55 protein-coding genes and 1 riboswitch are annotated in these 56,057 nt (G+C 55.8%); of the genes, 21 read left to right on the top strand and 34 right to left on the bottom strand.

Features of this window, described 5'->3' with window-relative positions; genetic code table 11:
* Window positions 1-105 precede the first annotated feature (105 nt).
* From BJF95_RS09070 to BJF95_RS09005, 14 genes are all read right to left on the bottom strand, one after another.
* Window positions 106-1,665, bottom strand: a complete 1,560-nt coding sequence (locus tag BJF95_RS09070) for a putative bifunctional diguanylate cyclase/phosphodiesterase (RefSeq protein WP_075639125.1) — start codon at window positions 1,663-1,665, stop codon at window positions 106-108.
* Between the two features lie 314 nt (window positions 1,666-1,979).
* Window positions 1,980-3,542 carry a glutamine-hydrolyzing GMP synthase gene (gene guaA / locus BJF95_RS09065; protein WP_075639124.1) on the bottom strand — a complete coding sequence of 521 codons (1,563 nt, stop codon included), beginning with the start codon at window positions 3,540-3,542 and terminating at the stop codon, window positions 1,980-1,982.
* 77 nt (window positions 3,543-3,619) lie between these two features.
* A complete protein-coding gene (locus BJF95_RS09060) occupies window positions 3,620-4,258 on the bottom strand; it encodes a 5'-methylthioadenosine/S-adenosylhomocysteine nucleosidase (protein ID WP_075639123.1) in 639 nt (212 codons plus the stop codon).
* On the bottom strand, window positions 4,255-4,692 hold the full coding sequence (locus BJF95_RS09055; protein WP_075639122.1) for a PaaI family thioesterase: 438 nt from the start codon (window positions 4,690-4,692) through the stop codon (window positions 4,255-4,257). Before BJF95_RS09055 ends, BJF95_RS09060 begins: the two co-directional genes overlap by 4 nt.
* 82 nt (window positions 4,693-4,774) lie before the next feature.
* Entirely contained in the window at window positions 4,775-5,227 is a 453-nt protein-coding gene (locus BJF95_RS09050; RefSeq protein ID WP_075639121.1) for a TspO/MBR family protein, read from the bottom strand.
* A 46-nt stretch (window positions 5,228-5,273) separates the two neighbouring features.
* On the bottom strand, window positions 5,274-6,350 hold the full coding sequence (locus tag BJF95_RS09045; protein ID WP_075639359.1) for a DUF1513 domain-containing protein: 1,077 nt from the start codon (window positions 6,348-6,350) through the stop codon (window positions 5,274-5,276).
* 2 nt (window positions 6,351-6,352) lie between these two features.
* Entirely contained in the window at window positions 6,353-7,471 is a 1,119-nt protein-coding gene (locus BJF95_RS09040) for an imelysin family protein (RefSeq protein ID WP_245297275.1), read from the bottom strand.
* A complete protein-coding gene (locus tag BJF95_RS09035; protein WP_075639120.1) occupies window positions 7,468-8,961 on the bottom strand; it encodes a di-heme oxidoreductase family protein in 1,494 nt (497 codons plus the stop codon). Before BJF95_RS09035 ends, BJF95_RS09040 begins: the two co-directional genes overlap by 4 nt.
* An 84-nt stretch (window positions 8,962-9,045) precedes the next feature.
* Window positions 9,046-10,323 carry an imelysin family protein gene (locus BJF95_RS09030; RefSeq protein WP_075639119.1) on the bottom strand — a complete coding sequence of 426 codons (1,278 nt, stop codon included), beginning with the start codon at window positions 10,321-10,323 and terminating at the stop codon, window positions 9,046-9,048.
* Between the two features lie 120 nt (window positions 10,324-10,443).
* Window positions 10,444-11,736, bottom strand: a complete 1,293-nt coding sequence (locus BJF95_RS09025; RefSeq protein WP_075639118.1) for an RsmB/NOP family class I SAM-dependent RNA methyltransferase — start codon at window positions 11,734-11,736, stop codon at window positions 10,444-10,446.
* A 67-nt stretch (window positions 11,737-11,803) separates the two neighbouring features.
* Window positions 11,804-12,142, bottom strand: a complete 339-nt coding sequence (locus BJF95_RS09020) for a septal ring lytic transglycosylase RlpA family protein (RefSeq protein ID WP_075639117.1) — start codon at window positions 12,140-12,142, stop codon at window positions 11,804-11,806.
* A gap of 391 nt (window positions 12,143-12,533) precedes the next feature.
* Complete coding sequence (locus BJF95_RS09015; RefSeq protein WP_075639116.1) at window positions 12,534-13,406, bottom strand: SDR family oxidoreductase; 873 nt, start codon at window positions 13,404-13,406, stop codon at window positions 12,534-12,536.
* Window positions 13,403-14,575: a tRNA epoxyqueuosine(34) reductase QueG gene (gene queG / locus BJF95_RS09010; protein WP_075639115.1), complete on the bottom strand. Its 1,173-nt coding sequence runs from the start codon at window positions 14,573-14,575 to the stop codon at window positions 13,403-13,405. The genes BJF95_RS09015 and queG overlap by 4 nt, the downstream gene beginning before the upstream one ends.
* Window positions 14,576-14,586: 11 nt before the next feature.
* On the bottom strand, window positions 14,587-15,279 hold the full coding sequence (locus BJF95_RS09005; RefSeq protein WP_075639114.1) for a glutathione S-transferase family protein: 693 nt from the start codon (window positions 15,277-15,279) through the stop codon (window positions 14,587-14,589).
* Between the two features lie 167 nt (window positions 15,280-15,446).
* Between BJF95_RS09005 and BJF95_RS09000 the strand changes: the two genes are divergently transcribed.
* Window positions 15,447-16,253, top strand: a complete 807-nt coding sequence (locus tag BJF95_RS09000) for an undecaprenyl-diphosphate phosphatase (RefSeq protein ID WP_075639113.1) — start codon at window positions 15,447-15,449, stop codon at window positions 16,251-16,253.
* Between the two features lie 159 nt (window positions 16,254-16,412).
* Here the strand turns inward: BJF95_RS09000 and BJF95_RS24030 are convergent, their stop codons facing one another.
* From BJF95_RS24030 to BJF95_RS08990, 3 genes are all read right to left on the bottom strand, one after another.
* Complete coding sequence (locus BJF95_RS24030; RefSeq protein ID WP_175577230.1) at window positions 16,413-16,565, bottom strand: hypothetical protein; 153 nt, start codon at window positions 16,563-16,565, stop codon at window positions 16,413-16,415.
* Between the two features lie 240 nt (window positions 16,566-16,805).
* Complete coding sequence (locus BJF95_RS08995; RefSeq protein WP_075639112.1) at window positions 16,806-17,783, bottom strand: complex I NDUFA9 subunit family protein; 978 nt, start codon at window positions 17,781-17,783, stop codon at window positions 16,806-16,808.
* A gap of 236 nt (window positions 17,784-18,019) precedes the next feature.
* The gene (locus BJF95_RS08990; protein WP_075639111.1) at window positions 18,020-18,307 is read right to left on the bottom strand and encodes a DUF1330 domain-containing protein; all 288 of its coding nucleotides are present in this window, start codon (window positions 18,305-18,307) and stop codon (window positions 18,020-18,022) included.
* 220 nt (window positions 18,308-18,527) lie between these two features.
* Here BJF95_RS08990 and BJF95_RS08980 point away from each other — a divergent pair, with 220 nt between their 5' ends.
* Window positions 18,528-19,667, top strand: a complete 1,140-nt coding sequence (locus BJF95_RS08980; RefSeq protein WP_139317446.1) for a right-handed parallel beta-helix repeat-containing protein — start codon at window positions 18,528-18,530, stop codon at window positions 19,665-19,667.
* A gap of 17 nt (window positions 19,668-19,684) precedes the next feature.
* Here BJF95_RS08980 and pyrF read toward each other — a convergent pair whose 3' ends face one another.
* The 4 genes from pyrF to dnaN all read right to left on the bottom strand — a co-directional run bounded on the left by pyrF (window position 19,685) and on the right by dnaN (window position 22,838).
* Window positions 19,685-20,377, bottom strand: coding sequence for an orotidine-5'-phosphate decarboxylase (gene pyrF / locus BJF95_RS08975; protein ID WP_075639108.1), 693 nt, complete (start codon window positions 20,375-20,377; stop codon window positions 19,685-19,687).
* The gene (locus BJF95_RS08970) at window positions 20,356-20,964 is read right to left on the bottom strand and encodes a histidine phosphatase family protein (protein WP_075639107.1); all 609 of its coding nucleotides are present in this window, start codon (window positions 20,962-20,964) and stop codon (window positions 20,356-20,358) included. The genes pyrF and BJF95_RS08970 overlap by 22 nt, the downstream gene beginning before the upstream one ends.
* Window positions 20,964-21,557, bottom strand: a complete 594-nt coding sequence (gene pmtA, locus BJF95_RS08965) for a phospholipid N-methyltransferase PmtA (RefSeq protein ID WP_075639106.1) — start codon at window positions 21,555-21,557, stop codon at window positions 20,964-20,966. The genes BJF95_RS08970 and pmtA overlap by 1 nt, the downstream gene beginning before the upstream one ends.
* A gap of 162 nt (window positions 21,558-21,719) precedes the next feature.
* Window positions 21,720-22,838: a DNA polymerase III subunit beta gene (dnaN, locus tag BJF95_RS08960; RefSeq protein ID WP_075639105.1), complete on the bottom strand. Its 1,119-nt coding sequence runs from the start codon at window positions 22,836-22,838 to the stop codon at window positions 21,720-21,722.
* Window positions 22,839-23,090: 252 nt separating this feature from the next.
* On the opposite strand from dnaN, the gene rsmI reads away from it, so the two are divergent.
* The 9 genes from rsmI to BJF95_RS08915 all read left to right on the top strand — a co-directional run bounded on the left by rsmI (window position 23,091) and on the right by BJF95_RS08915 (window position 32,239).
* On the top strand, window positions 23,091-24,026 hold the full coding sequence (gene rsmI, locus BJF95_RS08955; RefSeq protein WP_245297286.1) for a 16S rRNA (cytidine(1402)-2'-O)-methyltransferase: 936 nt from the start codon (window positions 23,091-23,093) through the stop codon (window positions 24,024-24,026).
* Entirely contained in the window at window positions 24,023-24,394 is a 372-nt protein-coding gene (locus BJF95_RS08950) for a YraN family protein (RefSeq protein WP_139317445.1), read from the top strand. Before rsmI ends, BJF95_RS08950 begins: the two co-directional genes overlap by 4 nt.
* Before the next feature lie 140 nt (window positions 24,395-24,534).
* The gene (locus tag BJF95_RS08945) at window positions 24,535-25,833 is read left to right on the top strand and encodes an extracellular solute-binding protein (RefSeq protein ID WP_075639104.1); all 1,299 of its coding nucleotides are present in this window, start codon (window positions 24,535-24,537) and stop codon (window positions 25,831-25,833) included.
* A 74-nt stretch (window positions 25,834-25,907) separates the two neighbouring features.
* Entirely contained in the window at window positions 25,908-26,789 is an 882-nt protein-coding gene (locus tag BJF95_RS08940; protein ID WP_075639103.1) for an ABC transporter permease subunit, read from the top strand.
* A 10-nt stretch (window positions 26,790-26,799) separates the two neighbouring features.
* The gene (gene ugpE / locus BJF95_RS08935; RefSeq protein WP_075639102.1) at window positions 26,800-27,642 is read left to right on the top strand and encodes a sn-glycerol-3-phosphate ABC transporter permease UgpE; all 843 of its coding nucleotides are present in this window, start codon (window positions 26,800-26,802) and stop codon (window positions 27,640-27,642) included.
* Window positions 27,643-27,653: 11 nt separating this feature from the next.
* Window positions 27,654-28,760 carry a sn-glycerol-3-phosphate import ATP-binding protein UgpC gene (locus BJF95_RS08930; protein ID WP_075639101.1) on the top strand — a complete coding sequence of 369 codons (1,107 nt, stop codon included), beginning with the start codon at window positions 27,654-27,656 and terminating at the stop codon, window positions 28,758-28,760.
* A gap of 87 nt (window positions 28,761-28,847) precedes the next feature.
* On the top strand, window positions 28,848-29,339 hold the full coding sequence (locus BJF95_RS08925; RefSeq protein ID WP_083638761.1) for a cupin domain-containing protein: 492 nt from the start codon (window positions 28,848-28,850) through the stop codon (window positions 29,337-29,339).
* Between the two features lie 80 nt (window positions 29,340-29,419).
* Entirely contained in the window at window positions 29,420-30,367 is a 948-nt protein-coding gene (gene gshB, locus BJF95_RS08920; protein WP_075639100.1) for a glutathione synthase, read from the top strand.
* Between the two features lie 339 nt (window positions 30,368-30,706).
* Window positions 30,707-32,239: a YifB family Mg chelatase-like AAA ATPase gene (locus BJF95_RS08915; RefSeq protein ID WP_075639354.1), complete on the top strand. Its 1,533-nt coding sequence runs from the start codon at window positions 30,707-30,709 to the stop codon at window positions 32,237-32,239.
* Between the two features lie 52 nt (window positions 32,240-32,291).
* Here BJF95_RS08915 and BJF95_RS08910 read toward each other — a convergent pair whose 3' ends face one another.
* The 3 genes from BJF95_RS08910 to BJF95_RS08900 form a co-directional block, all read right to left on the bottom strand.
* A complete protein-coding gene (locus BJF95_RS08910; protein ID WP_075639099.1) occupies window positions 32,292-33,362 on the bottom strand; it encodes an HWE histidine kinase domain-containing protein in 1,071 nt (356 codons plus the stop codon).
* A 272-nt stretch (window positions 33,363-33,634) separates the two neighbouring features.
* A complete protein-coding gene (cysK, locus tag BJF95_RS08905; protein ID WP_075639098.1) occupies window positions 33,635-34,615 on the bottom strand; it encodes a cysteine synthase A in 981 nt (326 codons plus the stop codon).
* 137 nt (window positions 34,616-34,752) lie between these two features.
* Window positions 34,753-35,370 (bottom strand): LysE family translocator, encoded by a 618-nt coding sequence (locus BJF95_RS08900; protein WP_075639097.1) that lies wholly within the window; start codon window positions 35,368-35,370, stop codon window positions 34,753-34,755.
* Between the two features lie 126 nt (window positions 35,371-35,496).
* Here BJF95_RS08900 and BJF95_RS08895 point away from each other — a divergent pair, with 126 nt between their 5' ends.
* On the top strand, window positions 35,497-36,129 hold the full coding sequence (locus BJF95_RS08895; RefSeq protein WP_075639096.1) for a LysE family translocator: 633 nt from the start codon (window positions 35,497-35,499) through the stop codon (window positions 36,127-36,129).
* Here BJF95_RS08895 and BJF95_RS08890 read toward each other — a convergent pair.
* Both BJF95_RS08890 and dut read right to left on the bottom strand, forming a co-directional pair.
* Window positions 36,126-37,007, bottom strand: coding sequence for a GNAT family N-acetyltransferase (locus BJF95_RS08890; protein ID WP_245297274.1), 882 nt, complete (start codon window positions 37,005-37,007; stop codon window positions 36,126-36,128). The genes BJF95_RS08895 and BJF95_RS08890 overlap by 4 nt on opposite strands.
* 13 nt (window positions 37,008-37,020) lie before the next feature.
* Window positions 37,021-37,491: a dUTP diphosphatase gene (dut, locus tag BJF95_RS08885; RefSeq protein ID WP_075639095.1), complete on the bottom strand. Its 471-nt coding sequence runs from the start codon at window positions 37,489-37,491 to the stop codon at window positions 37,021-37,023.
* Between the two features lie 90 nt (window positions 37,492-37,581).
* On the opposite strand from dut, the gene BJF95_RS08880 reads away from it, so the two are divergent.
* Window positions 37,582-39,165, top strand: coding sequence for a peptide chain release factor 3 (locus BJF95_RS08880; RefSeq protein WP_075639094.1), 1,584 nt, complete (start codon window positions 37,582-37,584; stop codon window positions 39,163-39,165).
* On the opposite strand, the gene otsA is transcribed toward BJF95_RS08880, so the two are convergent.
* A complete protein-coding gene (gene otsA / locus BJF95_RS08875) occupies window positions 39,144-40,553 on the bottom strand; it encodes an alpha,alpha-trehalose-phosphate synthase (UDP-forming) (protein WP_075639093.1) in 1,410 nt (469 codons plus the stop codon). The two genes, BJF95_RS08880 and otsA, sit on opposite strands and share 22 nt — an antisense overlap.
* Window positions 40,554-40,568: 15 nt before the next feature.
* Complete coding sequence (otsB, locus tag BJF95_RS08870; RefSeq protein ID WP_075639092.1) at window positions 40,569-41,372, bottom strand: trehalose-phosphatase; 804 nt, start codon at window positions 41,370-41,372, stop codon at window positions 40,569-40,571.
* 187 nt (window positions 41,373-41,559) lie between these two features.
* Window positions 41,560-41,658, top strand: a riboswitch (TPP riboswitch).
* A gap of 45 nt (window positions 41,659-41,703) precedes the next feature.
* Here otsB and thiD point away from each other — a divergent pair.
* Window positions 41,704-42,519 (top strand): bifunctional hydroxymethylpyrimidine kinase/phosphomethylpyrimidine kinase, encoded by an 816-nt coding sequence (thiD, locus tag BJF95_RS08865; protein ID WP_175577229.1) that lies wholly within the window; start codon window positions 41,704-41,706, stop codon window positions 42,517-42,519.
* A 10-nt stretch (window positions 42,520-42,529) separates the two neighbouring features.
* On the opposite strand, the gene BJF95_RS08860 is transcribed toward thiD, so the two are convergent.
* The gene (locus BJF95_RS08860; protein WP_075639091.1) at window positions 42,530-43,441 is read right to left on the bottom strand and encodes a pirin family protein; all 912 of its coding nucleotides are present in this window, start codon (window positions 43,439-43,441) and stop codon (window positions 42,530-42,532) included.
* A 259-nt stretch (window positions 43,442-43,700) separates the two neighbouring features.
* Here BJF95_RS08860 and BJF95_RS08855 point away from each other — a divergent pair, with 259 nt between their 5' ends.
* The gene (locus BJF95_RS08855) at window positions 43,701-44,516 is read left to right on the top strand and encodes a class II glutamine amidotransferase (protein ID WP_075639351.1); all 816 of its coding nucleotides are present in this window, start codon (window positions 43,701-43,703) and stop codon (window positions 44,514-44,516) included.
* On the opposite strand, the gene BJF95_RS08850 is transcribed toward BJF95_RS08855, so the two are convergent.
* The gene (locus tag BJF95_RS08850; protein WP_075639090.1) at window positions 44,513-45,424 is read right to left on the bottom strand and encodes a LysR family transcriptional regulator; all 912 of its coding nucleotides are present in this window, start codon (window positions 45,422-45,424) and stop codon (window positions 44,513-44,515) included. The two genes, BJF95_RS08855 and BJF95_RS08850, sit on opposite strands and share 4 nt — an antisense overlap.
* A gap of 94 nt (window positions 45,425-45,518) precedes the next feature.
* Between BJF95_RS08850 and BJF95_RS08845 the strand changes: the two genes are divergently transcribed.
* Together BJF95_RS08845 and BJF95_RS08840 are read left to right on the top strand one after the other, a co-directional pair.
* Window positions 45,519-46,082, top strand: a complete 564-nt coding sequence (locus tag BJF95_RS08845) for a chromate transporter (protein ID WP_075639089.1) — start codon at window positions 45,519-45,521, stop codon at window positions 46,080-46,082.
* The gene (locus tag BJF95_RS08840; protein ID WP_075639088.1) at window positions 46,079-46,606 is read left to right on the top strand and encodes a chromate transporter; all 528 of its coding nucleotides are present in this window, start codon (window positions 46,079-46,081) and stop codon (window positions 46,604-46,606) included. Before BJF95_RS08845 ends, BJF95_RS08840 begins: the two co-directional genes overlap by 4 nt.
* Here BJF95_RS08840 and BJF95_RS08835 read toward each other — a convergent pair.
* From BJF95_RS08835 to ubiE, 4 genes are read right to left on the bottom strand one after another with little or no spacing between them, the layout of a single operon-like run.
* Entirely contained in the window at window positions 46,601-47,113 is a 513-nt protein-coding gene (locus BJF95_RS08835; RefSeq protein ID WP_075639087.1) for a GNAT family N-acetyltransferase, read from the bottom strand. The genes BJF95_RS08840 and BJF95_RS08835 overlap by 6 nt on opposite strands.
* Window positions 47,110-48,360, bottom strand: coding sequence for a bifunctional phosphopantothenoylcysteine decarboxylase/phosphopantothenate--cysteine ligase CoaBC (gene coaBC / locus BJF95_RS08830; protein ID WP_245297273.1), 1,251 nt, complete (start codon window positions 48,358-48,360; stop codon window positions 47,110-47,112). Before coaBC ends, BJF95_RS08835 begins: the two co-directional genes overlap by 4 nt.
* A 44-nt stretch (window positions 48,361-48,404) precedes the next feature.
* Complete coding sequence (gene ubiB / locus BJF95_RS08825; protein ID WP_075639085.1) at window positions 48,405-49,988, bottom strand: 2-polyprenylphenol 6-hydroxylase; 1,584 nt, start codon at window positions 49,986-49,988, stop codon at window positions 48,405-48,407.
* A gap of 57 nt (window positions 49,989-50,045) precedes the next feature.
* Window positions 50,046-50,822, bottom strand: coding sequence for a bifunctional demethylmenaquinone methyltransferase/2-methoxy-6-polyprenyl-1,4-benzoquinol methylase UbiE (gene ubiE / locus BJF95_RS08820; protein WP_075639350.1), 777 nt, complete (start codon window positions 50,820-50,822; stop codon window positions 50,046-50,048).
* A gap of 173 nt (window positions 50,823-50,995) precedes the next feature.
* Here ubiE and mutM point away from each other — a divergent pair, with 173 nt between their 5' ends.
* The 4 genes from mutM (at window position 50,996) to dnaA (ending at window position 55,948) form a co-directional block, all read left to right on the top strand.
* Window positions 50,996-51,892 carry a bifunctional DNA-formamidopyrimidine glycosylase/DNA-(apurinic or apyrimidinic site) lyase gene (gene mutM, locus BJF95_RS08815; RefSeq protein WP_075639084.1) on the top strand — a complete coding sequence of 299 codons (897 nt, stop codon included), beginning with the start codon at window positions 50,996-50,998 and terminating at the stop codon, window positions 51,890-51,892.
* A 35-nt stretch (window positions 51,893-51,927) separates the two neighbouring features.
* Window positions 51,928-52,701: an enoyl-CoA hydratase gene (locus tag BJF95_RS08810; protein WP_075639349.1), complete on the top strand. Its 774-nt coding sequence runs from the start codon at window positions 51,928-51,930 to the stop codon at window positions 52,699-52,701.
* Window positions 52,702-52,922: 221 nt separating this feature from the next.
* Window positions 52,923-53,189 (top strand): 30S ribosomal protein S20, encoded by a 267-nt coding sequence (rpsT, locus tag BJF95_RS08805; RefSeq protein ID WP_075639083.1) that lies wholly within the window; start codon window positions 52,923-52,925, stop codon window positions 53,187-53,189.
* Window positions 53,190-54,475: 1,286 nt separating this feature from the next.
* The gene (dnaA, locus tag BJF95_RS08800) at window positions 54,476-55,948 is read left to right on the top strand and encodes a chromosomal replication initiator protein DnaA (protein WP_245297285.1); all 1,473 of its coding nucleotides are present in this window, start codon (window positions 54,476-54,478) and stop codon (window positions 55,946-55,948) included.
* Window positions 55,949-56,057: the final 109 nt, after the last annotated feature.

Raw genomic sequence — 56,057 nt, 5'->3', positions numbered from 1 at the left:
TTCCGCGCTTGAGTTTGTCCGAAATTGCGCGCAACGGCTTTCGGATGAGATGACCAAAACAAACAATCGGCAATCTGTCTTGGTTCAATTTGAACCTGACAGACTCTAAGCCACCGATGATTGGATGATGGGGAACTCTTCGTTGCGCAAAAGCAGAGCAAGGGCTTGATCGGCTGGAAGCCCTTTGCCGAAGAGATAGCCCTGGCCAAAGTCGCAGCCCAGATCCTTGAGAAACGCGAGCTGGCCGCTATCTTCGATGCCCTCGGCGGTGGTGGCCAGGCCTAGCCCCTGGCTAAGCCCCATAATGCCGCGGACAATGTCGGCGCATTTGCTATCGCGATCAGAATTGATAACGAAACTGCGGTCGATCTTGATTTTGTCAAACTGGAACTGCGACAATTGCGACAGGTTGGAATAGCCGGTTCCGAAATCGTCAAGCGCCAGTCTGATGCCCGCTTCGCGTAGATCTCGAAGGATATTGGCGGCGGCTGCCACATCGTGAATAATCGCGGTCTCGGTGATTTCAATTTCCAACCGCTGTGGTGGATAGCCTGTCTCAGACAGAATAGACATGATGCGCAGCCCAAGCTGACGATCAGAGAATTGCGTGGGCGAAATGTTAAACGCCAGCCGTACAGAATCGGGCCAATGCAAAGCATCGAGGCATGCCTGTTTCAACAGGCTCTCGGAAAGCGGCACGATCAGCCCGGCGCTTTCAGCAAACTCAATGAAATCGCTGGGCGCAACATATTGGGAAGGGCCGGTTTTCCATCGGGCCAGTGCTTCAAACCCGTGCACCTTGCCCGTCTTCAAATCCATCACCGGCTGGTAATAGGGCACAATGGATTGTTCTCGAATGGCAGTTTTCAGTGCCATTTCCACTTCGGCGCGCCGCACCACGCGGTCTTCCATAATCCTCTCATAAGCTGCGACATTGTTGTGGCCGGCTTTTTTGGCGGCATACATGGCAACATCGGCGCAATGAATCGCATCGTTAAAGTCGGTGCTGTTTTCTGGGTAGAGCGCAAAACCAATACTGGCTCCGATCTCGGAGGTCATGCCGCCCACATCATAGGGGGCCGACAATGTCTGACTGATAAGATGGCCGAGATTGAGACAATCCATATCAGCCTGTCGATGACTGATCACCAGAAACTCATCGCCACCGAGGCGGAAAATCGTGGCATCAGGCAAAAGGGTCTGCAATCTCTTTGCCACGGCGCGCAGCAAAATATCTCCGCCTTGCTGTCCAGCCAGATCGTTGACCTTTTTGAATCCGTCCAGATCAATAGAGTAGATGACGTGGTGCTTGTTGCGATTTTGCTCCTCGATCAGCAGGGCGTGGCTGACAAGCGCACGGCGATTGGGCAAGGCGGTCAATGGATCGTGGTTGGACAACCAATCCATATTCCTTTGAATCGTATTTTTTATCCGGATTTCTGTCTTGAGATCATGAATACGACGGCCAGCGTAAATAAGGCCGAGCAAGCCTGTAATGCTGAGGGCATCAAACAGCTCATCCAGCTGCCAGGGTTCGTAGCGGTGTAAAAATGCATCGAGGTGATCATGAAAGTCGGTGATGATGGCCATAAGCCAAAACACCATTCCGATAATAATAAGCACCAAGGCGTCTTTGAAGGCGCGATTACGATCAGAGAATTGCATTTTCACCGCGAGCCATCTCCTTCGGGCGTCGACCCCGATGCATGGCCGCCCAACCGGAAAATAGACGCAGGCGTGTGAAATTGGCGTTAATATAATATGCTAAATAACAAATATTGAAGGATTTAATTTGACCTGAATCGCGACAATAATACCCGAATAGTGGTGTCAGCCAGCGAAATGGATGGGCTTACAGCGCAGGCTGATCAAGCTGGTCTCTGGACCTACCCGGTATTCTGTCGATTACGACTGAATACCGGGTAGAGGCGTGTCAAAGGTGTTTTACCAATGCGTCTTACAAATGTGTGGGACTTAGATCATTCCCACTCAATCGTGCCGGGTGGCTTTGAGGTCACGTCATAAACGACACGGTTGATGCCGCGGACTTCGTTGATGATGCGGGTTGCGGCGCGGCCGAGGAATTCCATGTCATAGTGATAGAAATCCGCAGTCATACCGTCCACCGAGGTCACGGCGCGAAGGGCGCAGACGAATTCATAGGTACGGCCATCGCCCATGACACCCACGGTCTGCACCGGCAAAAGCACGGCAAAAGCCTGCCAGATGGCATCATAAAGACCGGCTTTGCGGATTTCGTCGAGATAGATGGCATCGGCTTCGCGCAGGATGTCCAGCTTTTCACGCGTTACACCGCCGGGGCAGCGAATGGCAAGGCCGGGGCCGGGGAAGGGGTGACGGCCAATAAAGCTGTCGGGCAGGCCAAGCTCCTTGCCCAGCACGCGCACTTCATCCTTGAACAATTCGCGTAACGGTTCCACCAGCTGCATGTTCATGCGCTCTGGCAGGCCACCAACATTGTGGTGGCTCTTGATGGTGACCGATGGTCCGCCGCTAAACGACACGCTTTCAATCACGTCGGGATAGAGTGTGCCCTGGCCAAGGAAGTCCGCACCGCCAAGCTTCTTGGCTTCGTCTTCAAAGGTTTCGATGAACAAGCGGCCAATGATCTTGCGTTTGGTTTCCGGATCGGAAACACCTTCCAGCTCGCCCACGAAGCGATCAATGGCATCCACATGGATCAGGTGCAGATTGTAATGCTCCTGGAACATGGCCACCACATCGGCAGCTTCGTTTTTGCGCATCAAACCGTGGTCAACCAGAATGCAGGTCAGCTGATCACCAACCGCTTCATGGATCAAAAGCGCTGCAACGGAAGAATCAACGCCGCCGGAGAGCGCGCAGATGACCCGCTTGTCGCCCACCTGTTTACGAATGGCTTCAACCGCTTTGGCGCGGTAGGCCGACATGCTCCAGTCGCCGGTGATGCCAGCCACATTGTGCACGAAGTTCTGAATGAGCTTGGCACCATCTGGCGTATGCACCACTTCGGGGTGGAACTGTACGGCGTAATATTTGCGGGCTTCATCGGCAATGAAAGCAAAGGGAGCGTTGGCCGATGTGGCCAGAACCCGAAAGCCCGGAGGGATCGCGGTAACGCGGTCGCCGTGCGACATCCAGACCTGATGGCGCGAGTCCACCGACCACAGGCCTTCAAACAATTTGCAATCCTGCTCGATCTCCAGAAAGGCGCGACCGAATTCGCGGTGATGGCCGCTTTCCACTTTGCCGCCAAGCTGGGCACACATGGTTTGCTGGCCATAGCAGATGCCGAAAATCGGCAGGCCGCTCTCAAAAATCACGTCTGGAACGCGGGGGCTGTTTTCATCCAGCGTGGAAGCGGGGCTTCCAGACAGAATGATCGCCTTGGGCTTAAGGCGGGCAAAGCCTTCAGCGGAGGATTGGAAAGGAACGATTTCGCAATATACGCCGGTTTCACGAACGCGGCGTGCAATCAGCTGCGTTACCTGGCTGCCGAAATCGATGATGAGAACGCTGTCGGGAGGTGCTATCTGGGTCATTTCGAGCCTTTAGAGAAAACTGCCGTATCTGTCAATTGAGGAATCGTAACAGTCATAAAAAACGAAGATCTGAGGGATCAAAACCAGAAAACGCCCTCTTCCAGCGCCTTGATCAAGCTATCCACGGCATCAGCGAGCTTATGGTCGATGATGTGAAGGTATTCGGTCCAGTCATTCACATGGGTTAGTTCCGCCTTGCCATCGGAAATACCGCGAAGGCCAATCAGCGGGCGGTTGAACATATGGCACACGCGCATGACCGCAAATGTTTCCATATCGACCATGTCCGCATCAATGCCATCATAGGCGGCACCTGAGACAATATCGCCGCCGGTGGAGAGGCTGGCCGTGGCAATGCCGGGAATGCGCAAGGGCAATTCCACAACCGGTGGTAAATCGAGAAAGGGCGTCTTGCCTTTCTCAAACCCCAAAGGCGAGGCATCCATATCACGATAGGCAACGGAGGAGGCCTGATAGACCTGGGTCTGCTCAAGTTTGGCAGACCCTGCCGAGCCAAGCGAGACGATCAGATCGGGCAAGGTGCCAGCGGCCTCCAGTGCCATCAATGCTTTGGTGGCGACAATCGAGGCTTCCACGGGGCCAACGCCGGTCATCAACGGCACAATGCGCGAGCGTAAAAAGGGACCATATTCGGCCTCAACGGCCATGACAAACAGGATGGATTTGCCGGATGCAGATTTCAGTTCAAATGTCATTCACGAATATCCTCACGCCCCCGAATGACCATCAGTGTGCTGGTCATGGAGGCAATCAATTTTGCGGGGCCATCGCCAATGGCGTAGCCACGGCCGTCGGCCACGATAATGGTGGAGCCGGGCTTGGTAATTTCACCGCGAAACAAAAAGCGATCACCGCGCCCCGGCGACATCATGTTGACCTTGAATTCAATGGTCAGCAAGGATGCATCATTGGCAATCACGGTGTAGGCGGCATAGCTGCAAGCGGTATCAAGGGCGGCGGAGATGACACCGGCGTGGAGAAAGCCGTGTTGCTGGGTGAGCTTGTCATGGAAGGGCAGCTCAATCTCAAGCATTTTATGGCCAATCTGCGTGAGTTCGGCCCCAATGGTTTGCATCGCCCCCTGGCGCGCAAAGCTTGCCTTTATCCGCGTTTGGACATCATCATCCATCTTGTCTCGCCGCCACTTCTGTCACGCTGTAGCCATTTGGCATGACACACGGTTTGAGGCAAGACAGGAACGGAAGGATAGGTTAATTCAGCAGATAAAGCGCCAGATTGAGCACCGCGGCAAAGGATACCCAGGCCGCATAGGGCACAAAGCAAAGGGTGGCAATTTTATCCAGCCGCCTGGCCCGCCAGATAAAAGCAAAGATCAGGGCCAGCAGGGCCAGAATGATCACCAGAGCAAGGCCGGTGTTTTTCATGCCGAAAAAGGCAGGTGACCAACTGAAATTCAAGGCCATCTGCAAAAACCACAAGGCCATGACATTTGAGGTTTTGGCTCTCTGCCAGATGCGCCCGCCCGCCACGCCCACCAGCACATAGAGCACGCTCCACACCGGCCCGAAAATCCAGTTGGGCGGATTGAAGGCGGGTTTTACCAGGCCCGCGTACCAGCTGCCGGGAAGATTGGCAAAGCCAATCAACACCCCGATACCGGTTGTGACGATGATGAAGGCGAGATTGATCCAGGCAGTGCGCATGGATCTTTGTTTAACGCCACCTTGCTGCGAAGGAAAGACCGAAAAATCAACTCAGGCGGATGATGTGCTGATCCCAGTTGACGTTGGTGTGCTGCTTCACAAACTGCCCGTCATAGCTGGAAGTGGCAAACCCATGTAGGGCAGGGGCTATGCCGGCAGCATCCTTGAGTGGCATCTGGGCAACCACTTTTCCGGTCTCTGCATCAAGCGACACGCTTAAGCCGCGAATGGGCGAACTGATGCCCACCAGTCCATCGCGGCGATTGACGGCAATGGCCCCGACATAATTGGCCAGCCCGTCGGTGATTTCATCAGGCAGGTTCAGCCAATGCAGGCCATCACCCGGCGCGAAATGGCCCACCAGCGGCGGCAGGTCATTGCGCGGCCCCTGATATTGGCAGGCAAACCAGATCCGCCCCTTGGCGTCGACATCAATATGGCGGGTTGAGAGTTGGCGCAGCTCGGCCGGCATCTCGTGCTTTTCAACCAGCGCCCCGGTTTTGGCATCAAGCAGAACCAGCGAGGGCTGCATATGGTCGAGATTGAGTTTGGTGCGGCCGAAATCCGGATGGGTTTCAATGCCGCCATTGGCAATGATCAGCAGGCGGCCATCATCAGTAACGCCCATATCATGCGGGCCAATGCCGTAGGATGAAAACTCCGCCATGCGCCGAAAACCATCGGTGGCGTCGTAAAGGCCAATCACACCGCGATTGGCATCGAAATCATTTTCACTGGCATAAAGAATACGGCCATCCGGTGAGAAATGCCCATGACCATAAAAGTGGCGATCAGGCGGAGAGTTGATCACAACAGGTTTGGCACGATTTTGCCGATCAAACACGAAGGCAAAGGTGCCAGGGCGGCGGGCAAAGGCCACCACCTTATCAATGCTTGATGCCAAACCATGGGCGCGGCCGGGCAGGGTGATTTCGGACACCACAACACCCTCTTCGCTCAAAAGAGCAGCCCCGAACGATCCATCTGCGGCTCGATACCCGGAGGCAAAGACCGCATCGGTGCGGACCAGCGTTTCAGCCCGCGCATCTGCAAGCCCGGCCAGATAGGCCATGCCAGCGGCTTTGAGAAAATGCCGCCGGTCCATCAAGGCACCCTTCATGATGATCAATCCCCATCCGCAAAGGAAAAGCCAGCAGACAGGCCAACGCCACCGCCAATTTTGTCGCTGAGATCGGTGATCATGCTGCGGCTGTCTTTCAAAAGACTTTGCAGCTTGGCTTGATCCTCATCGCGGGTCACTGCCAATTGCACGTCCGGGGTGATGCTGCTGGCAGTGTTGATGAACTGGTCAGCCAGCTTCGACACATCGCTGACAATGCTGCGCTTGTCACTTGGCAGCAAGGAGGCAACATCGGCCTTGGTCAACAGATCCCGCACGCCCTCAACATTGGCGCTCAGGCTCACAAACGTCAGGCCGGAGCGCCAGAAAATGGCCTGCTTGGGGGCAAGCTTGCTGCTGGCGGGCTTATAAAAGGTTTCAATCCGCTCATCGCGCACCGTTTCTGTGCCATGCACCAGAATCCCGAGCAGGCCGGTCACGGCCTCAGGCGCATCGCGGAAGGTGTCATTATCCGGCCCCGGCTTTTTCCATGCGTCCTGAATGCCGCCGGGCTGCTCCCAAAGCGTGGAGAGGTCAGCAGCCATCCTGTCAACATTTCCGGCAATGGCGGCACCATAGAGGCAGCGGAAATTGCTCTTGTCCTTTGGCAGGCTGTCTGCGCCGGTGCCGAACAGCACATATTCCAGCGCACCCAAGCCCTGTATCGCCACACTCTTTTGCCGCAGGCTGTCGGCTTTGGTAAAGCTTTCGTCATTGGAGGCAATCGCGCCTTGAATTTGCTTGAGTGCCAAACCCTTGCGATCGGGATAAAACAGGATGTGCTCGAAGCGGTTATCTTCAATTACCGGCCCAACCCGCACAATTTCAATGCGCCCCCAGGCTTTTACCGCTTCGGTGAAAGCGGCCTTGGCGGCAATGACATGACTTTCCGATGGCGCAGCACACAGGCTGGTCATTGATGTCTGGAGTGCGGTGGCACTTGAATGAAAATGGCGGTAGCCGGGGCGAATGAAACCATCCACCACCTTTTCCATCACCGCAGGCACGGCCGCCGTTTGCAACTGGCCTGCGTGAGGGGCAGGTTCTTGGGCATGAAGCGGGAGGGCGGTGCAGGCAACGGCAACACTCAAAAAGGCGGAAAGGGGAAAGGCAATACGCATCATAGCGACTCCAAAAATCTGATCAGTGCCTTGCGATCATCCGGCACCATGGATGCAAATCTGTCGCGAGCGGGTTTTGCCTCGCCGCCATGCCACAGAATAGCTTCTGACAGAGTGGCGGCTCGACCATCGTGCAAATAGGCGTGCGCGCCATTGACAGCTTCGGTCAGGCCAAGCCCCCACAGCGGCGGCGTGCGCCATTGGCGACCATTGGCAAGGCCAACCTGCTGACCATCACTCAAGCCGTCGCCCATGTCATGCAGCAGAAAATCGGAATAAGGCCAAATCAGCTGAAAGGCCAGTGCCGGATTGCTCACATCGCGCCGGGTGACATATTTGGGGGTGTGGCAACTGGCGCAGCCGGAAGCATAAAACAGCGCCTTGCCTGCCAGAACATCCGCTGCGCCAACGGAGCGGCGCTTGGGCGGTGCGAGCGTCTCGCTGTAAAAGGTCATCAGATCCAGAACCGGCGGCGGCGCTTCAACATTGCCCAGACGTGGTTGCACGCCATTGGGCATGGCCAGACAGGCCGTTTGTTTGGCGGTGCAATCACCCCAGTGGCGCGGATCATCTGGCGATGAAATGCCGATGTCACCGGCCAGCGCACCCGCACTTTGGTCGCGCACGGTGGCATTTTGGGCTTTCCAGCCAAAGCGGCCAATTTTGATCTCGCCGCTCAGGTGGTCACGTACCTTTGCCACGGTGCCGGAAATGCCCTTGTCATCGCGCTGTTGGTTTTCCGCATTGGCTTCAATATCCTGATCGGCAATCGCTTCAATCAGCCCCAGGCCAATCATCGGGTTGGCAATGCGCGGCGAAAGGGTAGTGTCCGCGCCCAGCGGCCCATAGGCCAGATCTTTCACGCCATAGTGCGGTTGGCGCAAGGTGATGATCTCGCCGCCGGCCAGCACCACCTTTTCATCGATATAATGCACCGTCACTTGGCCTTCCGCATGCAGGCCCGGCACGGCCCGGTCCTGAAGCTGCTGGCCATAGGTGTCATCGGCAAAGTTCAGCACTTTCAAAGCGGCAATATCTGCTTTTTCCGCATCACTACGGGCGGGGCGGGCTAAGCGCAAAAACATCGATGTCGCATCGCCATTGGCAAGCGGCGCGTGGCCTCTCCCGGCCCGAATATGGCAGCTCTCGCAGGAGCGCGCGTTAAACAGCGGGCCAAGCCCGTCCGAGGCTTGTGTGGACGAAGGAGAGGACACCCAGAACTTTTGAAACAGCGCTTGGCCCAGCACAAAGGATTGCTGCTGATCAAAGCTCAGATTGGCCAGCGGGTGGCCAAAGGCGTTGCGCGTGGTTTTGCCGGTAAAGGTCGCGGCTCCTGCCATCATGGCTTCAAACGGCTCAGGCTTGGAAAAATCAATGGTTGGTGCTGTTACCGCGCCGACACGGTCTGCCTCTTGTGGGGTGAGGTCAGGGCGCAGGCCTGCCGCAAGAGCGGTGGTGGCCAAGCCGGTCAACAACACGATGCTCAACAACATGGGGGTGAGAGAAAATCGCCGCAAAATGGGCTTCCTTGTCGAAAATAGTCGCCATCACATTGGTGATGGCGACTACAGAGAGGCTTATTTGAAGACCGCGCTTGGATTGTCCAGGCTGTCGGAGCCTTCCATCTTCACTTCCCCCAGATCAAGGGCTGCAACCACGCGCTGGATCGACTTGGTCTGATCGATCAAGCCATCAATGCCGGCCTGCACAGTGGCGTTGCCGTCCTTGTTGCCTTCAGCAATCATCTGGTCGTAGTGCTCAACCTTTTTCGCCCGCTTCACCAGTGCCGTCATGGCTTTCATGGTGGTGTTGAGCTTGGAGCGCATTTCCTTGTCCAGCTTCTTGTCCTTGGCAGCCACCAGATCAGACAGCGACGGGCCGGTCATCTTGGTACCGTCAACGCGCGTGTATTTGCCGGTGTAAGCTTCACGAATGCCAGCGGCGTCGTAATAATGGGAGTTGTGGGTGTTGTCCGAGAAGCAATCATGCTCCTCTTCGGGATCGTGCAGCAGCAAGCCCAGCTTCATGCGCTCGCCAGCCAGTTCGCCGTAAGACAGCGAACCCATGCCGGTCAAAATGGCGCTGAGACCGGCCTTTGGATCGGCCAGCAAGGTCTTGGTGGCTTCGCCTTCCGGCTTCCACGCATCCACCATTTCCTGAAGATCGGTGACCAGCAAGGTGGAGGCGGATTTCAGATATTGGGCGCGACGGTCGCAATTGCCGCCGGTGCAATTTTTCAAATCATAATCGGTGTAAGGGCGATTGCCAGCACCGGGGCCTGTGCCGTTCAAATCCTGCCCCCAGAGCAGAAACTCAATGGCGTGATAGCCGGTTGCCACATTGGCTTCCACTTTGCCCGCTTCGTGCAGGGTGTTGGCCAGAAAATCGGGCGTCAGATTGGAGGCATCAACCTCTTTGCCATCGATCTTGATGGTCTTGTTGGCAATGACATTGGCGGTGTACAGGGCGTTTGTGTCGCTCTCGGTGCCATAGGATTTATCGACATAGTCGATCAGGCCTTCGTCCAGCGGCCATGCATTGACCTTGCCTTCCCAGTCATCAACAATCTTGTTGCCAAAGCGGTAAACCTCGGATTGCTGATAAGGCACGCGCGCCTTGATCCATGCCGCACGGGCCTTGTTGAGCGTGCTCTTGCTGGGTTTGGCCAGCAAGGCGTCAATGGCCGCATCCAGTGTTTTGGCCGTGGTCAGCGAGTCCGAATATTTGGCTTCAGCCACATCGGCGTAATGCTTCAAAACAGCGTCTGGCGTGGGTGCGGGAGTTGCAGGTGCTGCAAAACTTGCGTGCGCAACGAACAGCGCCAATCCGGCGCTGATCATGAATGGTCGTGACATGCCCTCTCCTTTGGTGCCTGTTGGCACCTTTTCTTGATGGATGGCCTGTCATGGCGCAAAATTAAACTGGTGTCAAATAATCATGAATACCCTCAAAATTGAGGGTATTCATTTTAAAGCTTAGAGAGATGCGCGCTTCAGTTTTGCAAAGAAAAATCCATCCGTTCCGGTTGTTGCCGGGCTGAGTGTCAGGCTCGCTCCATTTTGGGAGACGGGCTTTGGCGCGGCATCGCCAATCAGCGCTGTCCAGCGGTCTACCATGGGCACAGCGGTGAACTCGGGATGGTTTTCCAAAAAGGCTTCAATCTGCCGATCGTTTTCTTCGGGCAGAACCGAGCAGGTCACATAGACCAACTCACCACCCGGACGCACGTAAGTGGCGGCTTCATCCAGCGCCTGCTTTTGCTGCTCCACCCGCTCTTGTACGCTGCGCTCTGTCAGGCGCCATTTGGTGTCTGGGCGACGACGCCATGTGCCGGTGCCGGTGCAAGGCGCATCCACCAGAACCTTGCTGAAGTGTCCCAGAAGAGCCTGCAAGGCTTTGATATTGTCATGCACCTGCACATTGTGTGTACCGGCACGCTTCAGGCGCTCAATAATCGGAGCCAGCCGCTTTCGGTCGCTGTCAAAGGCGTGCACCTGACCCTTGTTGTGCATGGCTGCGGCCATGGCCAACGTTTTGCCGCCACCGCCTGCGCAAAAATCCAGCACCTGATCATTGTCGCTTGGCTCCACCAGTGCGGACACCAGCTGCGAGCCTTCGTCCTGCACTTCAAACCAGCCTTTTTGAAAGGCAAGTTCCGCTGTGACGTTGGGAAGGCGCGAAGCACCTTCGCCCGCCTCAACGCGAATACCAAGGCTTGAGAGGGCTGCTGGCTTGACGTTGGAGCGCTCCAGCGCTTTCAGCACCTTTTCGCGTTTGGCCTTCAAGGTGTTGACGCGCAAATCAAGGCTGGGGCGTAAGGCCAGCGCCTTGGCCTCCGTCAGCCAATTCTCGCCAAAGGCGGCTTCAAAGGAGGGGACGACCCAATCCGGAATGTCGCCCTGCACACCGAGAGGTGCCTGTGTCAAATCTCGGGCCAGAAATGCTTCTGTCTGGCTCTCGGTCAGCGGTGTTGGTGCATAGGTGTCACCTTCAAGGGCTTGGGCCAAACTTTCTGGCGAATAACCCCATTGCCGCAAGAGAACGGCATAGGCCAAAGCTGTTGGGCTATCATCGTCCATCATATAGGCGTGAGATGATCTCATGCGCAGCGCGTCATAGACAATATTGCCGATGGCGGCGCGATCGCCTGAGCCTGCAAACCGATGGGCAAGGCCCCAATCCTTGAGGCAATCCGCAACGGGCCTGCGCCGCGTTTCAATATCGCCCAATACTTCAATGGCTCCTGCAAGCCTGCCGCCCAAACGCATGGTCTTCTCCGTGTTAACCCGTCAGACTTTGCGTGGTAGCGGGGATTGCTGCCATGAGCAAGCGGTATCAGCCCATCAACTCATAACAGACCTTGCCGGTGCCACTGGCAACCATGCCAAGATTGGCAGCGGCGGCCTTGGAAAGATCCAGCACGCGACCCTTGATAAAGGGTCCACGATCATTGATCCGCACCACAACGGTTTTGCCGTTCTTGCGATTGGTGACTTTCACCTGCGTGCCGAAGGGCAGGGTCTTGTGGGCGGCGGTCAACTTGCTTGGGTTCATGTGTTCACCCGAAGCAGTGCGCGAGTGTTCAGCGTACCAGGAAGCCCCTCCGCATGAGGTTGCAGCAAATGCTTGCCAAGGTGCCAAAGCAACGAGGGTGGAAATAGCTGCGACTGTCATAAACGATCTGCTTGACGATACCAAAGTTACATTCCCATTTTTCAGTTTTGCTGCCTCATTGTGAATTCTTGAGGCGTTTTTTGCGTGGGAACGCTTAAGGGTGGTCAAAAATGGCAAAAAAGTGCCTCACGTAATCACGGAATGTTACGTTAAGATATATTTGTGATGGGTGTGCGCGTTTAACAATTTGGTAAGGTTTTAGAAAAACTGTTTAAAATCAGCGGAAATACGCAAAAATATTGCGCGCTATGGTTCCAACCCTCGATCACAAAATATTTTTTCAAAGGCCAAAATAAAATGCCTTGAATGCCGCCATGATTGGAAAAAATATAAGGCAAGGGCGCAATATTTCTGCCACTTTTGCCATATTTGGGGAATGAACGTGCAAAACCTACTCTTGCAACGGCTCTGAAGTCCACAATTGCTCAAGGGAAACCCGGTAGTCAGGATAGGCAAAGGTGAAGCCAAGGGCGCGGATTTTGTCGTTCTTCACCCGCTTGTTCTCGCCATAAAACGAGCGCGCCATGGGAGAGAGTTCTGCTGTTTCAAATGGCAGCTCGGGCGGTGGTTCAATGCCCATCAGGCGGGCGGCCTCTGTCACCACATCCTGTGGCGGGGCGGGTTCATGGTCGGTGACATTGAAGATGCCATCGGCTTTGCCCATTGCCAAAAACAGCGTGGCGCAGGCAATATCCTCGACTCGAATGCGGTTAAAGACCTGATCTTTTTTAACCAGTCTGCGGGCCGTGCCTTGGGCAAGGTTGAGCAGCCCATTGCGGCCCGGGCCGTAAATGCCCGACAGGCGCAAGGTTGCCAGCGGAACATTTGCCTGTTGTGCGGCGGCACACCAGGCATTTTCGGCCTCGACCCGTTCTTTTGAGCGTATGGAGACTGGCTTGCACTGGGTTTCTTCATCCACCCACGCGCCATTGTGGTCGCCATAGACGCCAACAGTGGAGAGATAGCTGATCCACTCCAGGTTGGGCATCAGGGTTTTCAGATCACCACCTGTCAGACGCAACAGCGGGTCCCCATCGGCACCCGGCGCAATGGATTGTACCAGATGCGTGGTGGTTTCCATGGCCGCCAGCAGAACGGGTGAAAGCTGCTGCCCATCAAAGACAATCGGGTTGATGCCGATTTCCGCGAGGGCTTTTGACTTGTCCGGGGAGCGGGTGGTGCCAAACACGGTGTGGCCCTCTTGGAGGAAGCGCTGACCAATGGCTTTACCAGAATATCCAGCCCCGAAAATCAGTAGAGTCATTGTTCCACTCCTGCGTCACGCCATTCGTTGCGAACATCCTCATCGGGCTCGCGGACACTATATAGGGCAAGGTTTTTAAAATCTGAAGGCGGCATCAGGCGCGACAATGCCCAGACCGCCATGCCACGCACATCGGGCGAGGGGTCCGTTAGCAAGGCCTGACACTGCGGAATGAAGGCTCGCATGCCGGAATTGCCAGCCGCAATCAGTGTATTGCGCACAAAGCGGTCGCGCCCAATGCGCTTGACCGGAGAGCCGCTGAAATGGCTGCGAAAACTGGCATCATCCAGCGTCAGGAAAAAGGCAATGTCGGGCGCTTGCAAATCGGCTCTTGCGTGCAATTTCATCTCGCGTGACAGGCTGGCGAACTTGTTCCACGGGCAGGCGGCTAGACAGTCATCACAGCCATAGATGCGATTGCCAAAGGCGGAGCGAAGGGTGCGATCAATCACGCCCTTATGTTCAATGGTCAGGTAAGAGATGCAGCGGCGGGCATCAATCTGATAGGGGGCAGGAAAGGCATCGGTCGGACAGGCATCCAGACAGGATTGGCACGAGCCGCAATGGTCGCGCTCACGCTCATCCATGTCCAGATCGGCAGTGGTAAACAGGCTACCTAAAAACAGCCAGGAGCCGAAGGTGCGGCTGACCAGATTGGTATGCTTGCCCTGCCAGCCAAGGCCTGCGGCTTCCGCTAAGGGCTTTTCCATCACAGGCGCAGTATCGACAAACACTTTCACATCTTCGCCCGCGCGCGCGGCAAAGCGGGTGGCAACCTCTTTCAGCTTGCCTTTGATAATGTCGTGATAATCGCGATTGCGCGCGTAAACCGAGATCGCGGCTTTTTCCGGCTGGTCTTGCAAGGCGCGCGGGTCGCTGTCGGGGCCATAGTTGAGACCAAACATCGCAACGGAGCGCACATCAGACCACAACACCCGCGGATCAGCCCGGCGCTCCTTGGTCTCGCTCATCCATGCCATGGTGCCATGATGGTTGGCGGCCAGAAAAGCGTCCAGCCGCGCCGGGGCTTGCGGCATGCTGTCGGGCGGGGTGATGCGACAGACATCGAAGCCTTTGTCTGCCGCTTCTTCTTTCAGAAAAGCAGTGAGCTTGCGCCGCTTTTCTGCTGCTTTTTCTGCCGCGCGGTCGCTGTTGCGGTCATGCGGCATAGCCCACTCCGTCAAAAGTCCAGATCAGCGTAATGCGACACAGGGGTCAGGCCGCGCACGCGCTCTGCCAGAAGTGGACGAAACGACGGGCGCGATTTCAAACGCTGATACCAATCCTTGGCAATGGGCGATTCTGACCAATCAATTTCGCCCAGATAATCCAGCACTGAGATGGCAGCACCGGCGGCCAGATCGCCATAGCTTAAACGATCACCTGCCAGCCAAGTGCGCGAGCCAGCCAGCCAGCTGAGATATTTCATATGCTGGCGCACATTGCCGCGCGCCGTGCGCAGCACTTTTGAATCGGGCGCACCACCGCCCAGACCATTGGGGATTTGCAGCTTGAAAACCCGCTCGCGCGCCAAAGGCCGGGTCACGTCCTGCTCCATCTTTTGCAAAAACCAATCGACAAGACGGCGGATTTCAGCCCGCTGGAACGGATCTTCGGCCAAAAGGCGACGATCACGCTTCAAAACGCCATGGGTCTCATCGAGAAATTCGGAAATCACCGTCGCACCGCACAGTGTGCGCATATTATCATCAACATAGACTGGCAGCGTGCCAGCCGGGTTGAGGTTGAGGAATTCCCGACGCTTTTCCCAGGTCTGTTCTTCGACCAGATCCGCCTGAAAACCGTATTCAGACAGGATCAATCGGACAAAACGTGACGTTGTCGACATGGGATGGTGATATAAAGTGGGCATTGCTGGCTGATGTCCGGTTCGGGCGTTGATCGTGTGGTGTTTTACAGTTTACGTATTGCGGCAGGCGTGCCCAGGGTTCCCACGAGGGCAAGCTTGCGTTTATAGGTTTGTGGTTCCGTCATACAGGCGAATCGCTTGCCTTGTCACGCCCATCAAAAGGACAATCCATGGAAGATCAATCGATCATCAGTGCTCTCATTCTTGGTCTTATTGAAGGGTTGACTGAATTCATACCGGTTTCATCCACAGCGCATGTGCTTCTGGCCGGTCAATTTCTGGGATTCAAGTCACCGGGAAATACGTTTGCGGTTCTGATTCAGTTGGGTGCCATTCTGGCCATTCTCACCGTTTATATCCAGAAATTATTGTCTATCGCCTTTTCTTTGCCAAGCAATCCGCGCAGTCGCCATTTTGTTCTGGCCGTTCTGGTTGCCTTTTTGCCGGCTGCCGTCATTGGTGCCATCGCTCATGATTATATCAAGGCTGTCTTGTTTGAAACGCCGATGCTGATCTGCATCATGCTGATCGTCGGCGGGGTCATTCTTCTCATCGTTGATCGCATGGCTTTCACGCCGCGCTACACCGACGTGATGGATTATCCTCTGTCACTGGCGTTGAAAATTGGCTTTTTCCAATGCCTGGCCATGATTCCCGGCACCTCCCGCTCGGGGGCGACCATTGTCGGCTCCCTGCTGATGGGCACAGACAAGCGCTCGGCCGCAGAATTCTCGTTCTTTTTGGCCATGCCGACCATGTTGGGCGCTTTCGTGCTGGATTTATACAAAAATCGCAACGCGTTGAGCATGGATGACGGCATGTTGATCGGGCTTGGCTTTATCGCAGCCTTTGTCTCGGCCTTGTTTGTGGTGCGCGGCTTGCTGGATTTTGTCTCAAAGCGCGGCTACACACCCTTCGCCTGGTGGCGCATTGCTGTTGGCGTGGTTGGTCTCATCGCCCTGCAAATCTACGGATAAGTCATTGACAGCGCAGATGATGATTACAAAAAGGCCCGCATCAAGCGGGCCACTTTTTTGGTGGTAAAACCATATCTACCAAAGGCAATATCTCGACAAAAGAGACTAAACTGATCCGGCTGTGGTCGTTTTGAAAACAACCAACCGCGACGCCTGTGTTTAGCGCGTAATCGAGCCTGTGCTGCACGGATCAACGCCATAGGCGGGGGTGCAATTTCCCTTGCGGGCGGCAACCGTTGTGGGTGCCACGAAGGAGCCAGCGAGAATTACCAAAGCCGCACACGCGAAAAACAGTGCGATAGACTTGCCCATGAAACAAGAACCTCAAAAGATCGAAATTGATGGCGCGACGCGTGATATGTGAGTCCCGATCGCTGACTTGTGTTTACGCAGGGCTCGTTGCAACTTCAATAGCAGAATGAGTTGAATCAGCGGTTAATCGAACTAATTCAAGGGTGCGTCTTTTGTGCAACGCTGGCACAGAAGACGCCGGAGATCAAACGTGTTGCCGCGCCGCGCGCCTCTTGGGTGCACGGCGCTTTAATCGCGAGATTAAGCGGCCTTGCCGGTGCGGCTGTATTGGCCCTTTGGGCGGAAATGCACCAGATAGGATGGCAGCACAGCGGCGACAGACCGGCCATGGATGCCAAGGCCTTCCAATGTGCGTCCCTCAGCCTTGGCAGCTGCAGATACAACATTGTCGCTCTTGAGAAGCGTCAGCTGATCATTGGTCAAGGGCGGTGTGATCAGCGGAATGGCGGATGCGACGCCCGCGATGAAAGACGCCATGCCAAAAGAGATCGACACCAGTGGTGTCTGGCGATCCACCACACGCAGCATTTCCTCAAGACATTGCTTGAAGGTCAGAACTTCCGGCCCGCCGAGTTCGTAAATGCCGGCATTGATCTGGCCGTCGACTGCTTTGCCCACGGCTTGCGCCAGATCTTCCACGAAGATCGGCTGGAATTTTGTCTGGCCACCACCAATCAGCGGCAGGAAGGGGGCAATGCGGGTCATTGCGGCAAATTTATTGAAGAAATTGTCTTCCGGTCCAAAGACAATAGAGGGGCGCAGGATGATGGCACCCGGCAGCGCCTTGAGAATGGCCTCTTCGCCTCGGCCTTTGCTGGCGGCATAGGCTGACTTTGATTTGGAATCGGCACCGATGGCCGAAATGTGCACGAGCTTGGCACCGGCGGCTGCGGTTGCTTCGGCCACGGTTCGCGCGCCAAAATCCTGCACGGCATCAAATTTGTTGCGGCCGGATTCCATCAGAATGCCAACGCAATTGACAACGAAAGATGCCCCCTCGATTGCCTTGATCACGCTGTCCTTGTAGCGCAGATTGGCCTGAGAGAGAGAAATTTGTCCGACATTGCCAAAGGGCAGCACGAAGCCAGCGAGATCGGGGCGGCGTACAGCCACGCGCACACGATAGCCGCGCTGCGCCAGAACCCGCACCACGTGCCGACCAACGAGGCCGGAGCCACCGAAAACAGTAACAAGCGGCGGAAGATTTGCGAGTGTCATAGATAGCTCCTGCAGATCGGATAGTCAGACCAATTCATCTTGTTGTCTCTTATCGCTATTGCACCAAGAGGTGAAGCAGAATCATCACCGTCCTGGTGGGGCTTTTGGCCTCATACTAAGATTCATTGAAAATGACTCTTAGTATTCCTTTTGCAAATATCTCAAGCACCTAATGCATTTGAGATATTTGCAATGCCTTCAAGGCGAGGATGCGTGAGCATCTTCGAGCCTTGGTATCATTGGCCTTCGATGAGCAGGATCTCTCCATCGGCCACTTCCTGACGGATTTTCACAGCCGCCTGATACTCAGCCGAGTTGTAGCAATCGAGCGCATCTTGAAGGCTGGGAAACTCAATGATCACATTGCGGGCGCGCGAAACACCCTCAACCGCTTCGGTTTTGCCACCACGCGCCAGAAAGACGGCACCATAGCGCTCGAAGGCGGGCTTTGCCGTTGAAATATAATCCTTGTAGCGCTCAGCGTCGCGCACATCGACCCGCGCAATCCAATATCCCTTTGCCATCAAATCACCTCTTTCGTTTTCTCATGTTTGATCTGTGAAATAGAGGCCCAGGTCAAGCCATAGAGCAAGGTCAAGCCATAGAGTTTGTCAGGGAAAAGTGGAATGCGGTTGTTCTGATCAGGCAAACGCGAGCGTGGTGGATGGGAAAGAGCGCGGGTGGCTCTTTCGTATTTTTGCGTTGCAGTATAACGCTGTGAAACGATATGGCTTTTGAGATAGGTTGAAAACGTCGATTCTGGCGCGGGCGCAAGAGGCAAAATTGATGGCAAAGCCGGTTTACACCGCGTTTCTCGCGCTGTTGCTGCACAGTGGATGGTCCGTAAGCGTCGATGCAGCCACGGCAACGCGGGGTCTGCCCGGGGCCGTTCCCTGTTCTGCCGAGCTTTATGAGACTTTGCGCGCGGTGCCGGATGATGTGTCGCTGGTGCAGCCGGTTGCCTGCAAGGTTGATCTGACGCGCGATGACATGGTGACCACGAATATTGCTTTCCTGGGTGCCCACGCCAGTGGCGCAAGCCTTGACTGTCACGGTGGCATTATTGGCATTCCGGGCCGCGTTCCCAAGGGTACGCCACCGACCATTCAAATCCGCTCGGTGAAAGATGAGCAGGGCAAATGGAATGTGCCGCGCAATATCACCATCCGCAACTGCCGGATTTACGGCTCCATTCGCATTTCGGGACTGGGGATCAATGGCGAGGCCGAGAATGTGCGGCAATCATCGCTCAATCGCAATCACACCGAGTTTGCCCAGGCGTCTGCGCCATCCAATATTGTGCTGGAGAATTTAACCATCGTTGCCGATGGCCCAACACCGGTGTTTATTGCGCCCGGGGTGACCAAAGTGACACTTTCCCATTCTGTCATCAGTGGTTTCACCAACGGAACTGCCGTCTATCTTGATTCGGAAACGGGCCATAACGTGATTTCGGGCAATCGCTTTGAGGTGACGACGAAAAGCAGGGAAGTGATGTCCGTTGATGGTTCTGCGCACAATGTGATTGAGAACAACAGCTTCACCAACCCGGAACATGGTGGCATTTATCTGTATCGCAACTGTGGCCAGGGCGGAACAATCCGCCATCAGACCCCGCAGCACAACCGGATTTCTGGCAATACCTTTGTGTATCAGGATTTGCCGCATCCAAAGCCCGCCGTTTGGCTGAATGCCCATGAGGCATGGCAGAATTTCTACTGCAATAACGATCCGCCAGCGCCCTTTGGTAGTGGTGCAGATAACCGCAGCTTTGCCGATTTCAACACTGTCACCAACAATCAGATTGTTGGAGGCGATGCCAAGTTGATCCTCGATAACGGAAAAAACAATAATCTGAGCGGCAATATCCAAAAAGCAAAATAACGCTGGTAAAACGACGCTTACAGGGCGGTTTGCATCTCAGCCAAAATCGCCTGCGCTGCCGTTTTCGGCTCTTGTGCCTGGGTGATGGGACGTGCCACCACCAGATGGCTGGAGCCCGCAATCAAGGCTTGCGCCGGTGTCATCACCCGCTTTTGATCGCCATTGTCCGAGCCTGCCGGGCGGATGCCGGGGGTGACAAGCGCCATATCCGGCCCAAGAATGGCGCGCACCGCACTTGCTTCCTGCGCCGAGCAGACAATGCCGCCCATGCCGGCCGCTTTGGCCTGGGCCGCCCGCGTCAAAACAAGGCTTTTCGCATCCTGACTATAGCCCGCATCCAGCAGGTCCTGATTGTCCATCGAGGTGAGAACGGTGACGCCGAGCAGGCAAAGATCAGAGCCTTTGGCGGCATCCACCGCAGCTTGCATGGCTTTTGGGTAAGCATGCAAGGTCAGCATGGTCATACCCATTTTGACAATATTCTCCACGGCGGACGCAATGGTGTTGTCAATGTCGAGCAATTTCATATCGAGAAAGATTTTCTTGCCGCTTTGCGCCATGTCACGTGCCAGTTCCAGACCGCCGGTAAAGGCCAGTTGATAGCCGATCTTGTAAAACAGCACATCATCACCCAGCGTTGATACCAGCGTTTCTGCTTGTGCAACGGTTGGCACATCCAAGCCAACAATCAAACGGTCTCGCGCATCCATGGGCCATCTCCCTGCCAATCTTCCATGGCCGTCCAGTCGCATGAGATGCGCCGATCTGCAAGGGTGAAACAGAAGAGATTGCCGCCGCCGGGTCGCTGATCCGTGGAGCGGGAAATGATTTGTCCGCTCAAATGGCATTTCAAAAGGGTGCCAACCCCGCCATGGCCGATGAAAGCGATGGGAATGGTGGGATCGTGCGCTGACAAAACGGCATCAACAGCACTGACAATGCGGCTTTGCGCATCAATCGCCCGTTCCCAGCCGTGAAAGCTTTGATGCGGATTGGCGAAAAACCAATCCGCTGCCGCCTCAAATGCCGGTGGTGGCAAAAAGCCAGTGGCGGAGCGGTCATTTTCATGCATGGATTCAACCTGCTCCGGGATGATGCTCGCGGCTTTGGCCAGAATCTCCGCCGTTTCAACGGCTTTCACCTCATCACTGCTGATGATGCGGCCCAGATTTCGCACCCAGTCACGAGTTGAAACCAGAGCCGTCCTGTCGAGGCCAACAGATGAAAGTCCCCATTGGGGAACTGGAACATCAGGATCTATACGCACTTGCGGGTGGGTGAGATAGAGCGCGAACATCAGCGGCGGCGATAGACCCAAAGCTGGGCTGGTGGAATATTGCGCACCACGAAATCAAAATGCTGAACGTAATAGCTGCCGCCATTGGCGATCACCGGCGACATCGGGCCATAGGAGATCTGCATGAAGGGGCGGCCATGGGGGACGCGGTCCAGCATGTCTTCCACAAGGCGCACACGGTCCTGCATGGGGAAATTGAGCAGCGGCACAGCGGAAATCACACAGTCAAAGGTCAGGCCAGCCAATGGCCCAAGCGTGTTTTCAATGTCGAAGGCGTTGCCCTGAACAAAATTCACACCGGGAATTGTTGCCTTCAAATGCTGGTAGAAAGCGTCTGAATATTCGACCGACACCAGCTTTTCCGGCTCAATGCCGCGGCTCAGAATGGCTTTGGTGATGACGCCGGTGCCCGGCCCAAGCTCCAGAACAGGCAGGCCCGATTCTGGATTGACGATGCTGGCCATGCGCCGCGCGGTGATGCCGGAGGTTGGCACAATGGCCCCCACCTGCTTTGGACCTCTCATTGCACCCTTGAAGAAGCGGATCTCCTCGTCGAATTTCTTTTCAAACCGTTCTTTAAGGTTGAACTTCATGGACTGCCATCTCCTAACAGTACGTCTTGCATCCATCATGGCTGCGTAAACAGTATGTTCGCTTCATTTGTCGCAAAAACAAGACAAAATGGCGCAGATGTGAAAAAATTATGACCAGCAGTCCATAAAGTTGAGAAACGTGACCTCTGTGATACCCGCCCTTTATACCCTCATTGGCATGAGCACGTAGAGCGCATCATCGCCCGCCGTGTCGCGGATCAGCGTTGGAGAGCCTGCATCGGCCAGAAGGAAAATCGCTTCTTCGCCAGACAGCTGTGCGGTGATATCGAGCAGATATTTGGCATTGAAGCCAATTTCCATGGCGTCGCTGTCATAGCCCACGGCCACTTCTTCGGTGGCGCTGCCGGAATCGGGGTTGTTGACGGTCAGCATCAGATGACCATCGCCAATCGCCAGCTTCACGGCGCGGCCACGCTCTGACGAAATGGTCGATACGCGGTCAACGGCGCGGGCAAAGGTCTGGCAATCGACACGCATTTCCTTGTCGTTGGCCTGCGGAATAACCCGCTGGTAATCGGGGAAGGTGCCATCAATCAGCTTGGAGGTCAGCACGATCTCGCCAATGCCAAGGCGGATTTTGGCATCCGACACTTCCAGATTGACGATCAGATCAGGATTATCGACCAGCTTTTGCAATTCGCCCACGGTTTTGCGCGGAATGATGATGCCCGGCATGCCTTCCGAGCCAGATGGCGCTTCCACATCGGCGCGGGCGAGACGGTGGCCGTCTGTTGCCACGGCGCGCAGCTTCAATTTGCCATCGGCTTCGATGGTGTGCAGGTAAATCCCGTTGAGGTAATAGCGGGTCTCTTCTGTTGAGATCGCAAACTGGGTGCGATCAATCAACATCTTGAGGTCCGATGCCTTGAGCTTGAAGGAATGGCTGAAACTGCCCGCGGTCAGATCGGGGAAATCCGATTCCGGCAGGCATTGCAGCGTGAATTTGGAGCGCCCGGAGGCCACCGTCATACTGGCCCCATCGGGGTTGGTCGACAGCAGCACTTCTGCGCCATCCGACAGCTTGCGCACGATTTCATAAAGCAGATGGGCGGGCACCGTGGTGGCACCAGCCTGCTCGACATTGGCGGGTGTTGCTTCGGTGATTTCCAGATCAAGGTCGGTTGCCTTCATGGCGAGGCTCTGGCCATCGGCCCGCAGCAACACGTTGGAAAGGATCGGAATGGTGTTTCTGCGCTCGACCACCCGGTGAACGTGGTTCAAGGATTTCAGAAGGTTGGACCGTTCAAGAGTAATACGCATAGACGCTGCCACTTTCGACCTGTGCGATCCTTGCATGGATCGGCTCTGCCTGTTCCGAGCGCTAACGCCCGGATGATTGGGACGGGCAAAATGGCAGGAAATGGCTCTGAAATGCAAGGCCCCAAGCGCTTTTGAGTGGCGATGTTGCACGCTTTCCACTGCGAAGGGCTGTGATATGCTTGCCGCAGCCGCATCTGTGCCGCATAACGAAGCCCTGAACATAGCCCTGTCGTCAAGAAAGTCGTGGCCGAGATTTTGACCCAAGCCCCAAACCATCAAGCTCCACACCACCCAGAGCAAGACGCTGCAAAAACCTTTCGCCTGCATGATCGGGCAGTAGCTGCCCGCCCCATGGAGGTCGCGCTCTATCTGGTGGCCACGCCGATTGGCAATCTCGGTGACATTACCTTGCGCGCGCTCGAAGTGCTGGCCGGTGCCGATGTTCTGGCCTGCGAAGACACCCGCGTTACCCGCGTGCTGCTCGATCGCTATGGCATTACCACGCGGCCTTACGCTTATCATGAACACAATGCCGAAGAGGTCGGGCCAAAGCTGATTGCGGCGCTGGAGGCTGGAAAATCCGTGGCCCTGGTGTCGGATGCCGGAACGCCTTTGGTGTCGGACCCCGGCTATCGGCTCGGGCAATTGGCGTTGGAAGCAGGCTTGAAAGTGGTGCCTATTCCGGGGCCGTCTGCGCCTTTGGCGGCGCTGGTCGGCTCTGGCCTGCCCAATGATGCCTTTGTCTTTGCGGGATTTTTGCCCACCAAGGACAAGGCAAGGCGTGATCGCTTAGCGCAATGGGAAGCCACACCCGCAACACTGATTTTCTTTGAATCTCCGCACCGGATTGGCGCAACGCTTGCAGCCGCCGCTGACGTGATGGGCAGCGAGCGGCCCGCCTGCGTATGCCGCGAACTCACCAAGACATTTGAAGAGTTTCGCCGTGGCACGCTGGGTGAATTGTCGGCCTATTATGATGATGAGCGGCAGGTCAAAGGCGAGATCGTGTTGGTGATCGGGCCTCCCTTGGCAAAAGCAGCGCCGGAGCCTGCCGATATTGATCGTCTGTTGATCGAGCTGTCGAAAACTTTGCAAACCGCCAAAGCCGCAACTGAAGCGGCCCGCCAAACCGGCCTGCCGCGCAAAGAGCTGTATCAGCGACTTTTGGAGCTGAAATCGGAGCCATGACGCCAAAGACCAAGCCGATGAGCGCCCGCCGCAAGGCCGAACGGCGGGGCCGCTGGTCGGAATATCTGGCGGCTGCCTATCTGTTGGTGAAAGGCTATCGCATCCTTGCTCTGCGCCATAAGACCAAATGGGGTGAGGTGGATATTATTGCCCGCCGGGGTGATCTTGTGGCTCTGGTGGAGGTGAAAGCCCGCTTATCCCGGCAGATGGCCGTGGATGCCGTGAGCTTTGAAAGCCAGCGCCGTATTCGCGCGGCAGGCGATGTCTGGTTAGCGCGCCAGCCGGATGCCGCCCGGCTTTCCATTCGCTGCGATATTGTGGCGATCGTGCCAAGGCGCTGGCCTTTGCACATCAAGGATGCCTTTTAAAATCCCGTCATCTTTGAGGGGCATTTCAGTATTTTTATTGTTTTGCATTTTGTAATCATCTCGTCACAAAACAGTTAAGTGCCTGTCACGAAGCCTCTCTAATGGCTTGCTCACCCCACATTGGCGGAGAGGATCAAACCATGTTCAAGAAGCTTTCGATGGCCGCATTGGCTGTCACTGTATCGACCACATCATCATTTGCCGCAACCAACATCAGCTGGTGGCACGGCATGGGTGGTCGCAACGGCGAAGTCATCAACGAATTGTCACAGAAGTTCAACGCATCGCAAAGCGAATGCGTTTTGACGCCTGTTTCCAAGGGCTCTTACGAAGAAGCTCTGGCCGCTGGCATTGCCGCGTTCCGCTCGCACGATCAGCCCAATATTCTTCAGGTGTTTGATGCAGGCTCTGCCACCATCATCAACGCCAAGGGTGCGACCATTCCAGCCGAAGACCTGCTGAACAAAGCAGGTTACAAGTTTGACCGCAACGCTTTCATTGAAGGTGTTCGTTATTTCTACGCCGACAAAACCGGCAAGTTCATCGGCATGCCGTTCAACTCTTCTGCTCCTATTCTTTATACCAACACCGAAGCTTTGAAAAAGGCTGGTGTTGAAGCGCCAAAGACCTGGGAAGAGTTTGAAGCCATCGCACCAAAGCTGAAGGCTGCCGGCTATATTCCGCTGGTGCAGTCGCAGCTGACCTGGGAGTTCACCGAGAACTTCTTCTCTCGCAACAACATCCAGTTTGCATCCAACAACAATGGTTATGACGGTCTGGCTGGCACCACCATCAACGTCACCGATCCAAACCACGTGATGATGTATGACAAGCTGAAGGCTTGGAAAGACGCTGGCTACTTCGCTTACTACGGCGCAGGCTGGAACGACAACCAGAAGCCTTTTGAAGACGGCAAGGTTGCGCTTTGGGTTGGCTCGTCTGGCTCGTTCGGTGGCTTGCAGAAGACGGCGTCCATGCCATTTTCCGCGACCTTCCTTCCCTACTGGGGCTCCATCAAGGGCGCAGGCGTGCATAGCTTCATCGGCGGCGCTGCTCTTTATGCCATGTCCGGCAAGTCTGAAGCTGAAAACAAGTGCACAGCCGCTTTCTTCAACTTCCTGACCTCGCCCGAAATCCAGAAGTTCTACCATCAGGCCACCGGTTACGTTGCCATCACCAAGGCGGCTTACGAGCTGACCAAAAAGGAAGGCTATTACGAGAAGAACCCTGTTGCCGAAGTTGGTATTCAGCAGCTTTCTCTTCCAGGCGGCGAGTGGGACAAGGGCTATCGCCTTGGTTTCTACCCACAGATCCGCTCGGTGATGGAGCGCGAATACAACAAGATCTTCTCAGGCGAAACCACGCCAAAGGCTGCGATGGAAACCATCAAGAAGGAAGCGGACGAAATCCTGGCACGCTTCGCCAAGACCGCAGGCTGACACTTCATCTTCAGACATGATCTGTCCCGGAGGCGAGTTTTCGCCTCCGGGGTTTTCTTTGAAAGGTTGCCGCGATGAAGCGTGTTCAGTTCAACTCGCGATTTCTGCCCTATTTTTTCCTGGCTCCGCAATTTTGCATTGTGGCCATCTTCTTCTATTGGCCAGCCGTGCAGGCCATCCAGTCGTCGTTTTATATTGAAGATCCGTTTGGCTTTGGCTCGACCTTTGTCGGCCTTGCCAATTATGCCGATATGTTTGGTTCATCGGAATATCGCAAGATCGCGCTGTTTACGCTCTGCTTCAGTGTTGTGGTGACGTTTCTGGTGCTGTCCATTGGAACCGTGCTCGCCGTCAAGGCTGATGCCGTGATCCGGGGACAATCGGCCTACAAGACCCTGCTGATCGTGGTCTATGCCATCGCGCCGCCCGTGGCTGGCCTGATTGGCATGATGTTCTTTGATCAGCACATCGGCCCCTTTGTGAAATTCGTGGCCCTGTTTGGCTGGGACATGAAGGTGGGCCTGAACTATTTCGACACCGCCTTTGCCATGGTGTCTATCGCCGTGTGGAACCAGATTCCCTATAATTTCATCTTCATCCTCTCAGGCCTGCAAGGCATTCCCGCCTCTGTGCGCGAAGCTGCCACGCTGGATTGCCGCTCAGGCACGCGAAGGTTCTGGACTGTGACCATGCCGCTTTTGACGCCCACCGCGTTCTTCCTGCTGGTGGTCAATATGACCTATTCGCTGTTTGATACGTTTGGCGTGATCGACGTGATCGTCAAGGACAAGCCCGCTGATAATCCGATCACCCTGGTCTACAAGGTCTACACCGATGGTTTCCGCGGCAATGACATTGGCTCATCGTCTGCGCAATCGGTGATCCTGATGGTGGTCGTGCTGGTTTTGACCATGATCCAGTTCCGCTTCATCGAGCGGCGCGTCCATTACGGTTGAGGAGACGACCATGTATAAAACCAAGCTTTTCGACCATGTGATCCTGATCCTCGGCGTGATTGTCATGCTCGGCCCGCTGGTGGTGGCCTTTACCACCTCGTCGCATACGGCAGCCGAAATTCACCAGAAAGGCCTGATGCTCTCCATGGGCGGGCATCTGGAAGAGACCTATCATAAGGTGCTGTTTGCCCAGACAGGCTTTAACGGCAAGGTCACGGGTCTCAACATGTTGATTAATTCGCTGATCCTTGGCCTTGGCTTTGCCATCGGCAAGATCGTGCTGTCGATGATGGCCGCTTACGCCATTGTCTATTTCCGCTTTCGCTTTGCCACGCTGGCGTTTTGGATCATCTTCACCACGCTGCTGTTGCCGCTGGAAGTGCGCATCATGCCATCCTACAAAGTGGCGAGTGATCTTGGCCTGCTGAACTCCTATACCGGCTTGATCCTGCCGCTTTTGGCCTCGGCCACCGGCACCTTCTTCTTTCGCCAGTTTTTCAAATCGGTGCCGGAAGAATTGCTGGAAGCCGCCCGCATTGATGGTGCAGGCCCGTTCAAGTTCCTGATCGATATTCTGGTGCCACTGTCGCGCACCATGATTGCGGCGGTGTTCATCATCATGTTCGTCTATGGCTGGAACCAATATCTCTGGCCGATGCTGATGACCACGGATGAGAGCTTTTACACGCTGATGCGCGGTATCAAGCAGATCCTTCAGGTCTGGGTGGGCGCACAAATTCCCGATTATAACGAAGCCTTTGCCATGGCCGTGCTCGCTATGCTGCCCCCGATTGTCATCGTGGTGGTGTTCCAGAGCTGGTTCATCAAGGGCCTCACAGAAACCGACAAGTAAAGGACAGTCCAATGGCTTCCATCGATATCAATCAGGTCTCCAAGATCTATGACGGCGGTGTGCGTGCTGTGAACAGCGTGGACATCCAGATCAACGACGGCGAATTCATCGTGCTGGTTGGCCCTTCCGGCTGCGGCAAATCCACGCTTTTGCGCATGGTGGCTGGCTTGGAAAGCATCTCGGAAGGCGTGGTTCGCATTGGTGATCGCGCCGTCAATCAGGTTGAACCGGCAGACCGCGACATCGCCATGGTGTTTCAGAATTATGCGCTCTATCCGCATATGACGGTGCGGCAAAATCTGGCCTATGGCCTGAAAAACCGTAAAACCCCGAAGGATGAGATTGAGGCCCGCGTGGCCGAAGCCGCCCGAATGCTGCAACTGGAGCCCTATCTGGACCGCAAACCGCGTGCGCTTTCCGGTGGTCAGCGCCAGCGTGTGGCCATGGGCCGCGCCATTGTGCGCAAGCCTGCGGTGTTTTTGTTTGACGAGCCATTGTCTAATCTGGATGCCAAATTGCGCGTATCGATGCGGGTGGAAATCCGTAAATTACAACGCCGCCTTGGCACCACCTCCATTTACGTCACCCATGACCAGCTCGAAGCTATGACACTGGCGGACCGGCTGGTGGTGCTCAACGGTGGCCGTATCGAGCAGATTGGCACGCCGCTGGAGGTTTATAACAAGCCTGCCTCCACCTTTGTGGCCAGCTTCATCGGTTCGCCCGCCATGAACCTGATTACGGCGCGGCTGGATGGAAATCGTTTGTCGCTTTGGCCCATCAGTTTTGTGTTTGATGGAGAGGCCTCCTATAGCGGTGAAGTCACAGTGGGGATTCGGGCAGAAGACCTCGCCATTGCCACCCCGGGCCAGGCTTATCTGCCCTTCAAGGTCGATTATATTGAAGAGCTGGGGGCGGTTCGCCTCGTGCATGGCTTTGTTGGCGATCAGGCCCTTTGTGCAACGCTGCCTGTGGATGTTGCCTTGAGCAGTGATCTGCGCCTCGGCATTCGCCCGGAGCGTCTGCACTTCTTCGACAAAGACGGTCGCCGCATTGAGGTGCCATTTCATGAGGCACGCATGGTTCTCGGTGCTGATTCTGAGACAGTTTCCGCCTGAAACGGTAAAATGCCAGCAAGGTTGGTAATGAAATCGTGATCGGCTTCTGGTATATCCTCTCAAACAAGGGGATTATCGGGGGCGATCATGCCAATCAGACTAATCATTGGGCTTGCGGGTCTTGCCATGGCCGTGCCGCGCTTGAAGCGTGGTGCTGATGCACCGTCATTGGTGGCGGCCCATGGCTATGGGGTGGAGCTTCAGCCTGCGCCGATCAACCCGGATTGGGTGATTGAGGGTGATCCGCAAGCGCGGCTGGCCAATCACTCGCAAAGTGAGGATGAGGCTTCATCAACCGCGGTGTGGGATTGCACCGCTGGTGCCTTCCGCTGGTATTTCGGCTGGGATGAAACGGTGGTTATCCAAGAAGGCGAAGTGCATGTAACCGCAGAAGACGGCAGCGAGCGGATTTTGCGCGCCGGCGATATTGCCTATTTCAAGGGTGGCACCTGGGCCACCTGGCGTGTTGAGACTTACGTGCGCAAGATAGCCTTTTTGCGCAAACCCTTTCCAGAGCCATTGGCAACGCTCTACCGCCTGCGCAATGCCATGCGCGGTGCCTCCCGCAGCGGGCTTTGACGGCGATAAATTCCATTGAAGACGTTGCGTTCAGCGCGCCGCCATCCTACATCTCGAACATATTCAGCGAGAGATGAACCATGGCCAAGATTACCAATGTCGCCGTCCAGATGGACCACGTTTCCTCCATCAATATTGCAGGCGATTCGACATTCGCCATGAGCCTTGAGGCGCAAAGCCGCGGCTACAAGCTGTTTCATTACACGCCCGACCGCCTCACCATGCGCGATGGCCGCATTTTTGCAACCGTTGAGCCCATGGAATTGCGCGATGTGAAGGGTGATCACTACACCTTGGGTGAGCCAGAGCGCGTGGACCTGTCCACCATGGATGTGGTGCTGCTGCGTCAGGACCCGCCGTTTGACATGGCCTATATCACGGCCACCCATCTGCTGGAGCGCATCCACCCCAAGACCCTGGTGGTGAACGATCCGGCCTGGGTGCGCAATTCGCCTGAGAAGATCTTTGTTACCGAATTTGCAGATCTGATGCCGCCAACGCTGATCACCCGTGATCCCGCCGAGATCGCCGCTTTTCGCGCGGAAATGGGTGATATTATCCTGAAGCCTCTCTACGGCAACGGCGGCGCAGGCGTGTTCCATTCCACCCGCGATGATCGCAATTTCTCATCACTGATGGAAATGTTCACACAGATGTTCCGCGAACCCTTCATTGCGCAAGGCTATCTGCCAGCCGTGCGCAAAGGCGACAAGCGCATCATTCTGGTGGATGGCGAGCCAGTGGGTGCCATCAACCGCGTACCTGCCGAAAACGATGCGCGCTCCAACATGCATGCGGGTGGCAGACCAGAGCCAACCGAGCTGACAGCCCGTGAGCGTGAAATCTGCGCCCGCATTGGTCCTGCTCTTCGCGAGCGCGGCTTTTTGCTGGTCGGCATCGATGTGATCGGCGATTACATGACCGAGATCAACGTCACCTCGCCAACCGGCCTTCGTGAAGTGAAGAAGTTTGGCGGTGCCGATATCGCAAGCCTGCTGTGGGACGCGATCGAGAAAAAGCGCGCCTGATAGTCAAGAGTTCGGATGTGAACGCTCCCGTGGCCTCCACGGGAGCGTTTTGCGTTGATGACGACAAAGCGGCACAGCAGCGGGTTCTGTTTTGTTCTGTCAATACAACCTGATGCAACCATTTCTCTCTCAAATCGGGTCTTTGTTCATTTATTGTTCTTGTTGTTTTGTCTGGCCTATGCAATTCTAAGGTTGCGGTAGAGTGTGTCTTGGTTTTCCATCGAGGCAATTCGATTGATTGTAATCTTCTGATTTATCTCATTTGTTTTTGATTTTTCGGCGAAAATCGAAGGAATGATTGAGTGGGTTGATCAAGGTTTTTGCGGGCAGGGGTTGAATATGGTTGCACGGGTTGGGACTGTTGCATTTCAGGGGATTGATGGCGTTCCTGTTGATGTTCAGGTCATGGTGGCACCGGGCAAAATAGGCATGCAGATTGTCGGTCTGCCCGATAAGGCGCTGGCCGAAAGCCGGGAGCGGGTGCAGGCCGCCCTGCATGCCTCGGGCCTTGCCCTGCCGCCCAAGAAAGTGACGGTCAATCTGGCACCTGCCGATCTTCCCAAAGAAGGTTCGCATTATGATCTGGCCATTGCGCTGGGCTTGATGGCGGCCCTCGAAGCTATTCCCGGCGATGTGCTTGGCCAATATCTGGTGATTGGCGAGCTTAATCTGGATGGAACCATTGCGCCGGTGACAGGGGCATTGCCTGCTGCCATGGCCGCCAACGCGCTCAACAAAGGCTTGATCTGCCCCGCAGACAGCGGCCCGGAAGCTGCCTGGGCAGGCTCTGATATTGATATTCTCGCACCCCGCAGTCTGATTGCGCTCGCCAACCACTTCAAGGGCACGCAAGTTCTCACCCGGCCACAGCCGGCCAGCCGGGCCTTGCCGGGCAATCTGCCCGATTTGGCGGATATTCGCGGCCAGGAAAGTGCCAAACGGGCGTTGGAAGTGGCGGCGGCTGGCGGCCATAACCTCTTAATGGTGGGACCACCCGGCTCTGGAAAATCCATGCTGGCTGCCCGCTTGCCATCGATTTTGCCAGCGCTATCGGCATCGGAATTGCTGGAAGTCTCGATGATCCATTCCATCGGCGGGCATTTGTCCGGCGGCAAGCTGTCAGATCGCAGGCCATTTCGCACGCCGCACCATTCCGCCACCATGGCCGCCCTTGTCGGTGGTGGCTTGAAGGCAAAGCCCGGCGAGGCCTCACTTGCCCATCACGGCGTGTTGTTTCTGGATGAATTTCCGGAATTTTCGCCCCAAGTGCTGGATGCACTGCGTCAACCGCTGGAAAGCGGCGAATGCATCATCGCCCGCGCCAATCATCGGGTGACCTATCCGGCCAATTTCCAGCTGATTGCGGCCATGAACCCCTGCCGTTGTGGCATGGCCGGAGAGCCGGGTCACACCTGTGCGCGCGGCATTCGCTGTGTGACGGAATATCAGGGGCGTATTTCTGGCCCGCTGATGGACCGCATTGATATTCGCATTGATGTGCCTGCCGTCTCGGCGGTCGACCTGATCAAGCCCATGGCGGCGGAGAAAAGTGCGGATGTCGCCCGTCGGGTTGCCAAGGCGCGTCAGCGGCAGATTGCCCGTTTTACGGATGCCGGTGTTTCAGAGGTGACGCTCAATGCGCGCTGTTCAACGGCATTGATCGAAAAGCTGGCGGCACCTGATGCGGCAGGCCTTCAGCTTTTGCGCGATGCGGCGGAAAAATTCAAATTCTCGGCGCGGGCCTATCACCGTGTGTTGAAGGTGGCGCGCACATTGGCAGATCTGGACGGGGCTGAAGCGCTGGGCCGCCTTCATCTGGCCGAGGCCATCTCTTATCGCATACCGGCAGAGCGTCTTTCGTCTGCCGCCTAAAGCATTTCGCGTTCAACTTATGACAGTTGAACACGAAATACGTTCGAGTGTATCAGGCGGCTTCGGTATCGGCATCGTGCATGGCATCGAGCGGAATGGATATTTCAGCCACCAGACCGCTGGGTGCGAAGGTGATCGCAACACTGCCTTGAACGGCGGCAACCACTCTGCGCACAAGCGTGGAGCCAAAACCGGCCTTGCCTTCTTCGGGTTGCTGTGGCGTGGGGCCGCCACACTCGCTCCAGCAGATAGACAAGGCTGTTTTTGTGCTGTCATCGGGCTGAGGGATGGTGCCTACCGTCCAGCTTAAGTGAATTTCACCGGTATCGACAGAAAGGGAGCCATATTTCGCAGCATTGGTGCCCAGTTCGTGCAGCACAAGGCTGAGAAGGATGACCGCCTGCCCACTGACGGGAACCGGTGGGCCTGACAATTGCAGTCTCGATGTTTCGGCCACACCAAATGGCTCAAGCGCCTTGGAAATGATAACGCAGACCGTGGTTTCCTCGCCAGAGCGCAGACCTCGCAGCAAAAGGTTGGAGCGCGCCATGGCATTGAGGCGCTCGCGCAAGGCGGTTGCAAATTGGGGAACGGTATGGACGTGCCTTTGCGAAAGGTTGATAATCGCATTGATGGTGGCAAATACGTTTTTCAGGCGATGGTCCAGCTCCTGCGCCATGACCTCCTGGTGTTCGGCCAATCGCTGCATTTCATCGCGAGCGGTTTTCTCGGCGCGATAAGCGCTCATCATAAACGCCGTCAGGCCAATATCTGTTGTTACCACGAAGACATAGAGCAGCATGGCAATCGCCGTGCTGACGGAGAGCTCAAACGTGAAATAAGGTGGAATGAAAAAATACCAGGATGCGAGGCCACCCAAAATGGCCACCATGATGCCTTGCGGAACGCCAAAAATGAAAGCAACCACAACCACGGCTGGGAAAAATGTCACATAGGGAAATGTGCCAAGCAGATAATCATCCACCCAAAACCGTAAGGCAAGCGTTGCGATAAATACCAGAAGCGACAGAAGATAGGTCATTGCCGTATAGGCGAGAGACGAGTGCTCTTGTGTCGAAATGACAAAGGCCGGTAATCTATCGTAAAAACGTTGTCTTCGCATACATGTCCTGACTACCTGCCCCGAAACGACCATAGCCCAGTCGGTTTGTTCGTGCAATCGCAGCACATGATCTGCAACAAGAGCACCATTCGGTTTTTTAAATCTAAAAAGGGTATGTAACTCATTCCATCTGCAGCAAGATTTTCTCCTTAAATCGATTCCGATTTAAGGAATTATGCAGCAGGAAGCACGATGTCAGAACGGTATGGTGCAAACACGCCAAGACCGGCAGAACATCCTGCCGGTCTTGGTCGATTTCAAGCAAACCGGGCCTATTCACCCAGACCGGCAAACAGCGCGGTCGAGAGATAGCGCTCGGCGAACGAGGGGATGATCACCACGATTGTCTTGCCGGCATTCTCTTCGCGCTGGCCAACCTTGATGGCCGCTGTCAAGGCCGCACCGGACGAAATACCAACGGGCACGCCTTCAAGACGAGCAACAAGACGCGCCGTGTCAAAGGCTTCATCATTGGTCACCGTGACGATCTCATCGTAAATATGCGTATCGAGAATGGCGGGCGCAAAGCCAGCACCTATGCCCTGAATTTTGTGAGGGCCGGGGGCTCCGCCCGACAGAACCGGGCTGTCTGCAGGTTCCACCGCCACCACCTTCACGGAGGGCTTCTTTGCTTTCAACACCTGGCCTGTGCCGGTGATGGTGCCGCCGGTGCCAATGCCGGAGACAAAAATATCGATAGCACCGTCAGTGTCGTTCCAGATTTCTTCGGCCGTGGTTTTGCGGTGAATTTCCGGGTTGGCCGGATTTTCAAATTGCTGCGGAATGACGGCGTCGGGGATGGTGGATGCCAGCTCTTCCGCCTTGGCAATGGCCCCCTTCATGCCCTTCGGGCCTTCTGTCAGCACCAGTTCGGCCCCCAGAAGTGCGAGCATCTTGCGGCGCTCAATCGACATGGTTTCCGGCATGGTCAGGATCAGGCGATAGCCCTTGGCGGCAGCCGCAAAGGCCAGCGCAATGCCGGTGTTGCCGGAGGTGGGCTCCACCAGCGTGGTCTTGCCGGGGGTGATCTTGCCTTGTGCTTCCAGATTTTCAATCATCGCCACGCCAATGCGGTCCTTGACGGAGGAGATCGGATTGAAAAACTCCAGCTTGGCCAGAAGATTGGCTTTCACGCCTTTTTCCTTCGCCAGCTTGTCCAGCCGCACAATGGGGGTGTCGCCAATGGTTTCGGTGATCGAGCCATAAACGCGACCCCGGCCCGGTTTTTTGGTTTCTGACGTGGATGCTGACATGGCATGTCTCCCTGATAAGCCGTCTCTTTGCCACCACCATACGGTCAAAGCGACAAACCGGCCAGAACCCTTTGCCTACCATCGAGGTTGGAAAGAGAAAAAACACAACAGAACGCGGGGCCTTGCAGGTGTTTATTTCACGCAGCGCGGGTTGCGATATAGGCGGCAGTGCCGGCGAGAATGCTGGCGGCGGCGCGGTTGAGGAATTTCAAAGCCGATGGCTGTTTCAGCAAGAGGCGGGCCTTGGCGGCCAGCAAAATATAGGGCAGCAAAACAGCCATGAGCACAACAAAGGTGGTGCCAACCAAAAGTGCAAAATCGCGTGCACCAATGGCATCCAGCGGGATCAACGTGGGCACCAGCGCCACGTAAAACAGCATGGTCTTGGGATTGCCCAGTGTGACAAACAGGCCGGAGAAAAACGAGGCCACAGCACCCGCACTTTTGCGCGCCTCAATATCCTGTGGCAAAAGGCCTGCGGTCCAGAGCTTCCACGCAATATAGCCGAGATACAGCGTCCCTGCGAATTTGATGATCAGAAACGGTGTCACAAAGGTTTGCGCCACATAGGACAGGCCCAGAATGACGGCCGTCAGATAGCAAAGATCACCCAGAATAAGCCCCAGCCCCATGAAAAATGTCGGGCGAAAGCCAGAGCCAAGGGCGCGAGCAACAATGGCTGTCATGCCGGGGCCGGGAATGGCGGCTGCGATGAAGAGCGCGCCCGCATAAGCGAGGAGAGAGGTGAGGGTCATGATGCATCTCCGAGACTGGTAAAATGCTATCGTGGTCCCCGTAAACTTGCAATGGTGACACATTGGTATTTGCGAAGGCTCAGGCATTCTGCTTATGGATCAATCAAGACCATCAGGAACACTGCCATGCCCGCCGCTGCCTCGCTTATTGCTTTCGCGCTCATCTGCCTTGGCATGGTGCTCACCCCAGGCCCCAATATGATCTATCTGGTGTCGCGCTCCATCTGTCAGGGGCCATTGGCGGGTCTGATCTCGCTGGGCGGGGTCGCACTCGGGTTTTTGTTTTATATGCTGGCCTCGGCCTTAGGGATCACGGTTTTGGTGATGGCCGTGCCTTATGCCTATGATGCGTTGAAACTGGCGGGTGCCGCCTATCTTGCCTATCTGGCGTGGCAGGCCATCAAGCCCGGCGGACGCTCACCGTTTCAGGTGCGGGACTTGCCCAAGGATAGCCCGAAACGGCTGTTTATCATGGGGTTGGTCACCAATCTGCTCAATCCGAAAGTGGCTGTGATCTACCTGTCTCTCATGCCGCAATTTATTGATCCAGCGCGCGGGCACGTGCTGATGCAATCCATCGTGCTTGGTTGCACCCAGATTATCATCAGCATCACCGTCAACGGAATGATCGCCATTATGGCAGGCTGTATCGCCCTGTTTTTGGGCCGCCGTCCCTTGTGGATGGTGGTGCAGCGCTGGCTGATGGGAACCGTGCTGGCCGCACTTGCCATTCGCATGGCAACGGAGGCGCAGCGTTAAAAGTCGGCCATCGGCGAAAGCATGAGTGGCAGCTGAACTGCGTCTTGGGCGAGGCCTGAGATCATCAGCGCGCAATTGCCTTGATACGCCATGGGCGTTCCTTCCCATCCGAGACGATCGGTTGGGAAATGAACCTCGATCCGATCGGCAGGCTGGTTGAGATGAGAGAGAATTTCAGTCATTGTCGGTAGCGCCGGTCCAGCAATATCCAGAAGAAGCAAGCGACCATCATCGCCGCGTTTCCAGGCAATCACGATGCCAAGGTCCGGCAGAAGGCTGAGTGTGATCGCGGGATCGAACACACTGTTGAGAAGAAACATTTCCTTTTGGCGCACCACAGCAAAGCGATTGGAAACAGGCTGCCGACGATCCAGAATTTCGCTCAGAATAGCGATATCGGCCGCATGGTTGAGATCGAGCTGCCGTGATTGTGTCCCCATTGGTTGAACGTCAGGTGCCGGGCCATGAAATCTATGCTGGGGCAGCGTTCGAAAGCCGTATGCCTCATAAAGCGATGGTTTGTCGGTGAGCAGAATGCCAGTGCTGAACCCTGAGGCATCGGCCCAGGCAAAGGCCTGTTGCATCAGGTTTCGGTAAAGTCCTTGACCTCGAAATTCGGGCAGAACTGCACCGGATTGATAGCCCGCGGCCATCACCAAGCTGCCATTGATCATGAGTGGCATGGAGAACGCGCTGAAGTTGGCAACGCAGCGTCCTGCGCGATCAAAATAACCAAAGGGCATGCTGGACGGGTCAGGCCCACCAAACCGTTGCAGCAATCCAACATCAATTCCGAAGACCGCCTTTAACAGGTCCGTAAGCGCTTGAAAACCAAAGGGATCACCGAAATAATCCTGCCTGAGCGTGAGCTCTGCCAATATCCTGACCCCGTTAAACCCCGGTGGAGCCAAAGCCACCCGCACCGCGCGCCGTCTCTGAGGTGTCCATCACCTCCACAACCGGCATTTGGGTCACCGGTGCAATCACCATCTGGGCAATGCGCATGCCACGGGTGATGGTGAAATCCTCGTCGCCGAGATTGATCAGCAAGACTTTCACTTCGCCGCGATAATCGCTGTCCACGGTGCCAGGTGTGTTGAGGCAGGTGATGCCGTTTTTGAAGGCAAGGCCGGAGCGAGGGCGGATTTGTCCTTCAAATTCCTGCGGGATTTCCATGATCAGCCCGGTTGGCACCAGCGCACGTTTTCCCGGCGACAGCACCAGCGGTTCGCTGTCTGGTACTGCTGCGCGCAGGTCCATGCCAGCAGCGCCTTTTGTTTCATAAGCAGGCAATTCCAGCCCGTCACCATGGGGCAGGCGGCGTAAATTCAGGGTGGTGCGGGTGTTAGCGGATATATTCATGCGGCATTAGTTTGCTCTCAGAGCCGCAAGGTCAATTGCAATTCGGCACTTTAATCGTTAGATAGCCCGCAATTCCACAGGATTCATATCATGGCTGAAACGCTCGCCGAGGCGGTCTCCCGCCGCCGCACATTTGCTATTATCGCGCACCCGGATGCTGGTAAAACCACGCTGACCGAAAAACTGCTGTTGTTCGGCGGTGCCATTCAGTTGGCTGGTGAAGTGAAAGCCAAGAAAGATCGCATCCAGACCCGATCGGACTGGATGAAGATCGAGCGTGAGCGCGGCATCTCGGTGGTCACCTCGGTGATGACCTTTGAATATGAAGGCAATGTTTTCAACATTCTCGACACGCCGGGCCATGAAGACTTTGCCGACGATACCTATCGCACGCTCACCGCTGTGGATGCCGCCGTCATGGTCATCGACGCCGCCAAGGGTATTGAGCCTCGAACACTGAAACTGTTCGAAGTGTGCCGTATGCGCGATATTCCAATCATCACCTTTGTCAATAAAATGGACCGCGAAAGCCGGGATATTTTTGAAATTCTTGACGAGGTGGAAGAAAAGCTGGCGCTGGACACCGCCCCGATCACTTGGCCGGTGGGGCGCTCCAAAAGCTTCTGCGGCTCCTACAATCTGGTTGATAATACCTTCCGTGGTTCTGACAAACAGGTGGAAGCGCTTGCCGTCAACAGCCCGAAGAATGTGGCTGAAAACCTGCCGGAAAACGAGCGTCAGACCTTTGTTGACGAGCTGGAACTGGCGCAGGAAGCCTGCCGTCCGTTTGACAGGCAAGCGTTTCTGGAAGGTCATATGACGCCGGTGTTCTTTGGTTCGGCGCTTCGCAATTTTGGTGTGCGCGACCTCATCAATGCCTTGGGCGAATTTGCCCCGCCGCCGCGTGACCAGGTGGCTGATATCCGCAAGGTTCATGCCGCTGAAGACAAGATGACGGCTTTCGTCTTCAAGATTCAGGCGAATATGGACCCCAACCACCGCGACCGCATTGCCTTTGCCCGCATTTGCTCCGGCAAGCTGGAGCGCGGCATGAAGGCGCGGCTGGCCCGCACCGGCAAATTGATGGGCCTGACGGCACCGCAGTTCTTCTTTGCCTCGCAACGGCAATTGGCCGACACCGCCTTTGCCGGTGATGTGGTGGGCATTCCCAACCACGGCACCTTACGCATTGGCGATACGCTGACGGAGGGCGAAGCACTGGTGTTTCAGGGTGTTCCAAACTTCTCGCCTGAAATTCTGCGTCGCGTGCGGCTGGAAGATGCGATGAAGGCTAAAAAGCTGAAAGAAGCCCTTCAGCAGATGGCGGAAGAGGGCGTTGTGCAGCTGTTTTCGCCGGAAGATGGTTCACCCGCCATCGTCGGCGTTGTGGGTGCCCTGCAGCTGGATGTGTTGAAGGAGCGCCTGTCGGGCGAATATACCCTGCCGGTGTCGTTTGAAATGTCGCGCTTTTCTGTGTGCCGGTGGATTTCATCCGATCAACCGGGCGAACTGGACAAGTTCATGAGTGCCCGTCGTGGTGATATTTGCCGGGATCTGGATGGTGATCCGGTGTTCATGGCGCAGGATGCTTTCTCCCTGCGCTATGAATCGGAGCGTTATCCGGCGATCAAAATGGTGGCAATCAAGGAATATCACGTCAATAAGGCGGCGTGATCTCCCTCCTGCGGCACTTGGGTGAGGTCATCCATAAAATTGTTGCACCACTCCATCACATCATGGACCAGCAAATGGTCCATCATTTTTTGCCAGCGCTCTTTACGCTCTTCAAGCGGCATGGAGAGCGCGCGCGCAATGGCATTGGCAACGCCTTCGGTGTCGTAAGGGTTAACCAGCAAAGCGCTTTTCAATTCGCGCGCGGCACCGGCAAAGCGTGAGAGGATGAGGACGCCCGGATCTTCAGGGTCCTGGGCAGCTATATATTCCTTGGCAACGAGGTTCATGCCATCGCGCATGGGGGTGACCAGACCCACTTTGGCAAGGCGATAGAGCCCGGCCAGAATGGGCCGCGCCACGGAACGGGTCATATAACGGATCGGCACCCAATCTACCGTGCCCAGCTCACCATTCACTCGCCCGGCTTGCTCGGCCAACATCCGCTGCATGGCCTCATATTCCGGCACTTCCGAGCGCGATTTCGGGGTGATTTGAAGATAGGAAACGTGGCCCTGATAGGCCGGGTTGGCCAGAATGAAGCGCTCATAGGCGTCGAGGCGCTGGGGGATGCCTTTGGAATAATCCAGCCGATCAACGCCAATTACCAGATCATGGCCGATAATGCTGCTGGCGGCTTTTTTCACCATGGCATTGTTGACCGCCCGTTTTGCATAGGCGGCAAAAGCGGCGGTTTCGATGCTGATCGGATAGGCACCGGTTTTGAAAATCCGGTTGTGGGATTTGAAGTAGCCGTCTTCCAGCGTTTCACCAATGCCTTCACGCACGAGAGCGCCGACAAAATTGGCCAGATCATAATCTGTCTGAAAGCCAACCAGATCATATTGGGCCAAGCCTTCGATGATCTGATCGTAGACCGGCATCGCCAGCAGCACATCGGCGGGCGGCAGAGGGATATGCAGGAAAAAGCCGATACGGTTTTTAATGCCCATCTTGCGCAGTTCGCTGGCCAGGGGGATGAGATGGTAATCCTGCACCCAGATCACGTCATCCGGCTTCAGTAAGGGTGCGAGACGCTGGGCAAAAAAGCGGTTGACGCGGAAATAGCCGCTCATTTCCTTGCGGCCATATTCGGCCAGATCAATGCGATAATGAAACGTGGGCCACAAAACCCGATTGGCAAAACCGTGATAATATTCCTCGACATCCCGATCCGTCAGATCGGTCAATGCATAGGTGATCTTGCCATCGATAATGGTTTTGATCTGTGGGGTTTCTTCTTCGCCGCTGGATTTTCCCGACCAGCCCATCCAGATACCACCGCGCTCTTTCAGAGCGGCTTGAAGGGCCACGGCAAGGCCGCCTGCGGGGGCAGCCTTGCCCTTTTCGGGCACGGGAACGCGGTTGGAAACAACGATCAGTCGGCTCATCAAAAATCCCTCTTCCTAAAGCTGCTTGCGAAGAATGGTGGCGATCATGTCGCGCACGGCTTGCGGTTTGCTCAGCCGTTTGCGGGCCAGCGTGCTATCGGTTGGCGCGCCAATGTGGATTGATATCCCGCCCTTCGCATTGACCAGTTTAAACATGGCCTCGTCGGTCACATCATCACCAAAGGCAACCGGGATGCGTCCGGCAAAGGGGGCTTCTGCCAAATAAGCGTCCAGCGCCCGGCCTTTGTCGGCACTGTCAGGGCGAATTTCCAGCACCATCTTGCCGCGCTGAAGCTCATAACCGGGCCCCGCCTTGGCGATTGCCACGCGCATGGCTTCGCCCACGTGATCGGCAAGCTCTGGCACTTGCCGGAAGTGAACCGCAACGGCACCTCCCTTGTCTTCCACCAGCACGCCCGGGAAACTTTCAGGCAGCGTGGCCAACCTTTGCTTGACGTCCAGAAATTCGGCCGTTGGCTCGGCTCGGATGATCTGGCCGTCCAGCATACGCCGTTCGGTGCCATGCAGACCGGCAATGGGGAAGCGATGGGGAAAAAACAATGTGTCGGCATAGCTCAATGCTCTGCCGGTCACCAGCGCCAGCGCACCGTCGAGGTGGTGTGAGAGGGCTTTCAGATCATCGGTCAAACCATTGGGAACCGTGATGGCATCGGGTGTCTCCGCCAGATCAAGCAATGTTCCATCAATATCAAAGAAAAGGGCATAGCGTTCAGGCTGGGACGCGATGGCTGCAATCAGATTTGCAATTGTCTCTCTGGGTAATGGTTCACTGATCTCAGTGGTTTGAGCATTCGTCATGTCTGTTCCTGCTTTTAAACGCCGTGTGTGGCCCGGCACGGTGGAGTAAGCTCTCGGGTGTTTGAGGATTCATGTCGGGACAAAACAACTAACGCTTTTGATCCCTGATAGTTCCATGCAACGCGATCTGCAGATCGATAACCACCTGCAAAGACCGTGACACCTGCCTTTAAAAATGACATAAGGAAGCCAATGACAGGGGCGTTTGTTGTAAAAGACGAGCTGAGAAGCACCCTTTGAACCTGAACCAGATCATGCTGGCGGAGGGAGTCGGTCGAGCGGCACTGTGTGCTGTGGTCGATGTTTCCCTGTTGCTGACAACGGAGATGCCGTGAGCCACCTATCTATTCGCAATGTCTTGTCGATTGCAGGCTCGGATCCGTCCGGAGGAGCGGGTATTCAGGCTGATCTGAAAACATTTGCGGCTCGCGGGGTCTATGGCATGGCGGCGATCACGGCGCTGACGGCGCAAAACACCCAAGGCGTTTCTGGGGTGCAAAGCGTGTCAGCAGATTTTGTGGCGCAGCAGATTGCGGCGGTGTTTGCTGATGTGCGGGTGGATGCCGTCAAGATCGGCATGATTGCCAATGGGGAGATTGCTGAGGCGGTAGCACAGGTGCTGGCCGCCCATAGAGGCATCCCGATCGTGCACGATCCGGTGATGATTGCCAAAGGGGGCGCGTCCTTGCTCGATCATCGTGCCGTTTCTATTCTGATCAACCATCTTTTGCCGCTGGCGACGGTGGTGACCCCCAATCTGCCAGAGGCGGCAGCGCTGTTAGCCGAGCCTGAGGCTGTTGACCGCGCAACCATGCAGGCTCAGGCGAGAAAGCTTCTAGCGCTCGGCGTGCAGGCCGTTTTGCTCAAAGGTGGGCATCTTCCCGGCGATGACAGCCCAGATGTGCTGGTGCATGGCGCAGACACCGTCTGGCTGGAGGGCAAGCGTATCAACACCGCCAATACCCATGGCACCGGCTGTTCGCTCTCCAGCGCCCTTGCGGCGGAGCTTGCCAAAGGGCTTGGCATTGCCGAGGCTGTTGTCGCCGCCAAGGCGTGGCTGAGCGGTGCGATTAGTGGGGCTGATCAACTTGAGGTCGGCACCGGCCATGGGCCGGTGCATCATTTTCACGCGCTGTGGCCTGCGTAGCCGCCGTTGCTTAATGGTCAGCTTTGATAAAAGTGCCATTTTGCAATTCGCGCATCGCTTGCATCAGCTCTTCGCGGGTGTTCATCACAATCGGACCATGCCAGGCCACCGGCTCTTTGATCGGCTTGCCGGTGACTAGCAGGAAACGGATGCCTTTTTCGCCAGCGTGTACGGTGATTTCGTCGCCAGTATCAAACACCACAAGGGTACGATTGCCCGAGAGATCGCGAATGTTGAGTTCTTCCCCTTGAAACTCTTTCTCCACCTTGACGCCAAAGGGCTTGGAGGCGTCGCGGAAGGTGCCGGAGCCTGCAAAAATATAGGCAAAGGCCGAGCGATAGGTATCCACCGGAAAGCGCTTGCTCTTGCCCGGCGGCACTGAAATGTCGAGATAGACCGGTTCGGCGGCAATGCCATCTACCGGGCCGCTCTTGCCCCAGAAATCGCCGGAAATCACCCGAACAGCGGTGCCATCATCATCCACCACCACCGGAATATCGGCGGATTTGATGTCCTGATAGCGCGGGGCGGTCATTTTCAGGGATGAGGGCAGGTTGGCCCACAGCTGAAAGCCATGCATCTTGCCAGAAAAATCGCCTTTGGGCATTTCCTGATGCATGATTCCGCTACCGGCTGTCATCCATTGCAGATCGCCCGCACCAAGCGAGCCTTGATTGCCAAGGCTGTCACCATGATCCACCGTGCCTGCCAGCACATAGGTGATGGTTTCAATGCCGCGATGCGGATGCCAGGGAAAGCCACGGATATAATCGGAGGGAGTATCACCTCGAAAATCATCCATCATCAAAAATGGATCGGTCGCGGATGTGTCACCAAAGCCGAAGACCCGGTGCAGCTTGACGCCAGCACCTTCCATGGTTGGCGTGGCCTGGCTTTCAAATTTGACGGGGCGAATAGACATCGTCCAGCTCCTTTCGAGCGTATATTATTTGCTGCCAATATAGTGAAGCCAGACGTGGCGCGAAGGGCAAAACACAAAACGCAGTGTTCACAAAATGCGCGATTTTCGCCAAATATGCCGCATTGCAAGATAATGTGATTGTCGAATCTGTCACGAATCTGCCATGAAAGCAGGCAGAATTTACGGTTCGTTAGAGACCTTCCTTCACCATTGGTTTTTGACCCCCTCAGGGGATGGCAAAGCCGGAGCAGTTGATATCATGTGTCGTTGGGCAGCCTATCGGGGAGAACCGCTCTTTATCGAGGAGCTGGTGTCGTCACCCGCCCATTCTTTGATTGAGCAATCCGTATGCGCAACACGCGCCAAAACATCGACGAATGCGGATGGTTTTGGTTTGGCGTGGTACGGGGACCGGCCGCAGCCCGGCCGTTTTCGCGATGTGCTTCCCGCCTGGTCCGATTGCAATTTGAAAAGCATTGCCCATCAGATCAGCACGCCCCTGTTTTTGGCCCATGTGCGAGCAGCCACCCACGGTGCCACGCGTCGCGACAATTGCCATCCCTTTGTGCATGATACGTGGTCCTTCATGCATAATGGCCAGATTGATCATTTCGAGCGCCTGCGCCGCACCATGGAGCAGCGGCTGGATGATGCGCATTTTGGCGCGCGCTATGGCAGCACCGATTCTGAATTGATGTTTTTACTGGCCATGCAGTTTGGCATGAAAGAGCGCCCGCTGGAGGCCATGGCCGAGGTGATTGGCTATGTCGAAAAACTCAGCCTTGATATGATCGGCTCAGCGCGGGTTCGCTTTACCGCCGCGTTTTCCGATGGAAAATCACTCTATGCCGTGCGCTATTCCACGGATGCCTTTGCGCCGACGCTTTATGCCGGGCCCATGGGGCTGGATGGCGGCTATTGTCTGGTGTCTGAGCCCTTGACCGATGACAGCGAGGCCTGGGTGGAAATTCCAGCCGGAAGTGCTGTTATTCTCAGCGATGATGGCTTGAATGTTGCCAATTTTGGCCCGCTCCAGCCTGATGAGACGAAGCCAGCGTTGGAAATGGCTGTCTAGAAGATCGGTTTTTTCGCCTGTTCGAGAACTTCATCGACAAACATCTTGAGCGGGCCGCTGTCCACGCCGTCGCGATAGGCAAGGTAGAGTGGCGCGCTTAAGCCCGATTGCTGGCTGAAAGCACGATAGGCAACCCCTGCCGTTTCCAGCTTGGCAATGGATTGCGGAACAATCGACAGCCCAAGCCCCGCCGCCACAAGGCTGAGTGTGGAAACCACCTTGGGCGCTTCCTGCGCAACTTTGGGGCTGAAACCAGCCTTTTGGCAGGCGGCAATAATGCGGTCATACAGCCCTTGGGCCGATGGACGGCGATAGAGCACAAAGGTCTCGTTGCGAAGATCCGAGAGATCAACGCTGATATCGCGCGGGTTGGCCAAGGGATGGGTATCGGGCATGGCCAGCACCATTGCCTCGTGATTCACGTGGAGCATTCGAAAGCCTGGCACATCGCTTTGCGGCGAGCGGATAAAGGCGGCATCCAGCTGGTTTGCGGCCAGATCACCCAGCAATTCCCGAGTTGAGCCTTCATCAAGGCTCAGTTCCAGCTCTGGCGAGGAAAGCCTCAAACTGCGCACCACGCTGGACACCAGCGGGTGGAAGGCAGCAGAGGATGTGAAGCCGATGGCCAGACGCCCTGTTTCGCCGCGTGCGGCGCGAAGGGCTGCCTCAACGGCGCTTTCCACATCGCTGATAATCTGGCGTGCCCGCGCCACAAAGGCCTCGCCTGCGTCGGTGAGAACCATGCCGCGCGGCTGTCTTTGAAACAGTGGTGTGCCAACCATGGCCTCCAGCGCCTTGATCTGTTGGCTCAACGGCGGCTGTTGCATGCCAAGCCGCAGGGCAGCGCGGGTCATGTGCCCCTCATCGGCAACGGCAACGGCATAGCGTAAGTGGCGAATTTCAATCATGCGATACTTCTAGCATATGGAATAACCACAATCCATATATTGGACATAGGGTTGTGATGGCGTTATGAACAGGCCATCACAATGGAAAAACGACATGACAGAGGTAATGCCAATTTCGGCTGAAGAATGCCATCCCGGTGTAGCGGAGCTGTTCAGGGGGTTTTTGGGTCTTGGTCTGATGGGGTTTGGTGGCGTCATGCCCATGGCCCGTCATATGATGATTGAGCAACGGCGCTGGTTGAGCGAGGCGGAGTTTACCGATCTTCTCGGCCTTTGCCAGTTTTTGCCGGGTGGCAATATCATCAATATGGCGGTGGCTGTCGGCCTTAAATTTCAGGGTTGGCGCGGTGCTCTGGCGGCGCTGTTTGGCCTGATTGCAGCACCCACCGTCATCGTCATTTGTCTTGGTGTCATCTATGACCGCTTCCACAACAACCCTTTGGTTGAACATATGTTTCTGGGTATTGCAGCGGCGGCTTCAGGCTTGCTGATCTCGCTCGCGTGGAAAATACTCCAACCTTTGCGCACCAAGCCCTGGGGTTTGGCGATTGCGGTGCTGTGCTTTGTGGCCATTGCGTTTTTTCGCCTGCCCATGCTGTTGACCATGCTGGTTTTGGCCCCGATTTCCATTCTGGTGAGTTGGAGAGTGTCGAAATGACCGCAACACTCGTTTCGCTCGCTGTTATCTTTGTCGAGCTGTCCCTGCTGGCCTTCGGTGGTGGCAATACCATTTTGCCGGAAATGCAGCGTCGGGTGGTCGATGTCCATCATTGGATGACGGCGGCAGATTTCAGCGCGTTGTTTGCTCTGGCGCAGGCCGCACCGGGGCCGAATATGATGGTTGTGCCGCTGGTGGGCTGGCATGTGGCCGGTTTTGCGGGGGTGTTTGTGACATCCATCGCCAAATTTGGCCCGTCCTCACTCATCACTGCTTTTGCTTTCACCCTGTGGCAAAAGTTCAAGGATCGGCCATGGCGCAAGATTGTGCAGGTTGGTCTGGTACCGATCACGGCGGGATTGGTCAGCGCCAGTGCGGCCGTGATCACGCAAGCCTCTGTCGGCAGTGTCTTGCTGATGGGGATTGCGGCGGCGTCTGCTGTGTTAACGGCAACCACGAAGGTTCATCCGCTGATCGTGCTCGGCGGCGGGGCAGCGCTCGGCTTGCTGGGCGGTGCTTTATAGCACCATTGCCATTGCGCAACGGTCTTTGATCGGCAGGCCGTTCTGCGCGTCCGTTTCCAGATGCTGTTGCAGGGCAGTATCATGGGCTTCCTCAAAGCCAAGCTCGGCATAAAAGGGCGCGTTCCACGCAACATGGCGAAAGGTGGTGAGCGTCAGGGCGCGTAAGTGCAGGCTGATCGCTGCGTCGCGGGCCACGTCAATCAGTGCGCGGCCAATCCCCATGCGTTGCCATTCTGGCAGCACCGATACTTCGACAATATGAAGCCGGTCCTCAAGCACCTCTGCGCTCAGAAAGCCTACCGGCTGATTGTGGGTGTCGGTGGCCACGAAAACCGTTCCAGCCTCAATCAACTGGTGTTGCCGCCCCGACGGAATTGGCTCACCTTCGGCAAGCCATGATAAGGCTTCGAGACTTTGAAAAACCTGAGCAGCGGCCACTTCAATACCGCCGAGGGCGTCTATATCAGATGGGTGCGCGTGTCGGATGGTCCAAAGGCGTTCCTTCATGAAGTCTCCAGCATCTGGGTGATCTTGCGGGCGAGATGGTCTGCAACGGTATTTTTATCCATGTCGGGCCAGTCTTCGATACCGTCCCGGGTGATCAATTTTACGCGATTGCGCTCACCACCCATAATACCGCTGTCGGGCGAAACATCATTGGCAACAATGAGATCCGCCCCTTTGCGTGCCAGTTTCAAACGGGCATTGTCCTCAACATTCTGGGTTTCTGCGGCAAAGCCAATCACCAGTTTGGGCCGGTTGGCATGGTGGCCAATGGTTTTCAAAATATCGGGATTTTCGGTCAATGCCAGCATTGGCGGGGCATCACCTGGCTGTTTCTTGATCTTTTGATCAGACGATGTTGCCACGCGCCAATCGGCCACGGCTGCCACCATCACGGCAATGTCGGCAGGCAGCAGACCAAGCACGGCATCACGCATCTCTTCGGCCCGCTCAACGTGGATGGTCTTGACTCCAGCCGGATCGGCGATGGTGACGGGGCCAGACACCAGCGTGACGTTTGCCCCAAGTTTTGCCAAGGCCGTGGCAATCGCATGGCCTTGGCGGCCAGACGAGCGGTTGGCAATATAACGCACCGGATCAATCGGCTCATGGGTCGGGCCGGAGGTGACGATCGCGCTTCGGCCTTTCAGCGGCTTTGCACCCCCGTCCAGCAGGGATAAGACACTTGCCACAATCTCCAGTGGCTCTGCCATGCGGCCAAGCCCGTGCTCATTGCTCTCGGCCATCTCGCCCGCCATCGGACCAATGAAATGGATGCCGTCCTGCTTCAGCGTCGTGATGTTGCGCCTTGTTGCCGGATGCGCCCACATTTTCGGGTTCATGGCCGGAGCCACCAGCACGGGGCGGTCTGCGGCCAAAAGCACGGTAGATGCCAGATCATCGGCCAGCCCTTGCGCCATTTTGGCCATGAGATTGGCAGTGGCCGGTGCAACAAGAATAAGATCAGAGTCGCGCGCCAGACGGATATGGCCCACATCCTGCTCGTCTTCGCGCGAAAACAGATCGAGATAGACATGCGATGCACTGAGCGCCCCCACCGCAAGCGGGGTGATAAATTCCTGCGCAGAGGCTGTCATGATCGGGCGTACCGATGCGCCGCGCTCGCGAAGACGCCGGATCAGATCAAGGCTTTTGTAAGCGGCGATGCCGCCGCTGATGATCAAAAGAATTCGCTTGCCGGAGAGTGCCCCGGAGAGTGTCATAGTGTTATCCGCTGACGTCTGCTTCATGTGATTTCAGCTCCACTAATAAAACCTAAGCGATCTTTTTCAACTTAGCCAGCCATTCCGAGATGAATTGCGATAGAGAGGCAGGAGATTGCAATAATCCACAGGGCAAGACGGCCTGAGCGGCTGTGATGGGCCTCCGCTTTGCCAATGGCGTCTGCGGTGGCGGGATCAAAGCGCAAGCCATGCTCGCTCATCCGCATCAATTCACTATGGAATTTTTCGGTTTTTGCGGCAATCTCCGGCAGGGCCTCGGCCACCCGCACCGCTGCCTTGAGGCCATCCTTGATATCTGTTGCAATGCGTTTTGGTCCGAGATTGTCCTTGATCCATTGACCAACAACCGGCTCAGACGCCTTCCACATGTTGAACTGTGGATTGAGCATGCGCGACACGCCTTCCACCACCACCATGGTTTTTTGCAGCATCACCAGCTCTGGCCGGGTTTCCATGTCAAACAGTTCGGTCACTTCAAACAGAAGCGTCAAAAGCCGCGCCATGGAAATGGTTTCGGCCGGCTGGCCGTGGATGGGCTCGCCAATGGCGCGAATGGCCTGGGCAAAGCTTGCCACATTGTGGTGCGATGGCACGTAGCCCGCTTCAAAATGCACTTCTGCCACCCGCATATAATCTCGGGTGATAAAGCCATAGAGAATTTCGGCCAGAAAACGGCGTTCCTTTTTGCCCAGCCGCCCGCAAATGCCCATGTCCACAGCCACAATCATGCCGGTCGGATCGACAAACAGATTGCCGGGATGCATGTCGGCGTGGAAAAATCCGTCGCGCAATGTGTGGCGCAGGAAAGACTGAATCAGCAGATCGGCCAGCGCATCGAGGTCGTGTCCGGCGGCCTTCAACGCGTCGATATCCGACATTTTAATGCCGTCAATCCACTCCATGGTGATGACATCACGGCCCGTGCGTTCCCAATCCACTTGCGGCACGCGAAAGCCGGGGTCGTTTTTGGTGTTTTCTGCCAATTCGGACAGGGCTGCTGCCTCCAGCCGCAAATCCATTTCCAGTCGGGTGGTTTGTTCGAGCGATTTGGTGACTTCCACTGGGCGCAAACGGCGGGTATGGGGCAAAAACCGCTCCTGCAGACGCGCCACCAGATACATCACTTCCAGATCGGCGCTAAAGCGCTGCCGCACACCGGGGCGAATGACCTTGACAGCCACTTTGTGCGGACCGTAAGGCGTTGCCACCTCACAAGGGTGCACCTGCGCAATGGAGGCCGCCGCAATGGGCGCACCAAAGCTGACATAGAGATCGTCTACCGAACGACCCAGAGAATCGCGGATTTCTCTGTGGGCGGCCTCGATTGGAAAGAAGGCCATGCGGTCTTGCAGGCCGGAAAGGTCTGCCGCCATCTCGGCCCCCACCACATCCGGGCGGGTTGCCAGAAACTGGCCAATCTTGACATAGGACGGCCCCAAACGCTCGACGGCCTGAGCGAGACGGTCTGAGCGCTCGGCATGCAGCGCGCGCTTGCGGGCAAAGAGGGCTGCGACTTTTTTTGCAACGCCAACAATGGGCGGCAGCCCCTCGGACGGCAGTGAAGCCACAACGCCCTCACGGACCAAAATCCAGCCAACGCGGGCCAGCCTGACATAGGCGCTCAACGTGCTCATGAAACCTCTATAATCCGCAAACAGGCGTGCGGTATGCGCTTGTCGTTCGGTTGCGGATCAGATCTTCCAGCCGGAATGAAGGGTTGCAATGCCGCCGGTGTAATTGGTGAAACTAACCTTGGAAAAGCCAGCCTTTTCAATCATCAAAGCAAAATCTTTCTGATTGGGAAATTTGCGGATCGACTCGACCAGATATTGATAAGGCTCGGCATCGCCGGTGATCATCTTGCCAAACTTCGGGATCGCCTTGAACGACCACTCATCATAAATGCGGTCCAGAAGCGGCATCTGCACTTCGGAAAATTCCAAAACCAGCAGACGGCCACCGCGCTTCAAAACCCGATAGGCTTCGCTCAGCGCCACATCAATGCGCGGCACATTGCGAATGCCAAAGGCAATCGTATAGCCATCAAACGTGTTGGCCTCAAACGGCAGTTCTTCCGCATTGGCTTCCACGAAGGTGAGATTATCGCTCAAGCCCTTCTTTTGCGCCCGCTCTTGCCCAACACCCAGCATGGAGCCGTTAATGTCCAGAACAGTGGCATGGGCCAGCCGCTTGGAGGCTTCCACAATGCGAAAGGCAATGTCGCCGGTGCCGCCAGCCACATCCAGCGTGCGATAATCGGGGTCTTTGCGCGGGTTGAGCGCTGCAATCATCGCATCTTTCCACACCCGGTGCAGGCCCGCCGACATCACATCATTCATGATGTCGTAGCGCTTGGCCACTTTGTGGAAGACATCATTGACCAGACCCTGCTTTTCGCCTTCCGCCACATCGCGAAAGCCGTAAGAGGTTTCCATGCCGCCATTGGCGGAGGTGCGGTTTGCGACCATGGTTTCCACTCCATTTTCTCTAAACCCATATCTTGACCATGGCGAAGCAGGGTCCATTGGGCTATGTCTTGCGTTCACATGGCAATGCCACGACAGCGGTTCCCCGTCCATAGACCATTGCGCCTTTGACGGAAACAAAAACACTGTCCTTGATAGAATTAGATGGAGCCCCCGTGCCAGAATTACCAGAGGTCGAGACTGTAAAGCGTGGGCTGGCACCCTCGATGGAAGGGCGCATTGTTTCAAGGCTTGAGCTGAGACGCGCCGATTTGCGCTTTCCCTTTCCGCACGGTTTTACGGATCGGGTGGCGGGGCGCACCATCATTTCCTTGTCTCGACGGGCAAAATACCTGCTGATTGATCTGGATGATGGCATAAGCATCGTCTCGCATCTTGGCATGTCCGGCTCCTATCGCGTTGAGCAGGGCGAGCAGGCTGATCTGCCTGGACAGTTTCATATGGAGCGCTCGCGCAACGTTGCGCACGATCACGTGATCTTTCACCTGACGGATGAAAATGGCGGTGCGGTGCGGGTGATTTACAATGACCCGCGCCGGTTTGGCTCGATGGATATGGTCGAGCGCCGTCATATGGATAGCTATCCCGCCTTTAAAGGTCTGGGGCCAGAGCCGGTTGGCAATGCCTTGAGCGCTGATTATCTGGCACGTCGGTTTCAAGGCAAGGCGCAGCCGTTGAAAACCACGCTTCTGGATCAGAAGGTGATTGCCGGTCTGGGCAATATCTATGTCTGTGAGGCGCTCTGGCGCGCGCATCTTTCCCCCACCACACCGTCTGGCGCTCTGGTGACGCCTGCGGGGGCTGCCACAGAGGCTCTGAACAGGCTGACGGATGCCATCCGCACGGTGATCATCGAGGCCATTGCGGCGGGCGGCTCGTCCTTGCGTGACCATATTCAGGCCGATGGCTCGCTTGGCTATTTTCAGCACAGCTTCAATGTTTATGACCGCGAGGGAGAGCCGTGTCGCACGCCGGGCTGCGCGGGAACCGTTGAGCGCATGACCCAGGCCGGACGCTCGACCTTTTATTGCGCGACTTGCCAGACGGGATGACCAGACATGAGGGAGAGCAAAAAATGGACAGTGTGATGGATTTTGAAACCCTGCTTGTCGAGATGCGCGGACCGGTGGCGCTGGTAAAGATCAATCGGCCACAGGCGATGAATGCGCTGAATTCCACCGTGATGAAGGAGCTGATCACGGCACTTGCAGCCTTTCAGAACGATGATGCCGTGCGCGCCGTGGTGCTCACCGGCTCCGACAAAGCCTTTGCTGCGGGCGCGGATGTCAAGGAAATGCAATCCGTGACCTTCGCGGATGCCTATAGAGGCGACTATCTAGCCGGCTGGGGCGAGATTGCAGGCTTTCGCAAGCCCATCATCGCCGCTGTTGCCGGTTTCGCGCTGGGCGGCGGCTGTGAGCTGGCCATGATGTGCGATTTCATCATTGCCGCCAGCACGGCGCGGTTTGGTCAGCCGGAAATCACGCTCGGCATTATTCCGGGCATGGGCGGCACCCAAAGGCTGGTGCGCGCCATTGGCAAAGCCAAAGCCATGGATCTATGCCTCACCGGGCGGATGATGGATGCGAGCGAAGCCGAAAACGCCGGGCTGGTGGCGCGCGTTGTTGCCCCGGAGCGTATGCTGGAAGAGGCGCTGGCGGCCGCGCAGAAAATTGCCGGTTTTTCGGCACCCTCCGTGGGCATGGCCAAAGAAGCGATCAACCGCGCCTTTGAGCAGCCATTAATGGAGGGCTTGCGCTTTGAGCGGCGGCTGTTTCACGCGCTTTTTGCCACCGAAGACCAGAAAGAGGGAATGGCCGCCTTTGTCGAGAAGCGCTCGGCCATTTTCAAGGACCGATAGATCCGTGGCTTATTCGCCGCAAGAGTCGGAAAGCTGCACGGAAAGGTGAGAAAGCGCGTTGACGGGCGCGTTCTTTCCCGCTATATGCCCGCCCACAGTTAGGAAAGCTTTTGGCTTTTCCGCGATTGCTCCCGACGCGCTGGTCCAGATACACCTGTCAAAAAGGTGGTGTGTGGTTTGCGGCAAAGTGGAGTTTTGGTTCGTATTCGAGAGAGGCATCAATGGCCAATACTACTTCGGCGAAAAAGGCGACCCGCAAAATCGCTCGCCAGACCGCAATTAACAAGAGCCGCCGTACACGCGTGCGCAATTTCGTTCGCAAGGTTGAAGAAGCCATTGCAACCGGTGATCTCGCTGTTGCAGCAGACGCTCTGAAGGCTGCCCAGCCTGAACTGCAGCGCGCCGCAACAAAGGGCGTCATGCACCGCAACACAGTGTCTCGCAAGATTTCGCGTCTTGCCAGCCGCGTGAATGCACTCGCTGCCTAATTTCTGACGAAAAATTCAAGTTTAGATGAGCCTGGCATTTTTGCCGGGCTTTTCGTGTTTTCTTTTTTTTAAATTTTTTTACCTGCGTTATCCCTGTTTTATGTCGACGGCGTGACACAAAAAATCATTTAAAATCAATTATTTACTGGAGGTTCCTTTGTGGGGTCATCCTTTCCTCTACGGCAGGGTTGCTCGATTTTGAGTCAAGTGATTTTTTTATTTTTTACGATTCCCATGCCTTGCAATTTGCATTTCAGCCAAACTCCTTGATTCATAAGCGATTCTTTTTTGGCATTTTCGCACATTGAAACTTCGCGCAAGGAGTCAATGGCGAGCTGTCAATTTTACGGAAAATTCACTGTTGATCTCGGCAATCGATCCTGCCTAAATGGCTTTCAGGAGAGGCGCTGACAAAGCCTTCGATTTTGGAGAGCAGCCCCAAAGGCTGTATTTTTGAAGCGGTTTCTCTAAGCGATCCTCACAGGTTTCGTTTCTTCATACATCGGTTTTTTCGGTTGGCCCGTTCTGTTTGGCAGGGAGCGGGAATGATGGCTTTTGCCTTATTGGGTGCAGACCCATTTTACCGGATTGGGTGCAGACCCATTTTATCTTATTGGGTGAAGACCCAAGCGGGAGAGAAATATGGCCCATGCGGGAAATGAAATAAGAAGAGGAACGTCTCAGTCGTTGAACGGTTGTCATGCAAAAATGGTTTTCGTTTTTTTCTGAAACGAAAAAGCCAGTGTAAAAAATGCTGATGGTCATCTGGAAACAGGTGCTGGAAATAGATGGTTGTCGAGAGACAGTCGGAATTTTTGAACTATTGAAACAACGCAGCGGCTTCTCTCTTGCAAGGGTGAGGAGGCGCTGAGAGGGCGAGAAGGCTTCCATTTACGAGGATGGTGGGGTTCTCGCTGGTAAGGCTGCGCTTGGGTATCAAGCGCATGGGCATCAAGGCCTTGACGGCTGCCTGATTGTGAAAGGCTGTGGAGTGATCTGCATGCTGGACGCAGAAAGACGAGGGGTCTGGTTGTTGTCATCTTTTATTCGAAGGGTGGATAGCAATCTGCGGCTGATAAGGACGGAGAACCGACATGGTCGGCCCTCTCCAAACAATTGATGCAAGAATAATGGGCGTCGGCCAGACATGGCACCAGAAATGGAAACTGGCCGACACGAGTAGAAAATTGGAAGGCGGCGAGATGCAGATGAAGATGGTAACGGCGAGTGCGGCAGCCGATGGGGACGAGGCGCGCGCGATAGACAATGCCGTTAGCCCTGAAGCTATGGTTGAAGGCCTGGAAGCGCAGCATGCGGCAGTGTTTGAGCGCTTCAGTGCCCGGTTGCGGGCGCAGGTTGGGCCAGATGTCTATGCAAGCTGGTTTGGTCGGCTAAAGCTTCATTCGGCATCAAAGAGCGTCATGCGCCTCAGCGTGCCAACAACATTTTTGAAATCCTGGATCAACAACCGCTATCTCGACTTGATCACAACGATTTTGCAGGCCGAAGATCCCAATCTTCTCAAGGTCGAAATTCTGGTGCGCAGCGCCACCCGCAATACCCGCGCGCCGGTGGTGGACGAGCGTGTTGTGCTGGCCGAAGCCCCATCTTCGGCAAAGCGCTCTGGTCCGCAGACCATCGGCAGTGTTGCCGCCTCCATGCCGCAGGTCATGCCCAATACGGCAGCAGCACCCCGCGCCTCCAACAATACACCGCTGTTTGGCTCGCCGCTGGATGCGCGTTACACGTTTGAAGGCTTTGTTGAAGGCGCTTCCAACCGTGTTGCCGTTGCTGCCGCCAAAACCATTGCCGAAGCCGGTGCCGGTGCCGTCCGCTTCAATCCGCTGTTCATTCACTCATCGGTGGGCTTGGGCAAAACCCATTTGTTGCAGGCCATTGCCAATGCCGCCATTCATAGCCCACGGGCACCGCGGGTTGTTTATCTGACGGCTGAATATTTCATGTGGCGTTTCGCAACAGCCATTCGCGATAATGATGCGCTGACACTGAAAGACACGTTGCGCAATATTGATCTGCTGATCATTGATGACATGCAGTTCTTGCAGGGTAAGACCATCCAGCACGAATTCTGTCACCTGTTGAATATGCTGCTGGACAGTGCCAAGCAAGTTGTTGTGGCGGCTGACCGCGCGCCTTGGGAGCTGGAATCGCTGGATCAGCGGGTGCGTTCGCGCCTACAGGGTGGCGTTGCCATCGAGATGGAAGCGCCAGACTATGAGATGCGTCTTGATATGCTCAAGACCCGTCTGGCAGCGGCCAAGAAAGAAGATCCGAGCCTCGATATTCCGACCGAGATCATTGCCCATGTGGCACGCAATGTGGCCAGCAGCGGCCGCGACCTCGAAGGCGCGTTCAATCAGCTTTTGTTCCGCCGCTCGTTCGAAAATGACATGACAATCGAGCGGGTCGATGAGCTTTTGGCACATCTGGTCGGGGCCGCCGAGCAAAAGCGCGTGCGGATTGAAGACATTCAGCGAGTTGTTGCCCGCCATTACAATGTGTCGCGTCAGGAGCTTGTCTCCAACCGCCGCACGCGGGTTATCGTCAAGCCACGCCAGATCGCCATGTATCTGGCCAAAACGCTGACGCCACGCTCCTTTCCCGAAATTGGTCGCCGTTTTGGCGGGCGCGACCACACAACGGTTTTGCATGCCGTGCGCAAGATCGAAGAGTTGATCTCAGGCGATCAGAAGCTGTCGCAGGAGCTGGAGCTGCTGCGCCGCCTGATCAACGAATAAGCCACCTCTGATCATGCAATGATAAACGCGCTGTGCGACATCACGGCGCGTTTTGTTGTGCTTAAAGCATGTCGCGTTTTATTGTCCTCAATAAAACGATAACGTACAT

The sequence above is a fragment of the Rhizobium oryziradicis genome (genome assembly GCF_001939045.1).
Lineage (GTDB): Bacteria > Pseudomonadota > Alphaproteobacteria > Rhizobiales > Rhizobiaceae > Allorhizobium > Allorhizobium oryziradicis.
The sequence above is the reverse complement of the archived record's forward strand: the minus strand, read 5'-3'. Positions and strand labels throughout refer to the sequence as shown.

What these genes read in the sequence shown, in the direction of transcription:
- BJF95_RS09070 (WP_075639125.1), bottom strand. Translation starts at nt 1,665, where the DNA reads ATGCAATTCTCTGATCGTAATCGCGCCTTCAAAGACGCCTTGGTGCTT.
- guaA (WP_075639124.1), bottom strand. Translation starts at nt 3,542, where the DNA reads ATGACCCAGATAGCACCTCCCGACAGCGTTCTCATCATCGATTTCGGC.
- BJF95_RS09060 (WP_075639123.1), bottom strand. Translation starts at nt 4,258, where the DNA reads ATGACATTTGAACTGAAATCTGCATCCGGCAAATCCATCCTGTTTGTC.
- BJF95_RS09055 (WP_075639122.1), bottom strand. Translation starts at nt 4,692, where the DNA reads ATGGATGATGATGTCCAAACGCGGATAAAGGCAAGCTTTGCGCGCCAG.
- BJF95_RS09050 (WP_075639121.1), bottom strand. Translation starts at nt 5,227, where the DNA reads ATGCGCACTGCCTGGATCAATCTCGCCTTCATCATCGTCACAACCGGT.
- BJF95_RS09040 (WP_245297275.1), bottom strand. Translation starts at nt 7,471, where the DNA reads ATGATGCGTATTGCCTTTCCCCTTTCCGCCTTTTTGAGTGTTGCCGTT.
- BJF95_RS09035 (WP_075639120.1), bottom strand. Translation starts at nt 8,961, where the DNA reads ATGTTGTTGAGCATCGTGTTGTTGACCGGCTTGGCCACCACCGCTCTT.
- BJF95_RS09030 (WP_075639119.1), bottom strand. Translation starts at nt 10,323, where the DNA reads ATGTCACGACCATTCATGATCAGCGCCGGATTGGCGCTGTTCGTTGCG.
- BJF95_RS09025 (WP_075639118.1), bottom strand. Translation starts at nt 11,736, where the DNA reads ATGCGTTTGGGCGGCAGGCTTGCAGGAGCCATTGAAGTATTGGGCGAT.
- BJF95_RS09020 (WP_075639117.1), bottom strand. Translation starts at nt 12,142, where the DNA reads ATGACAGTCGCAGCTATTTCCACCCTCGTTGCTTTGGCACCTTGGCAA.
- BJF95_RS09015 (WP_075639116.1), bottom strand. Translation starts at nt 13,406, where the DNA reads ATGACTCTACTGATTTTCGGGGCTGGATATTCTGGTAAAGCCATTGGT.
- queG (WP_075639115.1), bottom strand. Translation starts at nt 14,575, where the DNA reads ATGCCGCATGACCGCAACAGCGACCGCGCGGCAGAAAAAGCAGCAGAA.
- BJF95_RS09005 (WP_075639114.1), bottom strand. Translation starts at nt 15,279, where the DNA reads ATGCCCACTTTATATCACCATCCCATGTCGACAACGTCACGTTTTGTC.
- BJF95_RS09000 (WP_075639113.1), top strand. Translation starts at nt 15,447, where the DNA reads ATGGAAGATCAATCGATCATCAGTGCTCTCATTCTTGGTCTTATTGAA.
- BJF95_RS24030 (WP_175577230.1), bottom strand. Translation starts at nt 16,565, where the DNA reads ATGGGCAAGTCTATCGCACTGTTTTTCGCGTGTGCGGCTTTGGTAATT.
- BJF95_RS08995 (WP_075639112.1), bottom strand. Translation starts at nt 17,783, where the DNA reads ATGACACTCGCAAATCTTCCGCCGCTTGTTACTGTTTTCGGTGGCTCC.
- BJF95_RS08990 (WP_075639111.1), bottom strand. Translation starts at nt 18,307, where the DNA reads ATGGCAAAGGGATATTGGATTGCGCGGGTCGATGTGCGCGACGCTGAG.
- pyrF (WP_075639108.1), bottom strand. Translation starts at nt 20,377, where the DNA reads ATGGATGCGCGAGACCGTTTGATTGTTGGCTTGGATGTGCCAACCGTT.
- BJF95_RS08970 (WP_075639107.1), bottom strand. Translation starts at nt 20,964, where the DNA reads ATGTTCGCGCTCTATCTCACCCACCCGCAAGTGCGTATAGATCCTGAT.
- pmtA (WP_075639106.1), bottom strand. Translation starts at nt 21,557, where the DNA reads ATGAAGTTCAACCTTAAAGAACGGTTTGAAAAGAAATTCGACGAGGAG.
- dnaN (WP_075639105.1), bottom strand. Translation starts at nt 22,838, where the DNA reads ATGCGTATTACTCTTGAACGGTCCAACCTTCTGAAATCCTTGAACCAC.
- BJF95_RS08950 (WP_139317445.1), top strand. Translation starts at nt 24,023, where the DNA reads ATGACGCCAAAGACCAAGCCGATGAGCGCCCGCCGCAAGGCCGAACGG.
- BJF95_RS08945 (WP_075639104.1), top strand. Translation starts at nt 24,535, where the DNA reads ATGTTCAAGAAGCTTTCGATGGCCGCATTGGCTGTCACTGTATCGACC.
- BJF95_RS08940 (WP_075639103.1), top strand. Translation starts at nt 25,908, where the DNA reads ATGAAGCGTGTTCAGTTCAACTCGCGATTTCTGCCCTATTTTTTCCTG.
- ugpE (WP_075639102.1), top strand. Translation starts at nt 26,800, where the DNA reads ATGTATAAAACCAAGCTTTTCGACCATGTGATCCTGATCCTCGGCGTG.
- BJF95_RS08930 (WP_075639101.1), top strand. Translation starts at nt 27,654, where the DNA reads ATGGCTTCCATCGATATCAATCAGGTCTCCAAGATCTATGACGGCGGT.
- BJF95_RS08925 (WP_083638761.1), top strand. Translation starts at nt 28,848, where the DNA reads ATGCCAATCAGACTAATCATTGGGCTTGCGGGTCTTGCCATGGCCGTG.
- gshB (WP_075639100.1), top strand. Translation starts at nt 29,420, where the DNA reads ATGGCCAAGATTACCAATGTCGCCGTCCAGATGGACCACGTTTCCTCC.
- BJF95_RS08915 (WP_075639354.1), top strand. Translation starts at nt 30,707, where the DNA reads ATGGTTGCACGGGTTGGGACTGTTGCATTTCAGGGGATTGATGGCGTT.
- BJF95_RS08910 (WP_075639099.1), bottom strand. Translation starts at nt 33,362, where the DNA reads ATGCGAAGACAACGTTTTTACGATAGATTACCGGCCTTTGTCATTTCG.
- cysK (WP_075639098.1), bottom strand. Translation starts at nt 34,615, where the DNA reads ATGTCAGCATCCACGTCAGAAACCAAAAAACCGGGCCGGGGTCGCGTT.
- BJF95_RS08900 (WP_075639097.1), bottom strand. Translation starts at nt 35,370, where the DNA reads ATGACCCTCACCTCTCTCCTCGCTTATGCGGGCGCGCTCTTCATCGCA.
- BJF95_RS08895 (WP_075639096.1), top strand. Translation starts at nt 35,497, where the DNA reads ATGCCCGCCGCTGCCTCGCTTATTGCTTTCGCGCTCATCTGCCTTGGC.
- dut (WP_075639095.1), bottom strand. Translation starts at nt 37,491, where the DNA reads ATGAATATATCCGCTAACACCCGCACCACCCTGAATTTACGCCGCCTG.
- BJF95_RS08880 (WP_075639094.1), top strand. Translation starts at nt 37,582, where the DNA reads ATGGCTGAAACGCTCGCCGAGGCGGTCTCCCGCCGCCGCACATTTGCT.
- otsA (WP_075639093.1), bottom strand. Translation starts at nt 40,553, where the DNA reads ATGAGCCGACTGATCGTTGTTTCCAACCGCGTTCCCGTGCCCGAAAAG.
- otsB (WP_075639092.1), bottom strand. Translation starts at nt 41,372, where the DNA reads ATGACGAATGCTCAAACCACTGAGATCAGTGAACCATTACCCAGAGAG.
- BJF95_RS08860 (WP_075639091.1), bottom strand. Translation starts at nt 43,441, where the DNA reads ATGTCTATTCGCCCCGTCAAATTTGAAAGCCAGGCCACGCCAACCATG.
- BJF95_RS08855 (WP_075639351.1), top strand. Translation starts at nt 43,701, where the DNA reads ATGTGTCGTTGGGCAGCCTATCGGGGAGAACCGCTCTTTATCGAGGAG.
- BJF95_RS08850 (WP_075639090.1), bottom strand. Translation starts at nt 45,424, where the DNA reads ATGATTGAAATTCGCCACTTACGCTATGCCGTTGCCGTTGCCGATGAG.
- BJF95_RS08845 (WP_075639089.1), top strand. Translation starts at nt 45,519, where the DNA reads ATGACAGAGGTAATGCCAATTTCGGCTGAAGAATGCCATCCCGGTGTA.
- BJF95_RS08840 (WP_075639088.1), top strand. Translation starts at nt 46,079, where the DNA reads ATGACCGCAACACTCGTTTCGCTCGCTGTTATCTTTGTCGAGCTGTCC.
- BJF95_RS08835 (WP_075639087.1), bottom strand. Translation starts at nt 47,113, where the DNA reads ATGAAGGAACGCCTTTGGACCATCCGACACGCGCACCCATCTGATATA.
- coaBC (WP_245297273.1), bottom strand. Translation starts at nt 48,360, where the DNA reads ATGAAGCAGACGTCAGCGGATAACACTATGACACTCTCCGGGGCACTC.
- ubiB (WP_075639085.1), bottom strand. Translation starts at nt 49,988, where the DNA reads ATGAGCACGTTGAGCGCCTATGTCAGGCTGGCCCGCGTTGGCTGGATT.
- ubiE (WP_075639350.1), bottom strand. Translation starts at nt 50,822, where the DNA reads ATGGTCGCAAACCGCACCTCCGCCAATGGCGGCATGGAAACCTCTTAC.
- BJF95_RS08810 (WP_075639349.1), top strand. Translation starts at nt 51,928, where the DNA reads ATGGATTTTGAAACCCTGCTTGTCGAGATGCGCGGACCGGTGGCGCTG.
- rpsT (WP_075639083.1), top strand. Translation starts at nt 52,923, where the DNA reads ATGGCCAATACTACTTCGGCGAAAAAGGCGACCCGCAAAATCGCTCGC.
- dnaA (WP_245297285.1), top strand. Translation starts at nt 54,476, where the DNA reads ATGGTTGAAGGCCTGGAAGCGCAGCATGCGGCAGTGTTTGAGCGCTTC.